The sequence below is a fragment of the Streptomyces hiroshimensis genome (genome assembly GCF_014650335.1).
Lineage (GTDB): Bacteria > Actinomycetota > Actinomycetes > Streptomycetales > Streptomycetaceae > Streptomyces > Streptomyces hiroshimensis.
Genome location: NZ_BMUT01000020.1, coordinates 55,974 through 102,279, shown reverse-complemented (window position 1 = coordinate 102,279; position 46,306 = coordinate 55,974). Strand labels below are relative to the sequence as shown.

Annotated in this window: 36 protein-coding genes and 1 pseudogene (1 of these 37 running past the window's edge); 24 read left to right on the top strand and 13 right to left on the bottom strand. The window is 71.8% G+C overall.

The features are described 5' to 3' along the window. Positions 1–81 precede the first annotated feature (81 nt). Positions 82–2,310, bottom strand: coding sequence for a transglycosylase domain-containing protein (locus IE241_RS31765; RefSeq protein ID WP_190025323.1), 2,229 nt, complete (start codon positions 2,308–2,310; stop codon positions 82–84). A gap of 384 nt (positions 2,311–2,694) precedes the next feature. Here IE241_RS31765 and IE241_RS31760 point away from each other — a divergent pair, with 384 nt between their 5' ends. Next, positions 2,695–3,030 carry a WhiB family transcriptional regulator gene (locus IE241_RS31760; protein WP_058045538.1) on the top strand — a complete coding sequence of 112 codons (336 nt, stop codon included), beginning with the start codon at positions 2,695–2,697 and terminating at the stop codon, positions 3,028–3,030. Between the two features lie 58 nt (positions 3,031–3,088). On the opposite strand, the gene bagB is transcribed toward IE241_RS31760, so the two are convergent. Both bagB and bagA read right to left on the bottom strand, forming a co-directional pair. Next, positions 3,089–4,639 carry an ATPase BagB gene (gene bagB / locus IE241_RS31755; RefSeq protein ID WP_373300812.1) on the bottom strand — a complete coding sequence of 517 codons (1,551 nt, stop codon included), beginning with the start codon at positions 4,637–4,639 and terminating at the stop codon, positions 3,089–3,091. Then, positions 4,636–5,628, bottom strand: a complete 993-nt coding sequence (gene bagA / locus IE241_RS31750; protein ID WP_190025322.1) for an ATPase BagA — start codon at positions 5,626–5,628, stop codon at positions 4,636–4,638. Before bagA ends, bagB begins: the two co-directional genes overlap by 4 nt. 181 nt (positions 5,629–5,809) lie before the next feature. On the opposite strand from bagA, the gene sp36 reads away from it, so the two are divergent. The 4 genes from sp36 to IE241_RS31730 all read left to right on the top strand — a co-directional run bounded on the left by sp36 (position 5,810) and on the right by IE241_RS31730 (position 8,333). After that, positions 5,810–5,968, top strand: a complete 159-nt coding sequence (gene sp36, locus IE241_RS31745) for a Sp36 family protein (RefSeq protein WP_086785308.1) — start codon at positions 5,810–5,812, stop codon at positions 5,966–5,968. Then, the gene (locus tag IE241_RS31740) at positions 5,965–6,429 is read left to right on the top strand and encodes a RidA family protein (protein ID WP_190025321.1); all 465 of its coding nucleotides are present in this window, start codon (positions 5,965–5,967) and stop codon (positions 6,427–6,429) included. The genes sp36 and IE241_RS31740 overlap by 4 nt, the downstream gene beginning before the upstream one ends. A 186-nt stretch (positions 6,430–6,615) precedes the next feature. Continuing rightward, positions 6,616–7,500 carry an NUDIX hydrolase gene (locus IE241_RS31735; protein ID WP_190025320.1) on the top strand — a complete coding sequence of 295 codons (885 nt, stop codon included), beginning with the start codon at positions 6,616–6,618 and terminating at the stop codon, positions 7,498–7,500. Continuing rightward, positions 7,500–8,333 carry an MBL fold metallo-hydrolase gene (locus IE241_RS31730; RefSeq protein ID WP_190025319.1) on the top strand — a complete coding sequence of 278 codons (834 nt, stop codon included), beginning with the start codon at positions 7,500–7,502 and terminating at the stop codon, positions 8,331–8,333. Before IE241_RS31735 ends, IE241_RS31730 begins: the two co-directional genes overlap by 1 nt. 196 nt (positions 8,334–8,529) lie before the next feature. On the opposite strand, the gene IE241_RS31725 is transcribed toward IE241_RS31730, so the two are convergent. Further along, the gene (locus IE241_RS31725) at positions 8,530–9,204 is read right to left on the bottom strand and encodes a Crp/Fnr family transcriptional regulator (RefSeq protein ID WP_030367278.1); all 675 of its coding nucleotides are present in this window, start codon (positions 9,202–9,204) and stop codon (positions 8,530–8,532) included. Between the two features lie 250 nt (positions 9,205–9,454). Here IE241_RS31725 and nth point away from each other — a divergent pair, with 250 nt between their 5' ends. The 3 genes from nth to IE241_RS31710 all read left to right on the top strand — a co-directional run bounded on the left by nth (position 9,455) and on the right by IE241_RS31710 (position 12,315). Further along, the gene (gene nth / locus IE241_RS31720; RefSeq protein ID WP_190025318.1) at positions 9,455–10,354 is read left to right on the top strand and encodes an endonuclease III; all 900 of its coding nucleotides are present in this window, start codon (positions 9,455–9,457) and stop codon (positions 10,352–10,354) included. Continuing rightward, complete coding sequence (locus IE241_RS31715) at positions 10,351–11,034, top strand: NUDIX hydrolase (protein WP_190025317.1); 684 nt, start codon at positions 10,351–10,353, stop codon at positions 11,032–11,034. The genes nth and IE241_RS31715 overlap by 4 nt, the downstream gene beginning before the upstream one ends. 81 nt (positions 11,035–11,115) lie before the next feature. Next, positions 11,116–12,315 (top strand): MarP family serine protease, encoded by a 1,200-nt coding sequence (locus tag IE241_RS31710; RefSeq protein ID WP_190025316.1) that lies wholly within the window; start codon positions 11,116–11,118, stop codon positions 12,313–12,315. Between the two features lie 144 nt (positions 12,316–12,459). On the opposite strand, the gene IE241_RS31705 is transcribed toward IE241_RS31710, so the two are convergent. The 6 genes from IE241_RS31705 to IE241_RS31680 all read right to left on the bottom strand — a co-directional run bounded on the left by IE241_RS31705 (position 12,460) and on the right by IE241_RS31680 (position 20,578). Beyond that, positions 12,460–12,672, bottom strand: a complete 213-nt coding sequence (locus tag IE241_RS31705) for a hypothetical protein (protein ID WP_120755370.1) — start codon at positions 12,670–12,672, stop codon at positions 12,460–12,462. Between the two features lie 217 nt (positions 12,673–12,889). Continuing rightward, positions 12,890–13,921 carry an alpha/beta fold hydrolase gene (locus IE241_RS31700; RefSeq protein ID WP_190025315.1) on the bottom strand — a complete coding sequence of 344 codons (1,032 nt, stop codon included), beginning with the start codon at positions 13,919–13,921 and terminating at the stop codon, positions 12,890–12,892. After that, positions 13,918–14,385 (bottom strand): phage holin family protein, encoded by a 468-nt coding sequence (locus IE241_RS31695; RefSeq protein ID WP_190025314.1) that lies wholly within the window; start codon positions 14,383–14,385, stop codon positions 13,918–13,920. The genes IE241_RS31700 and IE241_RS31695 overlap by 4 nt, the downstream gene beginning before the upstream one ends. A gap of 66 nt (positions 14,386–14,451) precedes the next feature. Beyond that, positions 14,452–15,849, bottom strand: a complete 1,398-nt coding sequence (nhaA, locus tag IE241_RS31690) for a Na+/H+ antiporter NhaA (RefSeq protein ID WP_190025313.1) — start codon at positions 15,847–15,849, stop codon at positions 14,452–14,454. Between the two features lie 243 nt (positions 15,850–16,092). Continuing rightward, positions 16,093–18,060, bottom strand: coding sequence for an acetate--CoA ligase (gene acs / locus IE241_RS31685; RefSeq protein ID WP_190025312.1), 1,968 nt, complete (start codon positions 18,058–18,060; stop codon positions 16,093–16,095). A 169-nt stretch (positions 18,061–18,229) separates the two neighbouring features. Then, the gene (locus IE241_RS31680; RefSeq protein ID WP_190025311.1) at positions 18,230–20,578 is read right to left on the bottom strand and encodes a SulP family inorganic anion transporter; all 2,349 of its coding nucleotides are present in this window, start codon (positions 20,576–20,578) and stop codon (positions 18,230–18,232) included. 285 nt (positions 20,579–20,863) lie between these two features. Between IE241_RS31680 and IE241_RS31675 the strand changes: the two genes are divergently transcribed. Then, positions 20,864–22,093: a polysaccharide deacetylase family protein gene (locus IE241_RS31675; RefSeq protein ID WP_190025310.1), complete on the top strand. Its 1,230-nt coding sequence runs from the start codon at positions 20,864–20,866 to the stop codon at positions 22,091–22,093. Here the strand turns inward: IE241_RS31675 and IE241_RS31670 are convergent. Beyond that, positions 22,074–23,063, bottom strand: a complete 990-nt coding sequence (locus IE241_RS31670; RefSeq protein WP_190025309.1) for an ATP-binding protein — start codon at positions 23,061–23,063, stop codon at positions 22,074–22,076. The genes IE241_RS31675 and IE241_RS31670 overlap by 20 nt on opposite strands. A gap of 101 nt (positions 23,064–23,164) precedes the next feature. On the opposite strand from IE241_RS31670, the gene IE241_RS31665 reads away from it, so the two are divergent. Then, entirely contained in the window at positions 23,165–23,986 is an 822-nt protein-coding gene (locus IE241_RS31665; protein WP_190025308.1) for a Fic family protein, read from the top strand. Between the two features lie 308 nt (positions 23,987–24,294). Here the strand turns inward: IE241_RS31665 and IE241_RS31660 are convergent, their stop codons facing one another. After that, positions 24,295–25,146 carry an HAD family hydrolase gene (locus tag IE241_RS31660; RefSeq protein WP_190025307.1) on the bottom strand — a complete coding sequence of 284 codons (852 nt, stop codon included), beginning with the start codon at positions 25,144–25,146 and terminating at the stop codon, positions 24,295–24,297. 453 nt (positions 25,147–25,599) lie between these two features. Between IE241_RS31660 and ssd the strand changes: the two genes are divergently transcribed. From ssd to IE241_RS31625, 7 genes and pseudogenes are all read left to right on the top strand, one after another. Further along, positions 25,600–26,712: a septum site-determining protein Ssd gene (gene ssd, locus IE241_RS31655; protein ID WP_190025306.1), complete on the top strand. Its 1,113-nt coding sequence runs from the start codon at positions 25,600–25,602 to the stop codon at positions 26,710–26,712. Continuing rightward, positions 26,709–27,866, top strand: coding sequence for a TadA family conjugal transfer-associated ATPase (locus tag IE241_RS31650; RefSeq protein ID WP_190025305.1), 1,158 nt, complete (start codon positions 26,709–26,711; stop codon positions 27,864–27,866). Before ssd ends, IE241_RS31650 begins: the two co-directional genes overlap by 4 nt. A 14-nt stretch (positions 27,867–27,880) precedes the next feature. Beyond that, on the top strand, positions 27,881–28,801 hold the full coding sequence (locus IE241_RS31645; protein ID WP_190025332.1) for a type II secretion system F family protein: 921 nt from the start codon (positions 27,881–27,883) through the stop codon (positions 28,799–28,801). Next, positions 28,798–29,598 (top strand): type II secretion system F family protein, encoded by an 801-nt coding sequence (locus IE241_RS31640; protein ID WP_229900128.1) that lies wholly within the window; start codon positions 28,798–28,800, stop codon positions 29,596–29,598. Before IE241_RS31645 ends, IE241_RS31640 begins: the two co-directional genes overlap by 4 nt. A gap of 254 nt (positions 29,599–29,852) precedes the next feature. Beyond that, positions 29,853–29,990 (top strand): DUF4244 domain-containing protein, encoded by a 138-nt coding sequence (locus IE241_RS34515; RefSeq protein WP_107043061.1) that lies wholly within the window; start codon positions 29,853–29,855, stop codon positions 29,988–29,990. Continuing rightward, complete coding sequence (locus IE241_RS31630) at positions 29,977–30,375, top strand: TadE family type IV pilus minor pilin (protein ID WP_190025304.1); 399 nt, start codon at positions 29,977–29,979, stop codon at positions 30,373–30,375. Before IE241_RS34515 ends, IE241_RS31630 begins: the two co-directional genes overlap by 14 nt. A 7-nt stretch (positions 30,376–30,382) precedes the next feature. Beyond that, positions 30,383–30,697 (top strand): annotated as a pseudogene (locus tag IE241_RS31625) (Rv3654c family TadE-like protein); the annotation flags it as partial. Positions 30,698–30,726: 29 nt separating this feature from the next. Here the strand turns inward: IE241_RS31625 and sftH are convergent. Continuing rightward, on the bottom strand, positions 30,727–33,183 hold the full coding sequence (gene sftH, locus IE241_RS31620) for a DEAD/DEAH box helicase (RefSeq protein ID WP_190025303.1): 2,457 nt from the start codon (positions 33,181–33,183) through the stop codon (positions 30,727–30,729). Positions 33,184–33,237: 54 nt separating this feature from the next. Here sftH and bldG point away from each other — a divergent pair, with 54 nt between their 5' ends. The 7 genes from bldG to tmk form a co-directional block, all read left to right on the top strand. Then, positions 33,238–33,579, top strand: a complete 342-nt coding sequence (bldG, locus tag IE241_RS31615) for an anti-sigma factor antagonist BldG (protein ID WP_030367299.1) — start codon at positions 33,238–33,240, stop codon at positions 33,577–33,579. Positions 33,580–33,695: 116 nt separating this feature from the next. Continuing rightward, a complete protein-coding gene (locus tag IE241_RS31610) occupies positions 33,696–34,148 on the top strand; it encodes an ATP-binding protein (protein ID WP_190025302.1) in 453 nt (150 codons plus the stop codon). 616 nt (positions 34,149–34,764) lie between these two features. Continuing rightward, positions 34,765–37,170 carry a sodium-translocating pyrophosphatase gene (locus IE241_RS31605; protein ID WP_190025301.1) on the top strand — a complete coding sequence of 802 codons (2,406 nt, stop codon included), beginning with the start codon at positions 34,765–34,767 and terminating at the stop codon, positions 37,168–37,170. Between the two features lie 298 nt (positions 37,171–37,468). Next, positions 37,469–38,041, top strand: a complete 573-nt coding sequence (locus IE241_RS31600; RefSeq protein WP_190025300.1) for a small secreted protein — start codon at positions 37,469–37,471, stop codon at positions 38,039–38,041. 129 nt (positions 38,042–38,170) lie between these two features. Continuing rightward, the gene (locus tag IE241_RS31595) at positions 38,171–39,706 is read left to right on the top strand and encodes a DUF7059 domain-containing protein (protein WP_190025299.1); all 1,536 of its coding nucleotides are present in this window, start codon (positions 38,171–38,173) and stop codon (positions 39,704–39,706) included. Between the two features lie 584 nt (positions 39,707–40,290). Further along, on the top strand, positions 40,291–43,164 hold the full coding sequence (topA, locus tag IE241_RS31590) for a type I DNA topoisomerase (RefSeq protein ID WP_190025298.1): 2,874 nt from the start codon (positions 40,291–40,293) through the stop codon (positions 43,162–43,164). Between the two features lie 184 nt (positions 43,165–43,348). Beyond that, on the top strand, positions 43,349–46,306 hold the 5' portion of the coding sequence (tmk, locus tag IE241_RS31585) for a dTMP kinase (protein WP_190025297.1). It continues 489 nt past the right edge of the window; 2,958 of the gene's 3,447 nt are visible here — the first part of the coding sequence; it begins with the start codon at positions 43,349–43,351; its stop codon lies off the right edge, out of view.

Sequence of the window (46,306 nt, the reverse complement as noted above, 5' to 3'; positions counted from 1 at the left end):
GGGGCGCCCGGACCGAAACGGTCCGGGCGCCCCTCTTCTTTTAAAGATGGCCGGCTAAAGATGGCCGGCTGCCGAGCCTGCTCAGCGACCGCCGTCCTGGCCCGTCCCCGGCTGGCTGTGCCGCCCGGTGGTGCCACCGGTCTTGCCGGTGCCCGAGCCGTTGCCGCCGCCCTGCTTGTTGCCGCCGCCGCCCGGCTTGTTCTTGCCGCGCCCGTTGCCGCTCTTGTCGCCCTTGCCGGCGTCACCGCGCTCGCCGCCGCCGACCGCCACGGTGTCGAAGGTCGGGGCCTCCTTGCCCTCCAGCGCGCCCGCCATCGCGTCGCGCCAGATCGGGCCGGGGGTGTCGCCGCCGTAGACCTTGTCGTGGTACTGGCCGCCGATGGTGATGCCCTCCATCTCGACGTCCTTGCCCGGGCCGCCGACCCAGACCGCACCGGCCATGTTGGGCGTGTAGCCGACGAACCAGGCGGCCTTGCGGCCGTCCGTCGTACCGGTCTTGCCCGCGCTGTCGCGCCCGTCCAGACCGGCCTCCTTGCCCGTACCGTCCTCGACGACGCCCTTCAGGAGCGTGTTGACCGTGTCGGCGGTCTGCTCGGACATGGCGCGCGAGCACTTGCTCTTCGGCACCGGCAGGCTCTTGCCGTTCGGGCCGGTGGCCGCGTTGATCAGGACGGGCGTGCAGTACGTGCCGCCGTTGGCGAAGGCCGCGTAGGCGGCGGCCATGGTGAGCGGGGACATGCCCTGCGTACCGAGCGCGATCGACGGCACCTGGTCCATGTCGGCGCCGGAGGCCGGCTTGAGGCCGAGCTTCGCCGCCATCTTCGTCACCGGGCAGGTGCCGATGTCACCGATCATCTGGATGAAGTAGGTGTTGACCGACTTGGCGGTCGCCTCCCGCATCCCGTACGGGCCGACCTCGCTCCGGTTCTCGTTGCTGACGGTCTCGCCGCCGGAGTTCTTCCAGGTGCCCGTGCACGTGTCCACGGAGTCCGGGTAGGGCATCTGGTAGGGCGACGCGTACGACTTGTTGGGCGAGATGCCCTCCTCCAGGGCGGCCGCCGCCAGGATCGGCTTGAAGGTGGAGCCGGTCTGGAAGCCGTAGTTCGATCCGCCCCGGTTCTTGTCGGCCGAGAGGTTGATCTGCGTCTGGTGGTCGCCGAAGCCGTACGGGCGCGACTGGCCCATGCCGAGCACCTTGCCGGTGCCGGGCTGCACGATCGAGATCGCGGTGGCCACCGGGTCCGACTGGTAGACGTGATCGGTGATCGACTTCTGGACGGACTTCTGCGTCTGCGGGTCGAGGGTGGTGCGGATCGTCATGCCGCCCTCGTTCCACCGCTTGGCCCGCGCCTCCTTGGTCTTGCCGAAGACCGGGTCCTTGAGGAAGACCTCGCGGACGTAGTCGCAGAAGAAGCCGGCGCCGCTGACGGCGGTGATGCAGCCGCTCTTGGGCCGGGTGACCTTGAGCTTGACGGGCTCGGCCTTGGCGGCCGCGGCCTCCTCCTGGGTCACGACCTTGAGCTCGGCCATGCGCTGCAGCACGGTGTTGCGGCGCTTGGTCGCCTCGTTCGGGGCGTTGACGGGGTCGTAGCGGCTCGGCGACTGCACGATGCCGGCCAGCATCGCCGACTCGGCCAGGGTGAGGTCCTTCGCGCGCTTGCTGAAGTAGCGCTGGGAGGCCGCCTCGACCCCGTAGGACTGCTGCCCGAAGAAGGTGATGTTCAGGTAGTTGTTGAGGATCCGGTCCTTGCCGAGCTCCTTCTCCACCTGAATGGCGTACTTCAGCTCCTTGACCTTGCGGCCGAGGGTCTGCTGGGTGGCGACGGCGACCTTGTCGGGGTCATCGCCGGCCTCCTCCACGAAGATGTTCTTGATGTACTGCTGGGTGAGCGTGGAGGCGCCCTCGGAGACGCCGCCCGACTGCGCGTTCTTGTTGACCGCGCGGAGGACGCCCTTGAGGTCGACCGCGCCGTGCTCGTAGAAGCGCGCGTCCTCGATGGCGACGATCGCCTTCCGCATGTACGGGGAGATCTCGTTCAGCGGTACGACCGTACGGTCTCTGGAGTAGACCTTGGCGATTTCCCCGCCCTCGGAGTCCAGGATTGTGGTGCGCTGGCTGAGCGGTGGGGTCTTCATACTGGCCGGGATCTCGTCGAACCCTTCGACCGACTCCTTGGCCACTAGGCCGAAAGCCCCGACGGCAGGCAGGGCCAGGCCCGCCAGAACCGCTCCGGAGAGCACGCTGACACCGAGGAACTTGGCGGCCATCCGGGTCCTGTTGGACCCCTCGCCCGAGCGCTTCTTACCCATGGAGGGAAGCCTACGTTCTCATTCGGCGGACAGACGCCCGTGTGTTCGCCTACGCTGTTTCACGCCAGTCACTGCGGTGTGATTCAGCATCATCTCCACTCTCACTCTTGTGGGTGATGAGAGGTGTCCGTATTGCCGCCGGTGTCACCCTCTGGGTTATGTAACCCGGGTGACCTGCCCCGATATGACGGGTTAGTCGGTAATGTCGTCCGCTCACTCCGTTGGGTGATCTGCCGCGTACGCATAGTCCGTTCGGGCCATCCAAGATTGGGCCCGAAGGGGGTGTTGCCCCCTGCCCGCCTTCCGTAACGTCCTCAACTGGCAACGGTGAATATGCCGCTGCCGCCGTGGGGGAGCCCCGATTCGGGAGAGGACGGCGCCAGCATGGGCTGGGTAACCGACTGGAGTGCGCAGGCAGCCTGCCGCACTACCGATCCGGATGAACTATTCGTTCAGGGCGCTGCACAGAACAGGGCCAAGGCGGTATGCACCGGGTGCCCGGTGCGCACGGAGTGTCTGGCGGATGCGCTGGACAACCGCGTCGAGTTCGGCGTGTGGGGCGGGATGACCGAGCGCGAGCGCAGGGCGCTGCTGCGGCGCAGGCCGACGGTCACCTCCTGGCGCAGGCTCCTGGAGACCGCCCGCACGGAATACGAGCGCGGAGCGGGCATCCTGTCCCTGGGCGACGACGAGTACGGCGACTACGCCGCCGTCGGATAGGCACCGGCCGGTCGGCAGGCCTCCCCGCGCGCGCGGGGCATCACATGCAGCACCGGGCTCACTCCGCGTCGGTCGTGCTCACCTCGGCGTCGGACGGGTCTGCAGTGTCAGTAGAGCCCGAGCCTGTAGAGCCCGTAGAGGCATCCGCAGAGGCGGCAGGGGCCGCAGCAGGCGCCGAGGCGTCCACGGAGGCGGCGGCAGCGGGCTGCACGGCGAGGCGTTCGCCGATCTCCCGCAGTCCCGCCAAGTCGTGCACATCGCCGGGCAGGGCGGCCACTTCCGCCACCGCGACCTCCGGGTGCAGAGCGGTGAAGCGGTCACGCGTGCGCCGCTCCCGGGCGAGCACCTGCATGCGCTCGGCGTGCAGGCGCAGCAGACCGGCCGCGGTCTTCGCGGCGTCGCCGGCCGCGGGGGTTGCTGAAACGGTGCTCGGATCTCCTGAGGATGCCGGCTGGGGGAGGCCGCTCTCGGGAGGGGACGGGACCGTGGGAGCGCCGGTTCCTGCGGCGCGGGCGGTACGTGAGCCAGCTTGCCCGCTGTCACGATCCACAATGCCGCCATCGGCAAGATTTTCCGATGTTCCTTCCGGTGTTCCTTCCGGGGCCGCCTCTGCAACCGCCTCCGGAGCCTCCGCCAGCGCCTCGGCCGCGGCGAGCGCCCGGTCCGCCGGGAGCTGATCGGCCGCGCTGCCGTGCACCCGGTTGAGGACGAGCCCCGCCAGCGGCATCCGTTCCGCGGCCAGCCGCTCCACGAAGTACGCCGCCTCGCGCAGCGCATCCCGCTCCGGCGCCGCGACGACCAGGAAGGCCGTACCGGGCGCCTGCAGCAGCCGGTACGTGGCATCCGCGCGCGTGCGGAAGCCGCCGAACATGGTGTCCATGGCCGCCACGAACGTCTGGACGTCCCGCAGGAGCTGGGCCCCCATCAGCTTGTTCAGCGGCCCGCTCATCACGGACATGCCGACGCCCAGGAACTTCATCCCGGCCCGCCCGCCGAGCTTCGCCGGAGCGACCAGCAGCTTGATGAGCTTCCCGTCGAGGAACGAACCGAGGCGCCCGGGGGCGTCCAGGAAGTCGAGAGCGGAGCGGCTCGGCGGGGTGTCCACGACGATCAGGTCCCACTCGTCGCGGGAGCGCAGCTGGCCGAGCTTCTCCATGGCCATGTACTCCTGTGTGCCCGCGAAGCCGGCCGACAGGGACTGGTAGAAGGGGTTCTCGAGGATCGCCCGGGCGCGCTCCTTGTCGGAGTGGGCCTCCACGATCTCGTCGAAGGTCCGCTTCATGTCGAGCATCATGGCGTGCAGCTCGCCACCGGCGGAGGTGTCGATGCCGGGCACCCGGCGGGGCACGTTGTCGAGCTGCTCGATGCCCATCGACTGCGCCAGCCTGCGCGCCGGGTCGATCGTCAGGACGACGACCTTCCGGCCGCGCTCCGCCGCCCGCAGGCCGATGGCCGCCGCAGTGGTCGTCTTGCCCACGCCGCCGGAGCCGCAGCACACGACGATGCGCGTACGGGGGTTGTCCAGGACGGGGTCGACGGCGAGGACGGAGGCGGCGTCGAGGCCCTTCCGCTGGGCCGGCACCTGGGCTGCTGTCAACGGGGCTGTCAACGGGCCACTCCTTGCTTCCGCAGTTCGCGCGCCATGCGGTACAGGCCCGCCAGGTCAACGCCGTCGCCGAGCAGTTCCAGTTCGTACGTGGGCAGGCCGAGCTCCGCTATGCCGGCGCGGCCGCGGTGCTCCAGGGCGAGCCGCTCGATGTGCTCGCGGGCCTCGGCCAGCAGGGGATCGACGAGCTGCTCGGCGAGACCGGGGTTGCGCGCGCCGCCGAAGCCGGTGCGCTCCAGGGAGTGCGACAGGGCCTGTGCCACGGCGGCCCGCTGCCCGTTCGCGGCGGCCTCCACGGCCGCGGCGTCCAGGATCTCCGGCCGCACCATGTTGATGACGACGCCGCCCACGGGGAGGTTAGCCGCGCGGAGCTCCGCGATGCCGTCGCACGTCTCCTGGACGGGCATCTCCTCCAGCAGCGTCACGAAGTGCACCGCCGTCTCGGGCGACTTGAGCACCCGCATGACGGCCTGTGCCTGGTTGTGGATCGGACCGATCCGGGCGAGGCCGGCCACCTCGTCGTTCACGTTGAGGAAGCGGGTGATGCGGCCGGTGGGCGGGGCGTCCATGACGACGTGGTCGTAGACGAAGCGGCCCGTGCGGTCCTTGCGGCGCACCGCCTCGCAGGCCTTGCCGGTGAGCAGGACGTCGCGCAGCCCGGGCGCGATGGTTGTCGCAAAATCGATGGCGCCGAGCTTCCTCAGCGCCCGCCCGGCGCTGCCGAGCTTGTAGAACATCTGGAGGTAGTCGAGGAGCGCCCGCTCGGCGTCGATGGCCAGGGCGAACACCTCGCCTCCGCCGGGCGCCACCGCGATCTTGCGCTCCTCGTAGGGCAGCGCCTCCGTCTCGAACAGCTGGGCTATGCCCTGCCGGCCTTCCACCTCCACCAGGAGAGTGCGTTTGCCCTCGGCGGCGAGGGCAAGCGCGAGTGCCGCGGCGACCGTGGTCTTGCCGGTTCCGCCCTTGCCGCTGACGACATGGAGCCTGCTCATGATTCGGAGCCTAATTCCTTTCCGACGGCCTTGTGGCGGCAGGTGGCGACATGAGGCTGTTCGAGCGGTGAGGCCGGCCACGCCCGTTCGGAGGGCGGCCCGTGGGGCCTCGGGAGGCCTTCGGGCGACCGTACGGACAGGCCCGGCCGAGGCTGTCGGCGCGAGGCATTACAGTCGGCCTATGACCAAATGGGAATACGCCACCGTGCCGCTGCTCGTGCACGCGACCAAGCAGATTCTGGACACCTGGGGCGAGGACGGCTGGGAGCTCGTCCAGGTCGTGCCGGGGCCGAACAACCCCGAGCAGCTGGTGGCCTACCTCAAGCGGCCGAAGCCGTGAGCGCCGTCGAGAGCCGGCTCGCCGAGCTCGGGCTGACCCTGCCCGACGTGGTGCCGCCGCTTGCCGCCTACCAGCCGGCCGTGCGGTCCGGGGCGTACGTCTACACCGCCGGTCAGCTGCCCATGGTCAAGGGCTCCATCCCCGTGACGGGCAAGGTCGGCGCCGAGGTCAGCGCCGAGCAGGCCAAGGAGCTCGCGGCGACCTGCGCGCTGAACGCCCTGGCCGCCGTCAAGTCGGTCATCGGCGACCTGGACCGGATCGTGCGCGTGGTGAAGGTCGTCGGCTTCGTCGCCTCCGCCCCCGACTTCACCGCCCAGCCCGGCGTCCTCAACGGCGCCAGTGAGCTGCTCGGCGAGGTGCTCGGCGAGAAGGGCGTGCACGCCCGTTCGGCCGTGGGCGTCGCGGTGCTGCCGCTGGACGCGCCGGTCGAGGTCGAGTTCGTGGTCGAGGTCCGGGACTGATCCCGGGCCGGCCCAGGACTGACGCTGGGCTGACTCCGGACTGACCCCGGGGCTGAGCCGTGGTTGACCCGGGTCCGGGCCTTACGGACCGGACCTGGACCCGTCCGGGCCTTACGGACCGGACCCCGGACCCGCCCCGGGCCTCGTCCTCTCGAACATCCGCGCGTGAGCGCATAGCATCCGGCCATGTCGACTTCGAACGGCCAGTGGTACCCGCCGGAGTGGCCGGACCGCATCAGGGCGCTCACACGCGGGGAGCTCCGCCCTGTAAGTCCCCACCGCGCCGCGACCGTCCTGCTGCTGCGCGACGGAGCCGACGGCCCCGCCGTCCACATGCTGCGCAGACGCGCCTCCATGGCCTTCGCCGGAGGCGCGTACGCGTATCCGGGCGGCTCCGTCGACCCGCGCGACGAGCGGGACGTGCCCTGGGCCGGCCCGGCGCCCGCGGAGTGGGCCCGGCGCCTGGGCGTCGACGCCGCCTCCGCCCAGGCCATCGTGTGCGCCGCGGTCCGGGAGACCTTCGAGGAGGCCGGGGTGCTGCTCGCCGGGCCCACGCCCGGCACGGTCGTCGCGGACACCACGGGCCCGGAGTGGGAGGCCCAGAGGGCCGCCCTCGTCAGCCGCGAGCTGTCGTTCGCCGACTTCCTCGTGCAGCGCGGCCTGCTGCTGCGCAGCGACCTTCTGGGCGGCTGGGCGCGCTGGATCACGCCCGAGTTCGAACCGCGCCGCTACGACACCTGGTTCTTCGTCGCCGCGCTCCCCGAGGGGCAGCGCACCCGCAACGCCTCCACGGAGGCCGACCGTACGGTGTGGATCCGCCCCGCCGAGGCGGCCGACGGCTTCGACCGCGGCGAACTGCTGATGATGCCCCCGACCATCTCCACGCTGCGCGAGCTGCGCCCGTACGGCAGCGCCGCCGAGGCGCTGGCCGCCGCGCGTGACAGGGATCTCACGCCCGTCCTGGCCAGAGCGCGGCTCGACGGGGAGGAGATCGTGCTGAGCTGGCCCGGACACGACGAATTCACCCGGCGCGTCGCCGGCAACCCCTCGGGACCCTCGGAGGCCGACTGATGACATCCGCGACCGAACTCCCCGGCCGCCCCCGCGCAGGGGCTCTCGGAGGCCCCGCGACGGCCCGCGCGACCTGCGTCCTCGCGCCCAACCCCTCCGCGATGACGCTCGACGGCACCAACACCTGGATCGTCGCCGAGCCGGACTCCGACCTCGCGGTCGTCATCGACCCCGGGCCGCTGGACGAGACCCACCTGCAGGCCGTCATCTCGACCGCCGAGGCCGCCGGGAAGCGCGTCGCCCTCACCCTGCTCACCCACGGCCACCCCGACCACTTCGACGGCGCCGCGCGCTTCGCCGAGCTGACCGGCACCCGCGTACGGGCCCTGGACCCGGCGCTGCGCCTGGGCGGCGAGGGCCTCGGCATCGGCGACGTGATCACCACCGGGGGCCTGGAGCTGCACGTGCTCTCCACGCCCGGCCACACCGCCGACTCGCTCTGCTTCCACCTGCCCGCCGACCGGGCGCTGTTCACGGGTGACACGGTGCTGGGCCGCGGGACGACGGTCGTCGCCCACCCCGAGGGCCGGCTCGGCGACTACCTCGACTCGCTGCGCCGGCTGCGCGCGCTCGCCGTGGAGGAGGGCGTGGAGACGATCCTCCCCGGGCACGGCCCGGTCCTCGACGACGCGCGCGGTGCCATCGACTTCTACCTGGTGCACCGGGCTAAGCGGCTCGCGCAGGTGGAGACCGCCGTGGAGAACGGGCACCGCTCGGCCGCGGAGGTGGTCGCCCACGTCTATGCGGACGTCGACCGCTCGCTGTGGCCGGCCGCGGAGCTGTCCGTACGGGCGCAGCTGGAGTACCTGGGGGAGCACGGGCTGATCCAGTGAGCGGCGCTCCACGCCGCCGCCTCCGCCCTGTGAGCGCATGACGGGCGTATGACGAGCGCAAGACTCATGATCAGAGCACGCCGAAGGCCCCTGCCGTTCCCGGCAGGGGCCTTCCGAGCTTGTGGGCGCGCCGGAGGGCGCTCCCGCTATGCCGTGCGCCCTGGGCGTGCGGCGTGCACGCCCGGCACGGTCCGCGTCAGCGGGAGCGTTTCGCGAGCCGCTCCACGTCGAGGAGGATCACCGCACGGGCCTCCAGACGCAGCCAGCCGCGGCCGGCGAAGTCGGCGAGGGCCTTGTTGACCGTCTCGCGGGAGGCGCCGACGAGCTGGGCCAGCTCCTCCTGGGTGAGGTCGTGCACCACGTGGATGCCTTCCTCGGACTGCACGCCGAAGCGGCGCGACAGGTCCAGCAGGGCCTTGGCGACGCGGCCGGGGACGTCCGAGAAGACGAGGTCCGACATCGAGTCGTTGGTGCGGCGCAGCCGGCGGGCGACGGCGCGCAGCAGTGCGGTGGCCACCTCCGGGCGGGCGTTGAGCCAGGGCTGCAGGTCGCCGTGGCCGAGGCCGAGCAGCTTGACCTCGGTGAGGGCGGTGGCGGTGGCGGTGCGCGGCCCGGGGTCGAAGAGCGACAGCTCCCCGATGAGCTCACCGGGGCCCAGGACGGCCAGCATGTTCTCGCGGCCGTCGGGGGAGGTGCGGTGGAGCTTCACCTTGCCCTCGGTCACCACGTAGAGGCGGTCGCCGGGGTCCCCTTCGTGGAACAGGGCGTCGCCCCTTGCGAGGGTGGCCTCGCCCATGGAGGCGCGCAGCTCAGCGGCCTGCTCGTCATCGAGCGCCGCGAAAAGCGGGGCGCGCCGCAGAACGTCGTCCACGAGTTCTCTCCTTGTCGACATGCACAGAGGACCGTGGTCCCCATGATGCCCGTCGGTAAAACTGTGTGATCAAACACAAGTGTCGCGCATCGTCGCCCGAAGCCCTACGGCAGGGGTCCGATTGGGCTGTGGTTTTCCTGCGTGAGGGCCGGATGTCAGTGGCGGGGCTTAGTCTGGCCGGGTGTCCAATACGCCGGTGAGAGCACAGGGCAAGGGGGCTGGAAGGGTGACTCCGGCTCGTAATTCCGCTGTGGGCGAACGCGCGCCCACGGGGGCGGCGAAAGCCGCAAGTAAGGACAAAAAGGGAAGCGGAAGTGCATCTTCCGAATCTTCCGCATCTGCCGCAAAGGCAGCGAAGCCGGTCGCCAAGGCTTCGGCGAAGCCGGAATCCCGCACCGCTCTCGTCCGCCGTGCCCGCCGCATCAACCGCGAGCTCGCCGAGGTCTATCCCTACGCCCACCCCGAGCTCGACTTCGAGAATCCCTTCGAGCTCCTGGTCGCCACGGTCCTCTCCGCCCAGACGACGGACCTACGCGTCAACCAGACCACCCCGGCCCTCTTCGCCGCCTACCCCACGCCGGAGGACATGGCCGCGGCCGACCCCGAGGCGCTGGAGCAGCTCATCCGTCCCACGGGCTTCTTCCGCGCCAAGGCCAAGTCGCTCATCGGCCTGTCCGCCGCGATCCGCGACCGCTTCGGCGGAGAGGTGCCCGGCCGCATAGAGGATCTCGTCAGCCTCCCCGGCGTCGGCCGCAAGACCGCCCACGTCGTCCTCGGCAATGCCTTCGGCAGGCCGGGGATCACCGTGGACACCCACTTCGGGCGGCTCGTGCGGCGCTGGAAGTGGACCGAAGCCACCGATCCCGAGAAGGTCGAGGCGGAGATCTGCGCGCTCTTCCCCAAGAGCGAGTGGACGATGCTCTCGCACCGCGTCATCTTCCACGGCCGGCGCATCTGCCACTCCCGCCGCCCGGCCTGCGGTGCCTGCCCGATCGCCCCGCTCTGCCCCTCGTACGGGGAGGGCGAGACGGACCCCGAGAAGGCGAGCAAGCTCCTGAAGTACGAGAAGGGCGGCAAGCCCGGTCAGCGGCTCAAGCCCCCGCCCGACTACCCGGGCCTGCCGGCCCCGCCGCTGGGAGGCGACGCATGACGAGCACGTACGGCCGAGGAGCCGCTGTCACCGCCGAGGGTCTGCCCGGGTGGCTGGAGCCGGTGGCACGCGCCTCGGAGACGATCGAGCCCCATCAGCTCAGCCGCTTCCTGCCGCCGGAGACCGGCGGCCGTCAGTCCGCCGTGCTCGTCCTCTTCGGCGACGGCCCCAAGGGCCCGGAGCTGCTCCTCCTGGAGCGGGCCGGAACGCTCCGCTCGCACGCCGGCCAGCCGTCGTTCCCCGGCGGCGCCCTCGACCCGGAGGACGGCGACCCCGCCTCCGGCGGGCTGGTGCGAGCCGCCCTGCGCGAGGCGGAGGAGGAGACCGGGCTCGACCCCACGGGCGTCCAGATCTTCGGCGTCCTGCCCCAGCTGTACATCCCGGTGAGCGGCTTCGTCGTCACCCCCGTCCTCGGCTGGTGGCGCGAGCCCACCCCGGTCAAGCCGGTCGACAAGGCCGAGACGGCCCGGGTCTTCACCGTCCCCGTGGCCCACCTGACCGATCCGGAGAACAGGGCCACCGCGATACACCCGAGCGGGCACACCGGCCCGGCCTTCCTGGTCGAGGACGCCCTCGTGTGGGGCTTCACCGCAGGCGTGATCGACCGGATCCTGCACTACGCCGGCTGGGAGCGCCCCTGGGACCGCGAACGGCAGGTCCCTCTGGACTGGCGGGCCTGACGGGCATGAGACGGTGATCCCGGCCCGCGCCGTCCCCCGGGCCGGCAACACCGCAGACGACATCATTGCGAGGCATTCCCGGTGAACGTGCTGGACATCGTGCTGCTGATCGCCGCCGTGTGGTTCGCCGTCGTCGGCTACCGCCAGGGCTTCGTGGTCGGTGTGCTCTCGGTGATCGGGTTCCTCGGCGGCGGCCTCGTGGCGGTCTATCTGCTGCCCGTCATCTGGGACAGCGCCACCGGCGAGGCCACGCCGGGTACGGCCGCCGCCATAGCGGCCGTCGTCATCGTCATCGTGTGCGCCTCCGTCGGCCAGGCCGCCACCACCCACCTGGGCAACAAGCTCCGCCGTCACATCACCTGGTCCCCGGCCCGCGCCCTGGACGCCACGGGCGGCGCCCTCGTCAACGTCCTGGCGATGCTGCTGGTGGCCTGGCTGATCGGCTCCGCCCTGGCCGGCACCTCCTTGCCCACGCTCGGCAAGGAGGTCCGCAACTCCAAGGTGCTGCTCGGCGTCGCCCGGGTGGTGCCCCCGCAGGCCAACACCTGGTTCGCGGACTTCAGCACCGTCCTCGCGCAGAACGGCTTCCCCCAGGTCTTCGCGCCCTTTTCCACCGAGCCGATCACCAACGTGCCCGCCCCCGACCCCGCGCTCGCGGGCAGCCCCGTCGCCACGGAGGCCCAGCGCAGCATCGTCAAGGTCGTCGGCACCGCGCCCAGCTGCGGCAAGGTCCTGGAGGGCACCGGCTTCGTCTTCGCCCCGCAGCGGGTGATGACCAACGCCCACGTCGTCGGCGGCGTCGACGAGCCCACCGTGCAGGTCGGCGGGCAGGGCCGGCAGTACGAGGCGAAGGTCGTTCTCTACGACTGGAAGCGCGACATCGCCGTGCTGGACGTACCGGACCTGGAAGCGCCCGAGTTGCGGTTCGCCGAGGCCGATGCGGAGAGCGGCAAGGGCGCCATCGTGGCCGGCTTCCCGGAGAACGGCTCCTACGACGTGCGCGCCGCGCGCGTCCGCAGCCGCGTCCAGGCCAACGGCCCGGACATCTACCGCCGCGGCAACGTCCGCCGCGATGTGTACTCGCTCTACACGATCGTCCGCCAGGGCAACTCCGGCGGGCCGCTGCTCACGCCCGACGGCCGGGTCTACGGGGTGGTCTTCGCGAAGTCCCTCGACGACGCAGAGACGGGCTACGCCCTCACGGCGGACGAGGTGCGCGGTGACGCCACCAGTGGCCGCAGGGCCACCGAGAGGGTCAACACCCAGGGCTGCGCCCTCTGAGGCCCTCCTGAGAGCCCTTGCGGGGGCTTGCCGGGGCCATGCGCACCGGCTGGGCGGTTCTGCGCACTGTGCACCGGCCAGGCGGCCCGCGGCCGTGCAGCCGACGGCCGCGGGGCGTCGGATACGCGGTCGGCGGAGGTGCAGTCAGCGGCTGCGCGGGTGATGGCGCAGCCGCGCCGACACCCAGCGGGCGCGGCGCCGGATGATGCGGGGAATGCCGATGCGCGGATCGTGCCCGGCGGACGGCCGGTGCTCACCCCTTCCGGCCCTCTCCGGCATCTCGCTCACGATCAGCGCGGCGTCGCCCTCGGCGCCCCGCTCCTGAGTCACGTCACGGTAGTCGTGCGTCCAGCCCATACCGTGCTCTGTGCCCGGGCCGAAAGGTCGGTAATCGCCCGGGGGTCCCTCAGTTGGCCTATGCGTCGGGCAATTGGCCGTTCGAAGAACGGACGTTCCTGCCCGCTGTGCGGTGCGACGGCCGTGCCGGGGCGATGTGCGGGCGGCGCGGAACCTGCCTGGAACCGGCCCGGAACCTGCCTGGAAGCGGCCCGGCCGGGTGCCCTCCGGTCGCCCGTTACCGGTCCGGTTCAGGGTCCTTGAGCCAGTTCACGAGCTCCGTCGAGAACGCCACCGGATCCTCTTCGTGGGGGAAGTGCCCCAGGCCGTCGAACAGCCGCCAGCGGTAGGGCGCCTCCACGTACTCCCCGGAGCCCGCGGCGCTGCGCGTGCGCATCACCGGATCGAGGGAACCGTGCAGATGCAGCGTGGGCACCCGTACAGGCCGCTTCATGCGCCGGTTGAACTGGATGCCGTCGGGCCTCGCCATCGACCGCACCATCCAGCGGTACGGCTCGATCGAGCAGTGTGCCGTCGACGGGATCGTCATGGCCCGCCGGTAGGTCTCCACGGCCTCGTCCTCCGGCTGGCGCGGCCCGGACCACTCCCGCATCAGACGCCCCACCAGCGCCGCGTCGTCGGCGACCAGCCGGCGCTCGGGGATCCACGGCCGCTGGAAGCCCCAGATGTGGCTGCTCGCCGAGCTCTGCTTGGGGTCGGCGAGCATCGCCGAGCGCCAGCGGCGCGGATGCGGCATGGAGGAGACCGCGAGCCTGCGGACCAGCTTGGGCCGCATCACGGCCGCCGTCCACGCCAGGTAGCCGCCGAGGTCGTGGCCGACCAGCGCGGCGTCCGGCTCACCCAGGGAGCGGATCACACCGGTGATGTCGAGGGCGAGGTTGGCCGGGTCGTAACCCCGCGGCGTACGGTCGCTGCCGCCCACCCCGCGCAGATCCATGGCCACGGCCCGGAACCCCGCCTCGGCGAGCGCGGGCAGCTGGTGCCGCCACGTCCACCAGAACTGCGGGAAGCCGTGCAGCAGCAGGACCAGCGGCCCGTCGCCCATCTCGGCGATGTGGAACCGTGCGCCGTTCGCCGCCACGTCCCGGTGCGCCCAGGGCCCCTCGGGCCGTACGACCGACGTGGCGGAACCTCCCGGGACGCCCGTCGGAGCCGGCACCGGCAGGGCCGGGCCCGCCGGTGCGGCGGGGGAAGCCGAGGCGGCGGGATCGGGCGACGCGGTCGCTGGGGAGGTCTCGGGCACCGTCATACGGTCGAGCGTGTCACAGATACGTCGGCGGGGCTCGTGTCCGTCAGCGGACGCGGGTGCGGCTTGACGGTGCCCAGCACCGCGGCCGTCTGCTTCGCCGAGGCGATGCTCTTCTCGGGCTTGCTCACCTTCTTGAACTTGGCCACCGCCAGCAGCCCGAGCAGCGCCGCGATCAGCAGGAACGCGCCGCCGACGATCAGGAACGACCAGGCGAGCCCGAGACCGAGGTTGTGGATGCCGTACGCGGCCGCGAAGCTGAGCACGGGCAGCGAGAAGAGCGCGAGCGTCCCGGCCGCGCCGATCGCGCCACCGCCGATGCCGACCCGCTTGACGTCCTGCCGCAGCTCGGCCTTGGCCAGCGCGATCTCGTCGTGCACCAGCGCGGACAGCTCGGTGGTGGCCGTAGCCACCAGCTGGCCGAGAGTGCGGTTCGCACCGTTCGCACCGTCGTCGGCTGCGCTCATCGGCTGCTCCCTCATCTTCGTCGCCACGTCATCCGCGGGCTTTCGGCGGATGTAAAGACTCTCAGATCATGCCGGACCATCGTCACGGGTGGGGTGCCCGGAGGCGACTTCGGCCAGCCTGCGGTGCTCGGCGGCCTTCGCCTCCAGGATCGCCGCCATCCGCAGGTGGTAGGCCGGGTTGTCCTGCTCGTAGATGTCGGGGATGCCGTCGTGGTCGTCGTCGCGGTCCTCGTCCGCGCACAGCTTCTTGTACTTGTTGTCGCGCAGCTTGAGCAGGACGCTCGCCACGACCGCGGCGATCAGGGAGCCGACGAGCACCGCCGCCTTGATCTCGTCGGCCAGGACCGGGTCCGTGCCGAAGGCCAGCTCGCCGATCAGCAGCGAGACCGTGAAGCCGATGCCCGCGAGCGAGGCGACGGCCAGCACGTCGGGCCACTTCAGGTCCGGGTTGAGCTCGGCCCGCGTGAACCGGGCCGCGACCCACGTGCCGCCGAACACGCCGACCGCCTTGCCGACCACCAGACCGAGGACGACTCCCAGCGTCTCGGGCTTGGTGAAGACGTCCGACAGCGCGCCGCCGGAGACCATCACGCCCGCCGAGAACAGCGCGAAGAGCGGTACCGCCAGCCCCGCCGACAGCGGGCGCACGATGTGCTCGATGTGCTCGCCGGGGGAGTGCCGCTCGCCCTCGTGGCGGTGGCAGCGCAGCATCAGGCCCATGGCCACGCCCGCGATGGTGGCGTGGACGCCGCTGTTGTACATCAGGGCCCAGTTGACGACCGCCAGCGGCACGTAGACGTACCAGCCGCGGACGCCCTTGCGCAGCAGGAGCCAGAAGACGGCCAGACCCAGCACGGCGAAGCCGAGGGCGGCGAAGTTCAGGTCCGAGGTGAAGAAGATCGCGATGATCAGGATCGCGAACAGGTCGTCGACGACGGCGAGGGTCAGCAGGAACGCGCGCAGCGCCGAGGGCAGCGCCGTGCCGATGACGGCCAGGACGGCCAGGGCGAAGGCGATGTCGGTGGCGGTGGGCACCGCCCAGCCGGCCGTCGAACCGCCGCCGCCGGTGGCGACCGCGAAATAGACGAGCGCGGGCGCGGCCATGCCGCAGATCGCGGCGACGACGGGCAGCGCCGCCGCCTTGGGGTCGCGCAGCTCGCCGGCGACCAGCTCACGCTTGAGCTCGATGCCCGCGACGAAGAAGAAGACGGCGAGCAGGCCGTCGGCGGCCCAGTGCTGGACGGAGAGGTTCAGCCCCAGCGAGCCCGGCCCGAGGTGGAAGTCGCGCACGGTCTCGTAGCCGGCGCGCAGCGGGGTGTTCGCCCAGATCAGCGCGGCGACGGCGGCGACGAGCAGAAGCACGCCGCCCACGGTCTCGGTACGCAGGGCATCGGCGAGGAAGTTCCGCTCGGGCAGCGGCAACCGGCCGAGGAAGACGGAGCGGCGGTTCTTGGGCGCGGCCACGGCGGGGGACCTCCAGGGTCGTCGGGTACACGTGTGCTGTGTGCCGACCAGACTTCCCGGCGCGCCTCTGATTCTTGTCGCATTTTTTACGCGACTACGACTTACCTTAACCGGAACGAGTGAAACCGAACGAGCGAAAGGGCGCCCGGCTGCTGCCGGGCGCCCTTCCTGGGGTCGGTGCTCGTCTCCTGGGACCGGTGTTCGTCGTGTTGCGAGCCGCTCGGGACTCGTGACGAGCCGTGCTCAGTCCTCGCTAGACGCCGCGGGGAGCTGGGACTGAATGAGGTCCATGACCGAGGAGTCGGTCAGCGTCGTGACATCACCGAGGGTGCGGTTCTCCGCGATATCGCGCAGGAGCCGGCGCATGATCTTGCCCGAGCGGGTCTTGGGCAGCTCGGCGACCGGGAGGATCCGCTTGGGCTTGGCGATCGGGCCGAGCTGCTTGGCGACATGCGCCCGCAGCTCCTCGACCAGCCCTTCCTCCTGTGCGTCGGCGTCGCCGCGCAGGATGACGAAGGCGCAGATCGCCTGGGTGGTCTGCGGGTCGGTCGCGCCGACGACCGCCGCCTCGGCGACCTTCGGGTGCGAGACCAGTGCCGACTCGACCTCCGTGGTGGAGATGTTGTGGCCGGAGACGAGCATGACGTCGTCCACGCGGCCGAGCAGCCAGATGTCGCCGTCGTCGTCCTTCTTGGCGCCGTCGCCCGCGAAGTACTTGCCCTCGAAGCGGGACCAGTAGGTGTCGAGGTAGCGCTGGTCGTCGCCCCAGATGGTGCGGAGCATCGAGGGCCACGGCTCGGTGAGGACGAGGTAGCCGCCGTGGCCGTCGGGTACCTCGTGGGCCTCGTCGTCCACGACGGTGGCCGCGATGCCAGGGAGGGGGACCTGTGCCGAGCCCGGCTTGGTCTCGGTGACGCCGGGCAGCGGGCTGATCATGATGCTGCCGGTCTCCGTCTGCCACCAGGTGTCGACCACCGGGGTGCGGTCGGCGCCGATGTGCTTGCGGTACCAGACCCAGGCCTCGGGGTTGATGGGCTCACCGACCGAGCCGAGGATGCGCAGGCTGGAGAGGTCGAACTTGGCCGGGATGTCGTCGCCCCACTTCATGGCGGCGCGGATCGCGGTGGGCGCGGTGTAGAGGATCGTGACGCCGTACTTCTGGACGATCTCCCACCAGCGGCCCTGGTGCGGGCTGTCGGGCGTGCCCTCGTAGAGCACTTCGGTGGCGCCGTTGCTGAGGGGGCCGTAGACGATGTACGAGTGGCCGGTGACCCAGCCGACGTCGGCGGTGCACCAGAACACGTCCGACTCGGGCTTGAGGTCGAAGACGGCATGGTGGGTGTACGACGCCTGGGTGAGATAGCCGCCGGTGGTGTGCAGGATGCCCTTCGGCTTCCCCGTGGTGCCCGAGGTGTAGAGGATGAAGAGCGGGTGCTCGGCGTCGAAGGCCTGCGGCGTGTGCTGCTCGGGCTGGCGGTCGACGAGGTCGTGCCACCACACGTCACGTCCCTCGGTCCAGCCGATGCCGTCCTGGCCGGTGCGCCGGACGACGAGGACGCTGCGGACGTTCTCCGTGCCCGGGCGGGTGAGGGCCTCGTCCACGGCGGGCTTCAGGGCGGAGGGCTTGCCGCGGCGGTAGCCGCCGTCGGCGGTGATGACGACGCGGGCGTCGGCGTCGTTGATGCGCGTGGCGAGCGCATCGGCGGAGAAGCCGCCGAAGACCAGCGAGTGCGGGGCGCCGATGCGGGCGCAGGCGAGCATCGAGACGACGGCCTCGGGGATCATCGGCAGGTAGATGGCGACCCGGTCGCCGGCCTTCACGCCCAGCTCGGTGAGGGCGTGGGCGGCCTTGGAGACCTCGCGCTGGAGGTCGGCGTAGGTGATGGTGCGGGTGTCGCCCGGCTCGCCCTCGAAGTGCAGGGCGACGCGGTCGCCCAGGCCGTTCTCCACATGGCGGTCGACGCAGTTGTACGCGACGTTGAGCTTGCCGTCGGCGAACCACTTGGCGAACGGCGGGTTCGACCAGTCGAGCGTCTCGGTCGGCTCGGTCTCCCAGCTCAGGCGGCGGGCCTGTGCGGCCCAGAAGCCCAGCCGGTCAGCCTTCGCCTGCTCGTACGCCTCCGCGGTGACATTGGCGCTCGCGGCCAGGTCGGCAGGCGGTGCGAAGCGGCGCTCCTCCTTCAAGAGGTTGGCCAGGCTCTCGTTGCTCACAACATCTCCCTTTCTCAGGGTGCCCGTTGGGTGACCGTGCTGTGCCCGGTGGGTGCCCGTAGTGTCCCGGGCATAGCTCACCAGCCCGGGGCACGCCCTGACAAGGGCTGTTGATAAAAATTGGTTTAGACCTGTAAAAAGCTCGGCCGGAGGCCGGATGGTGCGCAGGTCAGACGGCGTCGAGGATCTCCGGGCGTACGGCCGTGAAGGTGCGCGAGGGCGGGTCCAGCACATAGGCCTGGGCCTCGCCCACGTGGAAGTACATGCCGTGGAGCTGGAGCGACCCCTCGGCCACCCGGCGGGCGACGCAGTCGTGGGCCATCAGGTGGTCGAGCTGCTGCATCACATTGACGAGCGCGAGCCGCTCTAGGGCATCCGCCACGGGGCGGTCCGTCATCGCCACCTCGCCACGGCCGAGCCGCCCGATCCGCTGCGCTCTGGCCAGGCTCGGACGGCCGTGCCGCAGCCAGCGCATGAGCGGCGTCTGCAGAGCGGCGGAGGCCTTGCCGCCGGAGCCCGTGCCGGAGCCGATGCCGGCGCCCCGGCTTGCGGCGCTCTGGCCGGCGGAGTCGAGCAGCGCCTGCATCGCGCCGCACCCCGAGTGCCCGCACACGGTGATGCTGCCGACCTTCAGCACCTCGACCGCGTACTCCACCGCGGCGCCGACGGAGTCGCAGGAGCCGTCGGTGGCGGGCGGCGGGATCAGATTGCCCACATTGCGCACGGTGAAGAGGTCGCCCGGGCCGCTGGAGGTGATCATGCTGGTGACCAGCCTGGAGTCTGCGCAGGTGAGGAAGAGCTGCGTCGGGCACTGGCCCTCGCGGGCGAGGCGCGCGAGCTCGTCCCGGACGAGCGGGGCCGTATTGCGCTGGAATGCGCTCACTCCGCCGAGAAGCTGCCGCCCGCCGGCCGAGGTGCTCGTCACGGCCGCCGGAACGGACGGCCGGGTGCAGTGGTGGTTGCGCCAGGGCGTCCAGGGGCGGCACGCGTGCGTGCTGACCGGCTCGGCGATGGGCCGTCCACCTCGGCCCCTGAGGGTGACCCATCCGCCTCGCGCGCGATGGGCATTGGTCCACGACTGCAGGGTGTCGTACGCGGTGTGGTCCATGAAGGATCCGCCCAGCTCCACCACCACGCCGGCCTCCGCCGGGACCTGGGTGAGCGCCTTGCTCAGCCGAGGAACCGCCAGGAACGTCAACTGACCGCTGACACGGACCAGGTGGGCGGCGCCCTCCTGCTCCACGGTGATGCGCGTGTGGGCGAGCCGCCGCAGCGAGAGGAACGCCGTGACGACGATGCCGACGGCGACTCCCTGCAGGACGCCGAACAGCACCACGGCCCCGAGCGTGGACGCGTACATGGGGAACTCGCGGTGCCGCTGGACGTGCTTGATGTGTGCGAAGCTCACCATCTTCACTCCCACCACCATCACCAGTGCGGCCAGAGCCGCCAGCGGGATCAGCTCCAGGACCGTCGTGAGCAGGCCGGCGCAGAGCAGCACCCACAGCCCGTGCAGCACGGTGGACTTGCGGGAGGCGGCTCCCGCCTCCACATTCGCCGATCCGCGGATCGCGCCGCCCGCGATCGGCAGGCCGCCGAGGAGCCCGGAGACCACATTGGCCGCCCCTTGGCCCGCGAGCTCGCGGTCGAGCTCGGCCGGGCCTTGCTGCATGCCTGCGCGCTCGGCACGCAGCCGGTCCACGGCCACGGCGGACAAGAGCGACTCCATGCTCGCCACGAGCGTCACCGTCAGCACGGCCGCGAAGATGCCCAGCACCGGCCCGTCCGGCAGGGCGGGCAGCGCCTGCAACTGCCACTGGGGGAGGGAGACGCGGGGCACGGGCATGCCGGTGCTCACTCCGGTGGCGACGGCCACGGCGGCGAGGGGTGCGGGAACCGTGCGCAGCCACTGCCCGGCCCGGCCGGGCAGCCGGGGCCAGGCCACGAGCACGGCCGCCGTGACGGCCCCGACCAGCAGGGCGGACGGGTGCGGATGACTCAGCTCCGAAGGGAGCGCGGCCAGATTCTCCAGCGCGGAGCGGTTCGGGGTGTCGCCCAGGACGACGTGGAGCTGGCCGAGCGCGATCGTGACCCCGATGCCCGCGAGCACGCCGTGCACGATCGCCGGGCTGACGGCCAGCGCACCGCGCGCCACCCGGGCCGCACCGAGGGCGAGTTGTGTCAGACCCGCGAGGGCTGTGATCGCGCAGGTGGCCCGCCAGCCGTACTGCTCGACCAGCTCGGCGGTCACCACGACCAGGCCCGTTGCGGCGCCGCTGACCTGGAGCGGCGCGCCTCCCAGCAGCCCCGCGACGATGCCGCCGGCCGCCGCCGCCACCAGCCCTGCCTGGAGCGGGGCTCCGGTGGCCAGGGCGATGCCCAGGGAGAGCGGGACGGCGATCAGGAAGATGACGAGGGAAGCGGAGAGATCCCGGCGCCAGGTGGAACGGCCGGGGGCTTGCGGGCCGCCGCTGCCGGCTGCCGGCGGACGGTGCGTCGATGGTGGCTGAGGCTGCATGGTCGTTCCCGTCTTCGTCGGGCGGCGCGGACGCGGTGAAGAGGCGGCCGTGGTCACGGCGCGCAGCGGCGGGAGCGGCTGCGGTGGCGGGGGTTAACTCAACTCTCGGTAAACGAATCGTAATGGAGAGTAAAGAGCCGAGGAAAGGATGAGGGGTCGAATAAAGGCACGGTTCCGTCTATTGAGTGAATTCGTCATCTCATCCGCTTGTCACTCCAGCGTGTTGGCTTCCCGCATGCGACGTTGAGGTGCCGAATCGGGCAGCAGCGAAGGCAGAGGTGGCTGATGGCCGGTGGATGGAAAGTGGCGCTGGGCGCTCTCACGGCCCTTGCCCTGGCGACGGGTTCGGCCGGCTGCTCGGGCGACATGGAGCCCGGGGCGCTGCGCGGCTCGGCGGACCCGGAGGCCGCCCGGCGACCGGTCCGCCTCATCGGTGACGGCTCCACCGCCGACACCGGACCCCAGCCCGGTCAGCCCGCCCCCGACCGGCTGCAGCCCGGCCGCAGGCCACCGCAGTTCGTCGTCTTCTCCTGGGACGGCGCGGGCGAGGACGGGCAGCACCTGTTCTCGCACTTTCGCCGGGTCGGCAAGAAGTACCACGCCACGATGACGTACTTCCTCAGCGGCGTGTACATGCTCCCCGCCGGGAAGCGGCGGCTTTACGAGCCACCCAGGCACCGGCCCGGAGCCTCGGACATCGGCTTCAACACCGTCAAGGGCGTCAAGGACACCGTCGAACAGCTCCGCGGCGCCTGGCTGGACGGAAACGAGATCGGCACGCACTTCAACGGGCACTTCTGCGGGCCGGACCGAGGCGTCGGCACCTGGTCGCCCAAGCAGTGGAGCAGCGAGATCCGGCAGGCGCGGTCCCTCGTCCGGCGCTGGAAGACCAACGCAGGGCTGACAGAAGAGGATCCGCTGCCCTTCGACTACTCCAAGGAGCTCGTCGGCGGCCGGGCCCCCTGCCTCGAAGGCCAGCGCAACCTCGTCAAGGCCGCCAAGACGATGGGCTTCCGCTACGACGCGAGCTCCGTGGGCGGCCGCCAGGTCTGGCCCCACAAGATCGAAGGCCTCTGGGACTTCCCGCTGCAGGACATCCCGGTCCCCGGACGGGACTTCGAGACCCTCTCGATGGACTACAACTTCCTTGCCAACCAGTCCGGAACGACCCGGGGCAGCCGTTCCCTGCACCGGGCATGGGGCAAGCAGATGTACGACGGCCTACTGGCCGGATTCCGCCGCGCCTATCGCGGCAACAGGGCGCCGTTCTTCATCGGCGACCACTTCGAGTCCTGGAACGGCGGCACCTATATGCGGGCCGTCGAGAGCACCATCAAAACCGTCTGTACGAAGGAGGAGGTCCGCTGCGTGTCCTTCAAGCAACTGGCCGACTGGCTCGATGCGCAGGACAACCGGCTCCTCACGGCACTGCGCGGACTCGACGTCGGCAAGGCGCCCAAGGGCGGCTGGGAGCGCTTCCCCGCCGCCCGGCACGTCAGGCGGGCTGCGGGGTAGTCGCCCAGCGCTCGTCCAGGACGAAGGCGGGGTCGACCTGAGCCGCCAGGTCGGCGCCCGTCTTCGCGTTGCCCCAGCTCTCCGCGTTCTTCAGGTGGAAGTGCACCATCTGGCGGGTGTAGCGCTGCCAGTCCCGCAGCTCGTACGAGCCGTCCGCCGTCTCGCGAAGCGTGCGCAGCGCCTGGTGATTGTGCTCTTCGAGCAGGCCGAAGCGGGGCGGCCGGCCCTTCTCCATCGCCCGCACCCAGTCGGAGTGGCCGAAGGTCACCAGCAGGTCCTCGCCCACCTCCTCGCGCAGGAAGTCGATGTCGTCCGGGCCCTGCACCTTGTTGCCCACCACCTTCAGGCAGACGCCGAAGTCCCGCGCGTACTCCTTGTACTGCCGATAGACGGACACGCCCTTGCGGGTGGGCTCGGCGACCAGGAACGTCATGTCGAAGCGGGTGAACATCCCCGAGGCGAAGGAGTCGCTTCCGGCCGTCATGTCGACCACGACGTACTCGCCGGGGCCGTCCACCAGGTGGTTGAGGCACAGCTCGACCGCGCCGACCTTGGAGTGGTAACAAGCCACCCCGAGGTCGGATTCGGTGAAGGGCCCCGTCACCATCAGCCGCACGGCGCCGCCGTCGAGCTCGACGGGCCGGGCGCACGCGTCGTAGACCGGGTTGTCCTCGCAGATCCGCAGCAGGCGCGATCCCTCGCCCGGAGGAGTCGTCTTGATCATGGTCTCGGCGGAGGTGATGCGCGGGTTGCTGCCGCGCAGATAGTTCTTGATCAGAGGCAGCTGAGCGCCCATCGCGGGCAGTGCGGACGTCTCCTCCTCGTCCAGCCCGAGCGCCGCGCCGAGGTGCTGGTTGATATCGGCGTCCACCGCGACGACGGGGGCGCGGTCAGCGGCGAGGTGGCGGATGAACAGTGAGGACAGCGTGGTCTTGCCGCTGCCGCCCTTCCCTACGAAAGCGATCTTCATGTTCACCAAGCGTAGGTGTGAGGGTGCACGGAGTGAGAGCTGCGCGTGAAGAAGACCACTCGTTCGAGGGGTGTAGACCCGAAGTGCGTACTGTCTTACGCATGAGTACGACTGCCGATCCGCTCGCCGCCCTCGCCTCGCTTCCCGGCGTGGCTGACTCCGTGGACTCCGTGCGCAAAGCCGTGGACCGCGTCTACGGGCACCGGGTGATGCGCCGCCGCAGCAACGAGATCACCTCCGAGGCCGCGCTGCGCGGCGCACGCGGCTCGGCCGCGCTGTCCGGCGCCGACTGGGCGCTCGAAGAGGTGCGCCGCCGCACCGACTTCGGTGTCGAGGGGGAGGCGCGGGCCGTGGGCGCGGCCCTCCGGCTGACCGCCGAGGCCGGGCAGTTGCTGAGCGTCTGGCGGCAGTCCCCGCTGCGGGTGCTGGCCAGGCTGCACCTGGTGGCCGCGGGCGGGACGCGCCCGGACGAGACGGTGGGCCGGCCCCGGCTGGCCGGGGAGCCGGTCGAGGAGCCGCTGGTCCGGCTGGCGGTGCCCAGCGCGTCGGAGGTGGCGGGGCGGCTCGAGGGCCTGGCGGGGCTGCTCCTCGCGGGGACCGAGGCGCCTGCGCTGGTGACGGCGGCCGTGGTGCACGGCGAACTGCTCGCCCTGCGCCCCTTCGGTTCGTGCAACGGGCTCGTGGCCCGGGCGGCCGAGCGGATCGTGCTGGTGGGCAGCGGTCTCGACCCCAAGTCGATCTGCCCGGCCGAGGTGGGCCACGCCGAGCTCGGTGCGGAGGCGTATCTGGCGGCGCTCGACGGCTACGCCTCCGGGACGCCGGAGGGTGTCGGGGCCTGGATCGCCCACTGCGGGCGGGCGGTCGAGCTCGGCGTGCGGGAGAGCACGGCGGTGTGCGAGGCGCTTCAGCGCGGGGCCGCCTGAGCGGCGGAAGACGCCGGACAGGGTTGCGGCGGTACCGGTCAATTCCGGTACCGCCGCTGGCATGTTCGCCGGGTTACCATGCGTGCACGATATTTGCCCATCAGGCCGGGAACTTCGCCCGTCACCTGGTGCGGCTGGCCCGTAATCGACGGGTCGGCGTCGCGTGGGTGCCCGGCGTTCATGCTTCGGTCCGTGGGGCCTTGGTGCGTGAAGGGCGTCCTCCCGGATGTCCCTGGTCTCGCGGGCCGTTAAGTCCTTTCTACTCCTGTCGCCACCGAAGTGGAAGGCTGAGCCGCAGATCTTTGTATTTAGTGCTGAACCTGGGCAATGCGGGCGCCCGGTTCGCGGCGCCGACCGGCGAGCCAGACGAGACCTGCCGTGGCCGCGGCCGCGCCGACGGCGGCAGCGGCGACGAGGGCGGGGCGCGAGGGCATCGACAGGGCGGGCACCCGCTGCTTGAGCCGCACCGGGCGGTTGAAGGTGAGAACCGGCCAGTCCCGGGCCGCGGCCTCACGACGCAGTGCCCGGTCGGGGTTGACCGCGTGGGGGTTGCCGACCGTTTCGAGCATGGGGATGTCGGTGACGGAGTCGCTGTAGGCGTAGCAGCGCGACAGGTCGTACCCCTCGGATTCGGCGAGCTCCTTGATGGCCTCGGCCTTGGTGGGGCCGTAGGCGTAGTACTCCACTTCGCCGGTGAAGGCGCCGTCCTCGACGACCATGCGGGTGGCGACCACGCGGTCGGCGCCCAGCAGTTCACCGATGGGCTCGACGACCTCGGCGCCCGAGGTGCTGACAATCACCACGTCGCGCCCGGCGGTGTGGTGTGCTTCGATGAGGGAGGCGGCTTCGTCGTAAATGATCGGGTCGATGAGTTCGTGCAGGGTCTCGGCGACGATCTCGCGGACCTGCTGGACATTCCAGCCCCTGCAGAGCGCCGAGAGATACTCGCGCATCCGCTCCATCTGATCGTGGTCGGCTCCGCCGGCGAGGAAGACGAACTGCGCGTACGCGGTGCGCAGCACGGCACGCCGGTTGATCAAGCCACCTTGGTAGAACGACTTGCTGAAGGTGAGCGTGCTCGACTTCGCAATGACCGTCTTGTCCAGATCAAAGAACGCGGCTGTCCGGGGCAACGAGTGGTTTTCCACGGTGCCGAGCATAGGCGCCCTCCATTCGGCGTAAGCTGAGGCGTGTGGGTTTGCCTGAGAAGGCTCTCGGGTACACCATGGAAGTCACGGATCGTTCGCGACCGTGTCTAACCCGGTCCGACTCCTCCCCCCCCGAGTCGGCCGTGGGGACGACCCCCGCTCTCCCCCCCGGCGGGGGTCGTCGCATGTCCGGATGCATTTTGCGGGTCCTCACCCGGCATTCCTCCCTCCCGCGCCGCCCGCTCGGCGACTGCCTCCCTCCCTTCATACACGCTACGCAGCGTAATCGGTGGGCTGCTCTCCGGAAGTCACCGGTATAGGTGACCGGGATATTCACAGCGGTTGAGTTGTCCACAGTTTTTGACCAAGATCCACATTATTTTCCAGTTCCCTGCACGGTGATTCCCCGCGCTCTTCCGCGATGTCCGCGGAGGCGAGAGCGCGTAGTGAGACGGGGAGGACACCGTGGCCGGATCCAGCGCATCCGATTGGCCGCCCGCCGCAGGCGGAAGGCAGCGCGGACCACTGATCATCGCCGAGGACGAGGAGCTGCTCGACGACCTGTTGCGCCTGTGTGCGGCGGCCGGAGCGGTGCCCGAAGTGGCGCACGGAGCACCCGCCCGCCGGGGAGGAGGGCAGGATCCGCCGCTGATCCTGGTCGGCGAGGACTGCGCCCGCCGGCTGCGCGGATCCCGCCTCGCGGCCCACGGGGAAGCGGTGCTGCTCGTCGGCCGGGATCGCGGTGACGCCGGGGTGTGGCGGCTGGCCATGGAGATCGGCGCCCGGGATGTGGCTCTGCTGCCCGGCTGCGAGGGCCGGCTCGTGGAGCGGATCGCCGATGCCGTCGAAGGGGTCGGGCGGCCCGCCCTCACTGTCGGAGTGATCGGCGGGCGAGGAGGAGCGGGGGCGAGCACGCTCGCGTGCGCGCTCGCCGTCAGCGCATCCGGCGCCGGGCGGCGCACCATGCTCATCGACGGCGACCCCCTGGGCGGCGGCCTCGACGTCCTGCTCGGAGGCGAGAGAGCCGAAGGGCTGCGCTGGCCGGCCTTCGCCGACTCACGGGGCCGGGTGGCGTGCCGCGCGCTGGAGGAGGCCCTGCCCGAGCTCCACTCGCTGCGCCTGCTCAGCTGGGACCGGAGCCCGTGCGCGGCCGTGCCGCCCGATGCGGTGAAGGCCGTGCTGGCCGCCGCGCGCCGCCGGGGCGGCGCGGTCGTCGTCGATCTGCCGCGCAGGCTGGACGAAGCGGCCCTCGAAGCCCTCGGGCAGCTCGATGCGGGCTTGTTGGTGGTGCCTGCCGAGCTGCGGGCCGTGGCCGCGGCGCACCGCGTCGCCGCCACCGTCGGCGCCGTCCTCGGCGACCTGCGGGTGGTCGTCCGTGGCCCACGCACCTCCGGGCTCGACGGAGAGGAGATCGCCCGCCTCCTCGGTCTGCCCCTTGCAGGCGACCTCCCTCCGGAGACAGGCCTGCAGGCCGCGCTCGCGGCAGGCAGACCGCCGGGCGGCGAGCGGGGCCCGCTGGCCCGGTTCTGCACCGACTTCTGGGCCTGCTTCGAGGCCGGCCAGGGGGCGGCGGCATGAGCGCCGGACTGCTGGAGGCCGTACGGCTGAGGCTGGCCGAAAGCGGCGCCGAGCCCACACCCGCCAAGGTCGCCGAGGCCCTGCGCCAGGAAGGGCGGCTGCTGGGCGATGCCGAGATCCTCGGGGTCGCGGCGCGGCTGCGCTCCGAACTGATCGGCACCGGCCCGCTCGAGCGGCTGCTCGCCGAGCCCGATGTCACCGACGTCCTCGTCACGGCGCCCGACCAGGTCTGGGTCGACCGCGGCGCCGGCCTGGAGCGCACGGACGTGGCCTTCCCGGACGCGGCCGCGGTGCGCAGGCTCGCCCAGCGGCTCGCCGCGATCGCCGGCCGTCGGCTGGACGACGCCCGCCCCTGGGTCGACGCACGGCTCCCCGACGGGACCCGGCTGCATGCGGTGCTGCCGCCGATCGCCGTCGGCTCGACCTGCCTGTCCCTGCGCGTCGTCAGGCCCCGCGCCTTCACCCTGGACGACCTGACGGCTGCTGGGACGGTGCCGCCGGGCGGGGACAGGCTGCTGCGGGCGGTGCTGGAAGCGAGGCTCTCTTTCATCGTGAGCGGCGGAACGGGCTGCGGTAAGACGACGTTGCTGACCACCCTGTTGGGGCTGGTGGCGGCAGACGAGCGGATCGTCCTCGCCGAGGACTCCGCCGAGCTGCGCCCCGACCACCCGCACGTCGTCCGGTTGGAGACCCGCCCGGCGAACCAGGAGGGCATGGGCCTGGTCACCCTGCGGGATCTGGTGAGGCAGGCCCTGCGGATGAGGCCGGACCGGCTGGTGGTGGGTGAGGTCCGCGGACCGGAGGTCACGGACCTGCTGGCCGCGCTCAATACGGGCCACGAGGGCGGCTGCGGAACGGTGCACGCGAACGCCGCGGCGGACGTGCCCGCCCGGCTGGAGGCGCTCGGCTCAACAGCGGGGCTCGACCGCGCCGCCCTGCACAGCCAATTGGCGGCCGGGCTGTCGGTCGTGATCCATCTGGTGCGGGAGCGGAGCGGCCGCCGGCGCGTGGCCGAGGTGCATGTGCTCGAGCGGGATCGCGCCGGGTTCGTCACCACCGTGCCCGCTGTCGTGTGGGGAGCCACGGGTTTTCAAGAGGCCCGTGGCTGGGCCCGGCTGGCGGAGCTGTGCGAGCGGGGCGGAGTCACCCCGTGACGGCCGCGGGGGTGATGCCGCCGGCCACGCTCGCGGGCGTCGCCGCCCTGGGTGCGCTGTTCATGGCCTGGCCTCCGGCCGGTCCCGGGAGCGAACTGCGCCGCGCCCGGGTGATGCTCGCAGGCGGCGGGTCGCTCGTGCCACCGGCGCGATGGCCGTCCGCCAGAGTCGGCGAGTGGGGTGCCCGGCTGCGGCGCCGGGCGCGGGCCCGGAGGGAGTTGGTGTGTCTCCCGCTCGGTGGTGCGGTGGCCCTGCTGGGCGGGTCGGTGATGCCGCTGCTGGCGGCGCTGGTGGCAGTGCCGCTCGTCAGGAGGTGGCTGGCCGCCCGCGGGGAGCGGCGCGAGAGGGAGCGGCGGGAGGCGGCCGTGATCGAGCTGTGCGGGGCCGTCGCGGGCGAACTGCGTGCAGGGCGGCAGCCCGGCCAGGCGCTGGCCGGTGTGTCCGCCGGGCACTTGGGGCCGCAATGGACGGCGGTCTCGGCGGCGGCGAGATTCGGCGGGGACGTTCCGGAGGCCCTGAGGGCCGTGGCGGCCCGCCCCGGGGCCGAGGGGCTGCACGGAGTTGCCGCCTGCTGGCGCGTTGCCGTCGACGGTGGTGCGGGGCTCGCTGCCGGGCTCGAACGGGTCTCGGCCGCCCTGAGCGCCGAGCGGGATCAAAGGGAGGAACTGCGGGCCCAATTGGCGGGGGCCCGGTCCACCGCGGTGATGCTCGCCCTGCTGCCCGTGCTCGCCTTGCTGATGGGCAGTGCGCTGGGGGCGGCGCCGCTGCGGGTCCTGCTGCACACCCCGGCCGGGCTGGGCTGTCTGCTCCTCGGTGGGCTTCTGGAGGCAGCCGGAATCGCCTGGACCGGGCGGATCGTACGAGCGGCGGCGGGGGAGCGGGGCGGAGCCGGCGATCCCGGCGGGCCCGGCACGGCGGAAGGGAAAGTTCCGTGAGCGAAAACGTTATCCACAGCCTGTGGATGATGATTCTTCCGGGAATCGCTTCCTTCGCTGCGGTGATGGCGGCGGTCCGTGTGCGCAGGAGGCGGACGGTACGCCGCCGGATCGCCTCGGTATTCGGCGGGGAGCCGGCAGGGGCGGCGGCGAAGGCGCGGCGGCTGCGTTCCCTGTCCGGCCGGCTGCCGGGGATCCGGGACTGGCTGTGCGTGGCCGGGTCCGGAGCCGCAGGGGTCATCCTCCTCGGAGGAGCCGCCGGCTGCGCGGCGGGACTCGCCGCCGCGTACGGCATGTGGCGGTGGCTGCGGCGCCGGAAGCGGGACGGCGAGCAGGACGGCCCGCCGTCGGAAGAGGTGAAGCGGCAACTACCGCTGGCTGCGGACCTCATGGCGGCCTGTCTGGCCGCCGGGGCCGGGCCGAGGGAGGCCGCCGAAGCGGTCGGTGTGTCGCTGGGTGGCCCGGTGGGTGAACGGCTCGCCCGCGCCGCGGCCGAGGTCCGGCTCGGCGGCGACCCGGCCACGGCATGGAGCCGGCTGGGCGGCCTTCCCGGCGCCCGGGGGCTCGCCCGCTGCCTGGAGCGGGCGCAGGCGACGGGAGTGCCTGCCGTGGAGCCCATGTCCCGGCTCGCCGGCCGCTTGCGGGCCGAGCGCGGCAGGGCGGCCGGCATACGGGCCCGGCGCGCGGGCGTCCTGGCGACGGCCCCTCTGGGGCTGTGCTTTCTGCCCGCGTTCCTGACGGTCGGCGTGGTGCCCGTGGTCATCGGGCTGGCGAGCGGTCTGACGAAAGGACATTGACGGTGAGTGGAGTGACGGTGAGCGGAGTGAAGGTCGTGGCCGTGCGGACGGGGGAGAAGACGATGGTCCTGCGGGGGATGCCGGGGCGCCGGGTCCGGCGAGAGGCGCCGCTGTTGCGCTCGTCGGCCCGGGTGCCAAGCCGGTCGGGGCAGGGCGCGCGGAGGAGGTGGCGGCGGGCGCCGGCCCGGCCGCGGCTGTGGCCGGCGGCATGGCCGAACGGCCGGCCGTGGGCCCTTGCAGACGCCGATGCGGGCATGTCGACCGCGGAGTACGCCGTCGGAACCGTCGCCGCCTGCGCGCTCGCCGCGGTGCTCTACAAGGTGGTGACGAGCGGGGCGGTCAGCGCGGCCCTTCAGGGGCTCATCGGGAGGGCACTCAATGCGCCGTTCTGACGGCACGTCGGCCCCAGAAGCTGATGGCGCGTCCGGAGTCCTGCGCAGACGGGACTCTGACGGCGGCTATGTGACCGCCGAGGCCGCGATGGTGCTCCCGGCCCTGATCCTGTTCGGCACGGCCCTGATCTGGGGGCTGATGGCGGCCGCCGCACAGATCCAGTGCGTGGACGCCGCCCGGGCGGGGGCCCGGGCGGCGGCCCGGTCCGATCCGGTGGGGGTGGCGGTCGCGTCGGCGCGATCCGCCGCCCCTCCGGGGTCCCGCATCGCCGTCATGCGCGAAGGCGATCTCGTACGGGTGCGGGTCGAGGCCCGCGCGGCGGGGCCGCTGGCTCTCCGGCTGGGCGGAGAGGCGGTGGCCCTTGCGGAGGAGACGGTGCGATGACCGGGGGATGGCGACGGTGTGGGTGGCGGTCGCGGCTGCCGCGCTCTGCGCGGTGTTCGCGGTCCTGCTTGCCATGGGGCAGGCGGTGGTGGCCCGTCACCGCGCCGGTGGTGCGGCGGATCTGTCGGCGCTGGCGGCGGCCGACCACGCCCTCGACGGGCAGGAGACCGCGTGCGGTCTCGCCCGGCGGGTGGCTGCCGCTCAGGGGGCGAGAGTGGTGCGCTGTGCCGTGAGCGGCGAGATCGCGGAGGTCGCGGCCGAGGCGAGGGTGGGGCCCTACGCCGTCCGGGTGCGGTCGCGGGCGGGGCCCGCGGAGGCCGCGGGGATCGAGGCTGTTTCGTTCTCCGCAGCTCACCCTTCCTTTCGCTCTCCCTTGGGGGCGTCCCTGAGGAGCCGGGCCAGCAGGCGTATGGCGGCCCGTTTGTCGAGAGGGTCGTTGCCGTTGCCGCACTTGGGGGACTGGACGCAGGAGGGGCAGCCGGTGTCGCACTCGCAGGCGGCGATCGCCTCGCGAGTGGCGGTGAGCCAGCCGGCGGCGGTGTGGAAGGCCCTCTCGGCGAAGCCCGCGCCGCCGGGGTGGCCGTCGTAGACGAAGACGGTCGGCAGGAGCGTGTCGGGGTGCAGGGGGACGGAGACGCCGCCGATGTCCCAGCGGTCGCAGGTGGCGAAGAGAGGGAGCATGCCGATGGAGGCGTGTTCGGCAGCGTGTAGGGCGCCTCCGAGGGCCTCGGGGTCGATGCGGGCCTCGTCGAGCTGGTCCTCGGTGACGGTCCACCACACGGCGCGGGTGCGCAGCGTACGCGGCGGCAGGTCCAGCTTGGACTCGCCGAGGACCTCGCCGGTGATGAGCCGGCGGCGGAGGAAGGAGACGACCTGGTTGGTGACCTCGACCGAGCCGAAGCACAGCCGTGCCTCCCCCCAGGGGATCTCGGCGCTGGTCTCCAGGATGGAGACGGCCGTCGTGTCGCGGGCCGTCGTCGAGTACGGCGGGTCGGCCTGCTCGACGAGGGCGACGGAGTCCTCCAGGTCGAGCCGGCGGACGAGGTAGGTGCGGCCTTGGTGGAGATGGACCGCGCCCTCGTGGACGGAGGCGTGGGCGGCGCCCGCGTCCACGGTCCCCAGCAGCCGCCCGGTGCCCTCCTCCACGACCTGGACGGGCCGGCCGCCGCCGCCCCGGATGTCGGTGAGGTCGGCGGCGCGCTCGCGCCGGGTCCAGTGCCAGGCGGCGCCGCGGCGGCGGAGCAGCTTGCGCGCCTCGAGCTGGGTGAGCAGGCCCGGTGTCTCGGGCCCGAACAGGGACAGGTCGGCCTCGGTGAGCGGCAGCTCGGCGGCCGCGGCGCACAGATGGGGGGCGAGGACGTAGGGGTTGTCGGGATCGAGGACGGTGGATTCGACGGGCTGCCGGAAGAGCGCCTCGGGGTGGTGGACGAGATAGGTGTCCAGGGGGTCGTCGCGGGCGACCAGCACGGCGAGGGCTCCCCGGCCCGTACGGCCCGCGCGGCCGGCCTGCTGCCACAGGGAGGCCCGCGTGCCCGGATAGCCGGTCAGGAGGACGGCGTCGAGGCCCGCGACATCGACGCCGAGCTCCAGGGCGGTCGTGGCGGACAGGCCCAGCAGTTCGCCGCTGTGCAGGGCGCGCTCGATGGCGCGGCGTTCCTCGGGGAGATAGCCGCCGCGGTAGGCGGCGACACGCGCGGGCAGGGAGCGGTCCACGGCGGCGAGGCGCTCCTGGGCGATCAGGGCCACGAGCTCGGCGCCGCGCCGTGACCGCACGAAGGCGACCGTACGGACGCCTTGGATGACGAGGTCGGTGAGGAGGTCGGCGCTCTCGGCGGTGGCGGTGCGGCGGACGGGGGCTCCTCGCTCGCCGTGGAGCTCGGTGAGGGGCGGTTCCCAGAGCGCGAAGACCAGCTCGCCGCGCGGGGAGGCGTCCTCGGTGATCTCCGCCACCGGCACGCCCGTCAGCCGGTTGGCGGCAGTGCCCGGGTCGGAGGAGGTGGCCGAGGCGAGGAGGAAGACCGGATCGGCCCCGTAGCGGGCGCAGACACGCCGGAGACGGCGCAGCACCTGGGCGACGTGCGAGCCGAAGACGCCCCGGTAGGTGTGGCACTCGTCGATGACGACGTAGCGCAGGGCGCGCAGGAAGGAGGACCACTTGGGGTGGGCCGGGAGGATGGAGCGGTGGAGCATGTCGGGGTTGGTGAGCGCGTAATTGGCGTACTGGCGCACCCACTCCCGCTCCTCGACGGGGGTGTCCCCGTCGTAGACCGCGGGCCGGATGCCCTTGCCCAGGGGCCCGGCGAGGGCCTTCACGGCGCGCCGCTGATCGGCGGCGAGGGCCTTGGTGGGGGCGAGGTACAGCGCGGTCGCCCCGCGGCCGTTCGGGGCCTCGGAGCCGTCCAGTAGGGCGCTGAGGACGGGTGCCAGGTACGCGAGAGACTTCCCGGAGGCGGTTCCGGTGGCCACGACCACCGATTCGCCGCGCAACGCGTGCTCGGCGGTGAGCGCCTGGTGGGCCCACGGCCGCTCGATGCCCGCCGTCCGGATGGCTTCCACCACTTCCGGCCGGATCTCCTCAGGCCAGGGGGCATGACGTCCGGGACGCGGGGGCAAGTGCTCCGTATGAGTGATGCGTGCAGCCCTGTCGGCCCCGGTGGTCAGTCGGTCGAGGACTGTCCGGGGAGCGGGATGTACGCCCGCCTCCGGCGGGAGTTGATCGTTGGCCATCGGCACCGAGTGTGTCACTGGCGTGACGGACAATGGCGTCAAGGCGTCGTGCGCGCCTGCCGGTAAGTGATTGAATGCCATCGCGGCTGCCGATCCATGGGGGGCGACCGCTCGATGCAAGGTGCTGGAGGATCCGTGGACCTGTCCCTGTCGACCGAGACCGTAGGCGACCGTACGGTTGTCCGGGTCGGTGGCGAGATTGATGTGTACACCGCGCCCAAGCTGCGTGAGCAGCTGGTCGAGCTTGTCAACGACGGCAGCTATCACCTCGTCGTGGACATGGAGGGCGTCGACTTCCTCGACTCCACCGGGCTCGGCGTCCTGGTCGGCGGGCTGAAGCGGGTGCGTGCCCATGAGGGCTCGCTGCGCCTGGTCTGCAATCAGGAGCGCATTCTCAAGATTTTCCGTATCACCGGCCTCACCAAGGTGTTCCCCATCCACACCTCGGTCGAGGACGCGGTGCAGGCGACCGACTGAGGCCGCCGGGGAAGACTGTCACGCGGGGGGAACCCGGGCTCGTGGGCCCGGCCCCCTCGTGAGTCCGCCCTTTTCCGGATGAGGGGGAGAGGGCACGTACGACCGAGGGGGATGGCATGGCCACCGTCGAACTGCTCTTCAGTGCCCTTCCCGAGCATGTCCGGACCGCCCGGCTGGTGGCGGCCGCGGTGGCGCGCCGTGCCGGTGTGGACGAGGCCGTGCTGGACGAGGTCCGGCTCGCCGTGGGCGAAGCCTGCTCGCGCGCGGTGGGGCTGCACATCAGCAATGAGGTGACCACCCCCGTCCGGGTGACGCTGATCGAGGACGAGAAGAAGTTCTCCATCGAGGTCGGGGACGACGCCCCCGGCCCCACACCGGAGGCGCTCGCTGCCGCGAACGGCTCGGAGCGCGCCGCCGGCGGCCCCGAGGAGAGCGGTGCCGACAGCGAGGACGACATGGGCCTCGCGGTCATCAGCGGCCTCGTCGACGACGTCGAGGTGACGGCCGACGAGCGCGGCGGCCTGATCCGTATGAGCTGGCCGATCGCTCCCGCGGCCGTGGCGCCGTAGCCCGTCCGGGCACATTGCCGTAGCCGTCCCTCCTCTAACGGCCGTAAGTCCCGGCTGCCCCTTGCGGCCGTTCCGGTGACGCCTGCTGGACGGGCCGTCGCAGGATTCACGGGCTCCCTGCGGGCCGGGGCAGTGCTCATTCCGCCATCCTTGCTGCGACCTTGCTGCGCTCTCTCTGCGGAGTTCCGTGGCCGTTCTGCAGTTGTTCTGCGGCCGATATGCCGCCACCACGCGCCCGACGACGCCTCATGGCCGCCGGTCGCTGCGAATCCAATGGATCGATCCTTCCCGTCCCCATTGATCGTCCGGGATTCGATCTCGTGGCGCGCTTCTCCCCGATGACCGTTGATCCCCATTGATCCTCGTTGATCGCCGTTGATCGTCGCCGGTCTCCCATTCCGGATCTCCGCCCGCGATCGTTTATCCGGCGGATCATTCACTCGATCTTCACTTGCACAGGCCAATTCCATTTGCCGCGCTCTGTTTTGATCTCGCCATGCTCCCTACAATCCGTCCATCTTGAGCTCAGGACGCCTGAGCGTGGCCGCTGTTCCGTGATCTCTTTCGTGATCGCCGATCAGCTGCGCGCCCATGTGCCAAACGTCAGGGAGGACGAATGGCGGGGCCCTTCACCCCTCGACAGGTGGACTTTCGACAGCTCGACTTCACCCGGAATCTCGCGGCCGAACTCACCCAGGGCAACCGCACCATGGTGATCGTGATCGCGGCCGTCGCACTCGCGGCGCTCGTGGTCGCCGTCGTCCTGGTGCGGCAGGTCCTCGCGGCGGGCGAGGGAACCGACAGCATGAGAAAGATCGCGGCGGCGGTGCAGGAAGGCGCCAACGCCTATCTCGCACGGCAGTTGCGCACCCTCGGCGTATTCGCCGTGGCGGTGTTCTTCCTCCTGATGCTCCTGCCGGCCGACAACTGGTCGCAGCGCATCGGACGTTCGGGCTTCTTCCTGATCGGAGCACTGTTCTCGGCGGCCACCGGCTATATCGGCATGTGGCTCGCCGTGCGCAGCAATGTGCGGGTCGCCGCGGCGGCGCGCGAGGCCACACCGGCACCGGGCGAGCCCGAGAAGGATCTGACGGCCGTTTCCCACAAGGCCATGAAGATCGCGTTTCGGACAGGTGGCGTCGTAGGGATGTTCACCGTGGGGCTCGGCCTGCTGGGCGCCTCGTGCGTGGTGCTCGTGTACGCGGCCGACGCGCCCAAGGTGCTGGAGGGATTCGGCTTCGGCGCGGCGCTGCTGGCGATGTTCATGAGGGTCGGCGGCGGCATCTTCACCAAGGCGGCCGACGTCGGCGCCGACCTCGTCGGAAAGGTCGAACAGGGCATCCCCGAGGACGACCCGCGCAACGCCGCCACCATCGCGGACAACGTGGGCGACAACGTCGGCGACTGCGCGGGCATGGCCGCAGACCTCTTCGAGTCGTACGCCGTGACGCTGGTCGCCGCACTGATCCTCGGCAAGGCCGCCTTCGGCGACGCGGGGCTCGCCTTCCCCCTGCTCGTCCCCGCGATCGGTGTACTCACGGCGATGATCGGCATCTTCGCGGTCGCGCCGCGCCGTGCCGACCGCAGCGGCATGACCGCGATCAACCGCGGGTTCTTCATCTCGGCCGTCATCTCGCTCGCCCTGGTGGCCGCCGCGGTGTTCGCGTACCTCCCCTCCAGCTACGCCGACCTGAAGGGCATCGGGGACGAGGCCATCCGCGACCATGCAGGCGACCCGCGGGTGCTCGCGCTCGTGGCCGTGGCCATCGGCATCGTCCTCGCCGCGCTCATCCAGCAGCTCACGGGGTACTTCACGGAGACCAGCCGGAGGCCCGTGCGGGACATCGGCAAGTCGTCCCTGACCGGCCCGGCGACGGTCGTCCTCGCCGGCATCGGCGTCGGCCTGGAGTCCGCCGTCTACTCGGCCGTGCTGATCGCACTGGGCGTCTACGGGGCGTTCCTGCTCGGCGGCACCTCCATCATGCTGGCCCTGTTCGCCGTCGCGCTCGCCGGCACCGGCCTGCTGACCACCGTGGGCGTCATCGTCGCCATGGACACCTTCGGCCCGGTCTCCGACAACGCCCAGGGCATCGCCGAGATGTCCGGCGACGTCGAGGGCGCCGGCGCGCAGGTGCTCACCGACCTCGACGCCGTCGGCAACACCACCAAGGCCATCACCAAGGGCATCGCCATCGCCACGGCCGTCCTGGCGGCGTCGGCGCTCTTCGGCTCGTACCGCGACGCCATCGCCACCGCCGTGAAGGAGGTGCACGCGAAGTCCGGGGAGCTGGGCCTGAGTCTGGACATCTCGCAGCCCAACAACCTCGTCGGGCTCGTGCTCGGCGCCGCCGTCGTCTTCCTCTTCTCGGGGCTGGCGATCAACGCCGTGTCGCGGTCGGCGGGCGCGGTGGTCTACGAGGTGCGGCGGCAGTTCCGCGAGCACCCCGGGATCATGGACTACAGCGAGAAGCCGGAGTACGGCCGCGTGGTGGACATCTGCACCAAGGACGCGCTGCGCGAACTCGCCACGCCCGGGCTGCTGGCCGTGATGGCGCCCATCGCGGTCGGCTTCTCGCTCGGCGTCGGCGCGCTCGGCTCGTACCTCGCGGGCGCCATCGGCACCGGCACCCTGATGGCCGTCTTCCTCGCCAACTCCGGTGGTGCCTGGGACAACGCCAAGAAGCTGGTGGAGGACGGGCACCACGGCGGCAAGGGCAGTGAGGCGCACGCGGCGACGGTCATCGGCGACACGGTCGGCGACCCGTTCAAGGACACCGCCGGGCCGGCCATCAACCCGCTGCTGAAGGTGATGAACCTGGTGGCGTTGCTGATCGCCCCTGCCGTGGTCAAGTTCTCCTACGGCGTCGACGCCAACAAGGGCCTGCGGATCGGGGTCGCGGTGCTGGCGATCGTCGTCATCGTCGCAGCGGTGTACGTCTCGAAGCGGCGTGGGATCGCGGTGGACGACGACGGCAACGCCGAGCGTGCGGCGAAGCCCGCCGATCCGGCGGTGGTGTCGTAGGAACGGTGCGGTGACGTCGTAGGTACGGCGGTGGCGTCGTAAGAACGGTGGTGGTGACGTAAGAACCGGCGGTGGCGTCGTGAGGAACTGACGCTCCGGAACTTCGGCCCGGGTGGGCGGCGTGCAGGGCGCGCCGTCCACCCGTGTGCGGTTCACCCTCTCCTCTCCTGTGCGGTGAATGCCACGCTGCGCTTGGTGCAAATGGCTTCAAAAGGGGGCATACGGGAAGGCGGCCTCCTGGGCGGTCCCGCTCGGACGTGTAAGTTCCGGGCCGAGAGCCATCGAAGGGACCGATCCGGTGAACAAGAAGCTTGCGGCCGTACTGTCCGGCGGTACGGCGCTCCTGCTGGGGCTGACCGGCTGCAGCAACGACGACGAGGGCAACAAGAAGCTGGACACCTGGGCCAAGACGGTCTGCGACCAGATGCAGCCCCAGGTGAAGAAGATTCTGGACGCGAACCAGTCGATCGCGAGCGTTCAGACCGAGGAGGACTCCAAGAAGGTCCAGCAGACCGACTCCGCCGCCTTCCAGGTCAGCGTGGACGCGTACAAGGCGCTCGCCAACGCGGTGCAGAACGCGGGTGCGCCGCCCGTCAAGGACGGCGAGACCAGCCAGAAGAACGCCGTCAAGGCGCTCAACGACCTCTCCACGGCGTACGCGAACCTGAAGAAGCGCAGCGACGCCCTCGACACCGGTGACAAGAACAAGTTCGCCGCGGGGCTCAAGAGCATCGGCGGGGACGTCGCCAAGCTCACCAACCAGAGCTCCGAGGCGCTCAAGAAGCTGCAGACGGGTGACGTCGGCAAGGCCATGGCCAAGCAGCCGGGCTGCCAGAAGAACTCGCTCTCCCCGTCGCCGGCGAAGAGCTAAGCCGGCGAAGAGTTAAGACGAAGAGTTAAGACGAAGAGCCGGCCGGGTGCGGCGTGGCGTCCGGACGGGACGCGACGCCGCACCCCGCCGCTTTCGTCGTTTGCCGGTGCCGCCCCCGACAATGGTCCCGTGAGTACGCTCCTTCCCGCCCCCGACCGCGCGCGCACCTCCCGGCTGCGCGACGCCCTGCTCGCCGCCGCCTTCACCGCCGACGGCCTCCTCGACCTGCTGGGCGCCCCCGCCTACGCCGCGCTCGCCCGCAGCGAGACCGTCCCCGCCCTGCGCGCCACGCGCGGCGACAGCCCGCTGGAGACGCTCGTCCGGCTGTTCCTGCTGCAGCGCCCGGCCCCGTACGCGCGGGCCGCGGCCGCGCTGCCCGTCGACGACTGCCTCGCCGGCGGCTGGCTCGTCCGCGACGGGGGCGACGGGGACTCCGTGCGCGCCACCGTGGACGTGCGCCCGTACGGCGGCCCCGACGGGCAGGACTGGTGGATCGTCTCCGACCTGGGCTGTGCCGTCGGCGGCGCGGGCGGCATCGCCGGGGGCGGGGCCGGTCCCTCGGGAGTCGACCGCTCGCAGCTCGTCCTCGGCGTCGGCGGCGCTTCGACCACCCTCGCCGGGCTCACCGTCCGCACGCCCGTCGCGAGCGCCCTCGACCTGGGCACGGGGTCCGGCATCCAGGCGTTGCACGCCACCCAGCACGCCACGCGCGTGACCGCGACGGACCTCAACCCGCGCGCCCTGCACATCACGCGGCTCACCCTGGAGCTGTCCGGCGCCGCCGAGGCCGACCTGCGTGAGGGCTCGCTCTTCGAGCCGGTCGCCCAGGACACCTTCGACCTGATCGTCTCCAACCCGCCGTTCGTCATCTCGCCCGGTGCCCGCCTGACCTACCGCGACGGCGGCATGGGCGGCGACGACCTGTGCCGCACGCTCGTCCAGCAGTCGGCCGACCGGCTCAACGACGGCGGCTACTGCCAGCTGCTCGCCAACTGGCAGCACGTGGAGGGCGAGGACTGGCGCGAGCGGCTCTCCTCCTGGGTGCCGCGCGGCTGCGACGCCTGGATCGTCCAGCGCGAGGTGCAGGACATCGCCCAGTACGCCGAGCTGTGGCTGCGCGACGCGGGCGACCACCGCGCCGGCCCGGAGGAGTACGCGGCGCGCTACGACGCCTGGCTGGACGAGTTCGAGGCCCGTAAGACCAAGGGCATCGGATTTGGCTGGATCACGCTGCGCAAGTCGGGTGCCGACCGGCCGTCCGTCGTCGCCGAGGAATGGCCGCACCCGGTCGAGCAGCCGCTCGGCCCGGCCGTGCGCTCCCACTTCGACCGGCAGGACTTCCTGCGGGCGCACGACGACGCCGCGCTGCTCGCCGCCCGCTTCGTCCTGGCCGACGAGGTCGTGCAGGAGCAGGTCGGCCTGCCGGGCGCGGAGGACCCGGAGCACGTGGTGCTCCGCCAGAACCGCGGCATGCGGCGGGCCACCAAGGTGGACACCGTCGGCGCGGGCTTCGCGGGCGTGTGCGACGGCTCCCTCAGCGCCGGCCGGATCCTCGACGCCATCGCCCAGCTGATCGGCGAGGACGCGGTGCTGCTGCGGGACCGGACGCCGGAGTCGATCAGGACGCTCGTCGAGCAGGGCTTCCTGACGCCTGTGGCGGAATAGCCGCCCCCGGCGGCCCCGGCGGAATAGCCGCCCTCGGCGGACATAGCCGCTCTCGGCGGAATTCCTGCCCTCGGCGGGAGCCGCCTCCCGGCCCCGGCGGTCGCGGACGGCCTCCCGGGCCGCCGCCGCACCGCGGGGCGCGTGACGGATCGCACGCCCCGCCGGTGTTTGCGAACCACAATTCCGGACATCGTTTTCAGGACAACCTGTTGCCCGGGGGCCGTCCGGACGCATATGCGCCCGACGCCTCGGGCAGGGCCATGTCAAGGATCGTCCGGGGCTTTCGTGACTCTTTCGGGTCCAAGCCCGCGCCCTTGCGGCGTGCGGCCCGCCGTCCGTCCTTCCGCCGTCACACCCTTGGCCAGGGCCCTGTGAAGCACGGCGCCGGGGGCGGAGTGGACGTAGCCTTCATTACGACCCTAAGAGTGTGATGTTGGATACCGTGCTGGTTAGAACGTACATCGGGTTACCGTTCGAGTGGCGTTGCGGGCTTTTTCCGTTTGACACGGGGGCGGGATGTACCGTCACACTCCGCAGCGTCACCGCAGCGCCCACACCGAGTGCCGACCGGAAGAAGAGCGAAGTTGTCCCCGACCAGCGAGACCGCAAAGGGCGGCCGCCGACTCGTCATCGTCGAGTCGCCTGCCAAGGCGAAGACGATCAAGGGCTACCTCGGCCCCGGATACGTCGTCGAGGCGAGCGTCGGGCACATCCGTGACCTGCCGAACGGGGCCGCCGAGGTCCCGGCGAAGTACAAGGGCGAGCCCTGGGCCCGTCTCGGCGTCAACGTCGAGAAGGACTTCCAGCCGATCTACGTCGTGAACCACGACAAGAAGGACCAGGTCAAGAAGCTCAAGGAGCTGCTGGCCGAGTCCGACGAGCTCTTCCTCGCCACCGATGAGGACCGCGAGGGCGAGGCCATCGCCTGGCACCTGCAGGAAGTCCTCAAGCCCAAGGTCCCCGTCCGCCGGATGGTCTTCCACGAGATCACCAAGGACGCGATCCAGGCCGCCGTCGCCAGCCCGCGCGAGCTGAACAAGAAGCTCGTCGACGCCCAGGAGACCCGCCGCATCCTCGACCGCCTCTACGGCTACGAGGTCTCGCCGGTCCTGTGGAAGAAGGTCATGCCGCGGCTGTCGGCCGGCCGTGTGCAGTCCGTGGCCACCCGCCTCGTCGTCGAGCGGGAGCGCGAGCGCATCGCCTTCCGCTCCGCCGAGTACTGGGACCTCACCGGCACCTTCGGCACCGGCCGCTCCGGTGACAACAGCGACCCCGCGACGCTGATCGCCCGCCTGGCCTCGGTCGACGGCCGGCGCGTCGCCCAGGGCCGTGACTTCGGCTCGAACGGCCGGCTGAAGGACGCCGCCCAGGTGCTCCACCTGGACGAGGCCAACGCCCGTGCGCTGGCCGCAGCCCTCGCCGACACCTCGTTCTCGGTGCGCTCGGTCGAGTCCAAGCCCTACCGCCGCTCGCCGTACGCCCCGTTCCGCACGACGACGCTGCAGCAGGAGGCCTCGCGCAAGCTGGGCTTCGGCGCGAAGGCCACGATGCAGGTGGCCCAGAAGCTGTACGAGAACGGCTTCATCACCTATATGCGTACGGACTCCACGACGCTGTCGGACACGGCGGTGAAGGCGGCCCGTGCGCAGGTCACCCAGCTCTACGGTGCCGACTACCTGCCGGAGAAGCCGCGCACGTACGCCGGCAAGGTCAAGAACGCCCAGGAGGCGCACGAGGCGATCCGGCCTTCGGGTGATCGTTTCCGCACGCCCGCCGAGACCGGCCTGACCGGCGACCAGTTCCGCCTCTACGAGCTGATCTGGAAGCGCACCGTCGCCTCCCAGATGAAGGACGCGACCGGCAACTCGGTCACCGTCAGGATCGGCGGCCGGGCCAGCGACGGCCGGGACGCCGAGTTCAGCGCCTCCGGCAAGACCATCACCTTCCACGGCTTCATGAAGGCCTACGTGGAGGGCGCGGACGACCCGAACGCCGAGCTCGACGACCGCGAGCGCCGCCTCCCGCAGGTCACCGAGGGCGACCCGCTGACGGCCGCGGAGATCACGGCCGACGGCCACGCCACCAAGCCCCCCGCCCGCTACACCGAGGCCTCGCTGGTCAAGGAGCTGGAGGAGCGGGAGATCGGCCGCCCGTCGACGTACGCGTCGATCATCGGCACGATCCTGGACCGCGGCTACGTCTTCAAGAAGGGCACGGCGCTCGTCCCGTCCTTCCTGAGCTTCGCCGTCGTCAACCTGCTGGAGAAGCACTTCGGCCGGCTCGTCGACTACGACTTCACCGCCTCCATGGAGGAGGACCTCGACCGCATCGCCCGCGGCGAGGCCCAGGCCGTGCCGTGGCTGCGCCGGTTCTACTTCGGCGAGGGCACCGAAGGTGCCGCGGGCGGCGCCGCCGAGGCCGGCAACGGCGACGGCGACCACCTCGGCGGCCTCAAGGAGCTCGTCACCGACCTCGGTGCGATCGACGCCCGCGAGGTGTCCTCCTTCCCCGTCGGCAACGACATCGTGCTCCGCGTCGGCCGCTACGGCCCGTACGTCGAGCGCGGCGAGAAGGACGCCGAGGGCCACCAGCGGGCCGACGTCCCCGACGACCTCGCGCCCGACGAGCTGACCGTCGAGTACGCCGAGGAGCTGCTCGCCAAGCCCAGCGGGGACTTCGAGCTGGGCACCGACCCCGGCACCGGTCACCAGATCGTCGCCAAGGACGGCCGCTACGGCCCCTACGTCACCGAGATCCTCCCCGAGGGCACCCCGAAGACCGGCAAGAACGCGGTCAAGCCGCGCACCGCCTCGCTCTTCAAGTCCATGGCCCTGGACACGGTCACCCTGGACGACGCGCTGCGGCTGATGTCGCTGCCGCGCGTGGTGGGCACCGACGCCGAAGGCGTCGAGATCACCGCGCAGAACGGCCGCTACGGCCCGTATCTGAAGAAGGGCACCGACTCGCGCTCCCTGGAGACCGAGGACCAGCTCTTCACCATCACGCTGGACGAGGCCCTCGCGATCTACGCCCAGCCCAAGCAGCGCGGGCGTGCCGCGGCCAAGCCGCCGCTGAAGGAGCTGGGCACCGACCCCGTCAGCGAGCGCCCGGTCGTGGTCAAGGACGGCCGCTTCGGCCCGTACGTGACGGATGGCGAGACCAACGCCACCCTGCGCCGTGACGACGACGTCGAGACGATCACGCCGGAGCGCGGCTACGAGCTGCTGGCGGAGAAGCGCGCCAAGGGTCCGGCGAAGAAGACCGCCAAGAAGGCCGTTGCGAAGAAGGCGCCGGCGAAGAAGACCGCCGCCAAGAAGACGGCGGCCAAGAAGACCGCGGCGAAGAAGACGACGACCGCGAAGAAGACGACGGCGGCCAAGACGGCCACCAAGACGGCGGCCAAGAAGACGACCGCCGCGAAGAAGGTGGCTGCGGCCGCCCAGGCCGCCGACGAGTGACCGGCTGACGAGTGACCGCCGACGAGTGACCGGCTGACGAGTGACCGCCGACGAGTGACCGGCTGACGGCGCGGCCCGGGGGCTTCCCCGGGCCGCGCCGTCAGCGTCGGGGGGCCATCCATTCGTTCGGGCGTATGTTCGGGCAGAAACGCGGAAGACCGGACAGGCCGGATAGGCTGGCAGGATGACGCGAGCCGAGCAGCCAACCGTGGTGACCCCCACCTCCGGCGCCCTAGCCGCGGACTCCCGCGAGCGTGCCGTCCGGTCCCTGCTGCGCTTCCCCCCGCTGCGGCGGCTGTGGAACGCCCAGTTCGCCGGCGGTGTCGGAGACTCCCTCGCCCTCCTGGTGCTCCTGCTGCTGTCGCTCCAGGCGGCCGTCGCGGAGGGCTCCTTCGGGGGTGGCTACCGGGGCGCGGCCCTCGCCGTCGCCGCGGTCCTCGCGGCGCGGCTCCTGGCGACCCTCCTCTTCGGCGCGGTCCTCCTCGGCCCGCTCTCCTCGCTCATCGCCCCGGCCGGTCCCCTCGACCGCCGGTGGACCATGATCGGTGCGGACGGCGTCCGGTTCGGCCTGCTGGCCGTCGCGCCCCTGTGGCTCGACTGGACCGGGAGCCGTGCGCTCGCCTTCCTGCTGATCTCGGCCTTCGTGATCGGTGTCGCCGAGCGCGTGTGGACGGTCGTCAAGGACAGCGCCGCCCCCGCGCTGCTGCCCGCGCCCCCCGTGGAGGGCGCGGCGGTCCGCCCGCTGCCCGATCACTACGACGCACTGCGGCGCCTCTCGCTGCGTACGAGCTTCGTGTCGCTGCCCTTCGCGGCGGCCGCACTCCTCGCCGTCACGCTGATCGGCAATCTGCTCGGGGCCGGCATCGACTGGTTCCACCTCCACCAGGCGGCCCTCGGCTCGTTCCTCGCGGCCGCGCTGTTCGGCACCTCGGGCACCATCCTCTACTTCCTGGAGCTGCCCGGCGCGAAGGCGCCCCGCGTGCGCTCCCCGCTGGAGGGCCTGCGCCGCCCCAAGACCACCCAGGGCCCGGACGCCGGCCGGACGCCGGACACCGGGCGTACGGGCGCCATCCCGGTGCTCGTCCTGGCCTGCGCGGCCGTCGCGGGTGCCATCGCCGCCGCCGTCGGCGTGGCCGCCCTCCAGGCCGTCGACCTCGGCGGCGGGCCGGTGGCCTTCGGGCTGCTCGTGCTCGCCCTCAGCGGCGGTCCCGTCATCGGCATCCGCAGCGCCGTCAAGGTGCTGCCCGGCTTCTCCCGGCGCCGCCTGCTCGCGCTGTCCATCGCGCTCACCGGTCTGGCGTTGCTCGCGGCGGGCCTCGTGCCCGACCCCACGACGGTCCTGCTGCTCGTGCTGCTCGCCGGCGTCTGCGCGGGCATCGCCGCCAACACCGGCCACGCCCTCCTCGACCAGGAGACGGAAGAGGACCGCCGGCCCCGTACGACCGATCATCTGCACGCCGTCGTGCGCGTCACCGCGGCGCTCGGCGCCGTCGCCGCGCCGCTGCTCGCCGCCGCCATCGGACCGCACCGGCTGGAGCGCGGCGGCTTCGTCTTCGCACACGGCGGGGCGGCCTTCACGCTGATGCTCGTCGGTGCGCTGCTGCTGCCCGTCGGCGCCATCGTCCTCGGCAAGACCGACGACCGGCACGGAGTGCCGTTCCGCCGCGATCTGCTGGACGTGCTGCGCGGCGGCGACCCCGAGCAGGCCCCCACCGCGACGGGCTTCTTCATCGCCTTCGAAGGCGGTGACGGCGCCGGCAAGTCCACGCAGGTGCGGGCGATCGCCGAGTGGATCCGCTCCAAGGGCCACGAGGTCGTGGTCACCCGCGAGCCCGGTGCGACGCCCATCGGGCAGCGGCTGCGCGCGATCCTCCTGGACGTCTCGTCGGCCGGCCTGTCGGACCGCGCGGAGGCGCTGCTCTACGCGGCCGACCGCGCCGAGCACGTCGACTCCGTCGTCCAGCCCGCCCTGAAGCGCGGCGCGATCGTCATCACCGACCGCTACATCGACTCGTCGGTGGCCTACCAGGGCGCCGGGCGGGACCTCTCGCCGACCGAGATCGCCCGCATCAACCGGTGGGCGACGGGCGGCCTCGTCCCCCACCTGACCGTGCTGCTCGACGTCTCGCCGGAGACCGCGCGAGAACGTTTCACCGAGGCGCCCGACCGGCTCGAGTCGGAGCCCATGGAGTTCCACAACCGGGTGCGCACCGGCTTCCTGACGCTGGCCGCCGCCGACCCTTCGCGCTACCTCGTCGTCGACGCCGGGCAGGCGCCCGAGGACATCACCACCGTCGTACGCCACCGCCTCGACCAGGCCCTGCCGCTCTCCGCGGCCGAGATCGAGGCCCGCGAGCAGGCCCGCAAGGCCGCCGAGGAAGAGGCGCGGCGCAAGGCCGAGGAAGAGGCCGCGCGCAAGGCGGAGGAGGCGCGGCTGGAGCGCGAGCGCCAGGAGCAGCTCGCCAAGCTGCGTGCCGAGGAGGAGGAGCGCAAGCGGCGCGAGGCCGAAGAGGCCCGCATCCGCGAGGAGGCGCGCCTCGCCGAGGAAGCCCGGCAGCGTGCCGAGGAGGCCCGCCGGCAGGCCGAGGAGGAGCGCAAGCGCCGCGAGGCGGAGGAGCGCACCCGCGCCGCCGAGCAGGAGCGGCTCCGCAAGCAGGCCGAGGAAGAGGCGCGGCTGCGCGCCGAGGCCGAGGAACGGCGCCTGGAGAAGCAGCGCAAGGCGGAGGAGGCGCTGCTGAGGGCGGAGCAGGCGCGGGTGGCGGCGGAGGCGGCTGCTGCCGCGTCGGCTGCGGCTTCGGCTGCGCCGGGCTCCTCGGCCGCGGCGGCTGCGGCTTCCGATTCGGCTCCCGACTCGGCTTCCGAGGCTCCGACCGTCGAGCGGCCCTCGCTCCGTAAGGAGGCTGCGGCCCAGGCTCCGGCCCCGGCTCCGGCCTCGGGGAGCTCGGACGAGACGCAGACCGTCCAGGCGCCCGCCGTCCAGACCCCGTCCGTCCACCGGCCGGACCCGCGCGATACGGACTTCAGCGACCTGACCGCCGACACGACGCCCACGGTCGAGCGGCCGCGCATCGACCCGCGGGCCTCGCGTGCGTCCGGCGTGCCCTCCGGTACGTCCTCGCGGTCGTCCTCCCGTGCGTCGTCC

Bases quoted from the DNA above. Each gene is read 5' to 3' on its own strand.
- IE241_RS31765 (WP_190025323.1), bottom strand. From the start codon at position 2,310: ATGGGTAAGAAGCGCTCGGGCGAGGGGTCCAACAGGACCCGGATGGCC.
- IE241_RS31760 (WP_058045538.1), top strand. From the start codon at position 2,695: ATGGGCTGGGTAACCGACTGGAGTGCGCAGGCAGCCTGCCGCACTACC.
- bagA (WP_190025322.1), bottom strand. From the start codon at position 5,628: ATGAGCAGGCTCCATGTCGTCAGCGGCAAGGGCGGAACCGGCAAGACC.
- sp36 (WP_086785308.1), top strand. From the start codon at position 5,810: ATGACCAAATGGGAATACGCCACCGTGCCGCTGCTCGTGCACGCGACC.
- IE241_RS31735 (WP_190025320.1), top strand. From the start codon at position 6,616: ATGTCGACTTCGAACGGCCAGTGGTACCCGCCGGAGTGGCCGGACCGC.
- IE241_RS31730 (WP_190025319.1), top strand. From the start codon at position 7,500: ATGACATCCGCGACCGAACTCCCCGGCCGCCCCCGCGCAGGGGCTCTC.
- IE241_RS31715 (WP_190025317.1), top strand. From the start codon at position 10,351: ATGACGAGCACGTACGGCCGAGGAGCCGCTGTCACCGCCGAGGGTCTG.
- IE241_RS31705 (WP_120755370.1), bottom strand. From the start codon at position 12,672: ATGGGCTGGACGCACGACTACCGTGACGTGACTCAGGAGCGGGGCGCC.
- IE241_RS31700 (WP_190025315.1), bottom strand. From the start codon at position 13,921: ATGACGGTGCCCGAGACCTCCCCAGCGACCGCGTCGCCCGATCCCGCC.
- IE241_RS31695 (WP_190025314.1), bottom strand. From the start codon at position 14,385: ATGAGCGCAGCCGACGACGGTGCGAACGGTGCGAACCGCACTCTCGGC.
- IE241_RS31680 (WP_190025311.1), bottom strand. From the start codon at position 20,578: ATGCAGCCTCAGCCACCATCGACGCACCGTCCGCCGGCAGCCGGCAGC.
- IE241_RS31675 (WP_190025310.1), top strand. From the start codon at position 20,864: ATGGCCGGTGGATGGAAAGTGGCGCTGGGCGCTCTCACGGCCCTTGCC.
- IE241_RS31670 (WP_190025309.1), bottom strand. From the start codon at position 23,063: ATGAAGATCGCTTTCGTAGGGAAGGGCGGCAGCGGCAAGACCACGCTG.
- IE241_RS31665 (WP_190025308.1), top strand. From the start codon at position 23,165: ATGAGTACGACTGCCGATCCGCTCGCCGCCCTCGCCTCGCTTCCCGGC.
- IE241_RS31660 (WP_190025307.1), bottom strand. From the start codon at position 25,146: ATGCTCGGCACCGTGGAAAACCACTCGTTGCCCCGGACAGCCGCGTTC.
- IE241_RS31650 (WP_190025305.1), top strand. From the start codon at position 26,709: ATGAGCGCCGGACTGCTGGAGGCCGTACGGCTGAGGCTGGCCGAAAGC.
- IE241_RS31645 (WP_190025332.1), top strand. From the start codon at position 27,881: ATGCCGCCGGCCACGCTCGCGGGCGTCGCCGCCCTGGGTGCGCTGTTC.
- IE241_RS34515 (WP_107043061.1), top strand. From the start codon at position 29,853: ATGTCGACCGCGGAGTACGCCGTCGGAACCGTCGCCGCCTGCGCGCTC.
- IE241_RS31630 (WP_190025304.1), top strand. From the start codon at position 29,977: ATGCGCCGTTCTGACGGCACGTCGGCCCCAGAAGCTGATGGCGCGTCC.
- sftH (WP_190025303.1), bottom strand. From the start codon at position 33,183: ATGGCATTCAATCACTTACCGGCAGGCGCGCACGACGCCTTGACGCCA.
- IE241_RS31610 (WP_190025302.1), top strand. From the start codon at position 33,696: ATGGCCACCGTCGAACTGCTCTTCAGTGCCCTTCCCGAGCATGTCCGG.
- IE241_RS31605 (WP_190025301.1), top strand. From the start codon at position 34,765: ATGGCGGGGCCCTTCACCCCTCGACAGGTGGACTTTCGACAGCTCGAC.